This is a genomic window from Streptomyces desertarenae (genome assembly GCF_042681365.1).
In the GTDB taxonomy this organism is placed as follows: domain Bacteria; phylum Actinomycetota; class Actinomycetes; order Streptomycetales; family Streptomycetaceae; genus Streptomyces; species Streptomyces desertarenae.
In genome coordinates, this window is sequence record NZ_JBHUFU010000023.1 from 1 (window position 1) to 55994 (window position 55994).

Sequence of the window (55994 nt, forward strand, 5' to 3'; positions counted from 1 at the left end):
GCTGTTGAGTTCTCAAGGAACGGACGCTTCCTTCGGAACCCCTTCCCAGGGCCCCTCCGGGCGCTTCCCTTCGGTGTGTCCACCACTTTAGCGGATGTTTCCGGCGGTTCATAATCGAGCCATTCGAGTTGTTTCCGAGCAGCTTCCGCGCAACGGAAACAGCTCCCAACCGGGAGTCCGTGGTGTGGTGGTTGTTCGTCTCCGGGCCTCGCACACGCGACCTATGGGGTCGCCGTGGCCTTCGTCCCGTTCCAACGACTCGGTCTACGTTAGACCTCGGTCGCCCCCGCGTCAAGTGCCCTCTTGCGGCGACGCGGCTGGTGTGCTCGGTACGGGCTCACGGAGGGGTCGCCCGTGATCCAGTAGCGCCACGGGTGGAGCGCGCCCTCGCCCCCCACACCCGTGCGCGGTCCGGCGCTCACCCGCTCCGCCGGCACCGGTGTGCCCTCCAGGATCCGGAGCGGGGCCCCGGGGTCGTCCCCGCACACGTCGGTGCCGTTGAGGGCCCGGTCCACAGCCAGGGCGGTGGCCAGGCGGGCGGGCCCCTTGGCCAGCTCGCTGTCCTTGCGCGCCGTGGGGCGCCGCCGGCGTGCCTGCTCGTGGCCGTCCAGCACCTCGCCGGCGCGCAGCAGCACACCGCCGGCGGTGCCCTCCTCCTCGCAGACCATGTTCAGGCAGTGCCACATGCCGTAGGTGAAGTAGACGTAGGCGTGGCCGGGCGGACCGAACATCACCGCGTTGCGCTCGGTGCGGCCCCGGTAGGCGTGCGACCCGGGGTCGATCCGTCCCGCGTACGCCTCGACCTCGGTCAGGCGCAGTTCGATCGGCCCGTCGTCGGTCGTGCGGACCAGGATGCGTCCCAGCAGGTCGGGGGCGACCTCCAGGACGGGCCGGGCGAAGAAGTCACGTGGCAGGGGCTTGCGGTTCCGGTCGGCCATCACGTCGGTCGAGGGTAGTGCAGCCGCCGGGCGGCGACCGGCGGCTGCGGGCTCCGCCCGCGGAACCGTCCGGCAGACTGCATGCGTTTCTAGACACCGACGTCACACACAGGCCGCGGCTGGGCCTGGGGGAGGAAGAACATGGGCTTCAAGAAGCTCTTCGCGAGCGTGGGCATCGGCGGCGCGTCCGTGGAGACGGTGCTGACCGAGCCGAACGTGGTGCCGGGCGGCGTCGTCCAGGGCGAGGTGCGGATCCAGGGCGGGTCGGTGGCCCAGGAGGTCCAGGGCCTGTCGGTCGGCCTCCAGGCCAGGGTCGAGGTCGAGGGCGGCGAGCAGGAGCACAGCCGCAACGTCGAGTTCCACCGCATGCAGCTCGGCGGCGCCTTCGAGCTCCAGCCGGGCGCGGTGCACACCGTCCCGTTCGGGCTGGAGGTCCCCTGGGAGACCCCGGTCACGATGTTCACGGGGCGGCACCTGACCGGCATGAACGTCGGCGTGACGACGGAGCTGGCGATCGCCAGGGCCGTGGACTCCGGCGACCTCGACCCGGTGAACGTCCACCCGCTGCCCGCGCAGCAGGCGATCCTCGACGCCTTCGGGGCCCTCGGGTTCCGCTTCAAGAGCGCGGACCTGGAGCAGGGGCACATCCGCGGCACCCGGCAGAAGCTGCCCTTCTACCAGGAGATCGAGTTCTTCGCGCCGCAGCAGTACCGCGGGCTCAGCCAGGTGGAGCTGAGCTTCGTCGCGGACGAGCACGGGATGGACGTCGTGCTGGAGATGGACAAGAGGCCGGGGCTGTTCTCCGAGGGCAGCGACACCTACCGGTCCTTCACGGTGGGGCTGTCGGACTTCCGGCAGACCGACTGGGCCGCCTACCTCAACCAGTGGCTGGCCGAGGTCGGCGGCAAGCGGAACTGGTTCTGACCCCCGCTCCCCGCGGAGACGGACGAGGCGGGGAGGGCGCGGCCCGTGCCTCGTCCGTCCCCGCGTCCGTCCGCGGCGCCCTCCTCGTTAGGCTGGCCGGCGCAGCGATGTCGCGCTACCGAGGAGGTTTTCCGACGTGACCGAGCAGAAGCGGCCGCCCCTCCCCCACGACTTCCACCCGCCGGTGCCGTCCTTCACGGTCGTCAGCGATGACGTGGCCGAAGGCGCCCGGCTCAAGCCCGACCAGGTGCACGCGGAGGGCAACACCTCCCCGCACCTGCGCTGGGAGGGCTTCCCGGAGGAGACGAAGAGCTTCGCCGTCACCTGCTTCGACCCGGACGCGCCGACCGGCAGCGGCTTCTGGCACTGGTCGGTGTTCGACATCCCGGCGGACGTGACGGAGCTGCCCGCGGGCGCCGGCACGGGCGAGATGAAGGGCCTGCCCGAGGGCGCGGTGCACGTGCGCAACGACTACGGCACCCGGGACTTCGGCGGGGCCGCGCCGCCTCCCGGGGACGGGCCGCACCGCTACGTCTTCACCGTGTACGCCGTGGACACCGAGAAGCTGGGGGTGGACCCGGACGCGTCGCCCGCCGTCGTCGGCTTCAACCTGCGCTTCCACACGCTGGCGCGCGCCCGGCTGATCGGCGAGTACGAGGTGCCGGCGCAGGGCTGAGCGGGGCCGGCACGGGCGGGCCCGCCGCGTTCCGCCGGCGGCTCCGGGGAGCGGGTCCCGCCCCCGGAGCCGCCCGCAGGTACCGGACCCCACCGCGCCGCCCTCCCCGCCTCCCGTCGGCGCCTGCGGGCCGCCCCCGTCCTCCGCGGCCCGCTGCCCCTGCTCCGCCCCGCATCCGGTTCGCGGGACTTTCCGCGGGCCGTCACCCTCCCGCCCCCCGCCCGGAACCTCCCGTACAGAGCGGGGAAATTGCGTTGTTCACCCCGTCCGGCGGCGGCACAGTGGTGCCACCCCGCCGCGGGGGCGGGACCGGGTCCGGAGGTGGGCGAGATGCGTCAGACGCTGGTGCTCAACGCCAGTTTCGAGCCGCTGTCGACGGTGTCGCTGCGGCGTGCGGTGGTGCTGGTCATGCAGGACAAGGCCGTCGTCGAGCAGTCGCACCCCGGACTGCGCGTGCGGGCGGCGCACCTCGAACTGCCCGTGCCCCAGGTGGTCAGGCTCCGCAGGTACGTGCGGGTGCCCTTCCGACAACGGGCGCCGTGGTCGCGGCGCGGTGTCCTCGTCCGGGACAGGTACCGGTGCGCCTACTGCGGGCGGCGCGCGACCACGGTGGACCACATCGTGCCGCGTTCGCACGGCGGCGGCGACACCTGGCTGAACACCGTCGCGGCGTGCGCGGAGGACAACCACCGCAAGGCCGACCGCACGCCCGCCCAGGCGGGGATGCGGCTGCTGGCGCAGCCGTTCGAGCCGACCCCGGCCGACGCGCTGGTGCTGGCGCTGGGGCTGCGGGACGGCGAGGCGCTGCCGGAGTGGCTCTCGCCGGCCCTTCCGGGGCCCCGGGCGGTTCCGGGCGCGCCGGTCCCCGCCGTGGCCTGAGCCGGGCCGGTGCGGACACCGGCTCGTGGCCGCACCGGCGGGCCGGCGGGGTCCCGCCGGCCGCCTCAGCTCAGCACGAGCTGGAGGATCGCCACCGCCCCGACGGCCACGATGGCCGCACGGAGGGCGGCCGGCGGCAGTCTGCGCCCCAGCCGGGCGCCGAGTTGGCCGCCGGCCGCCGAACCGGCGGCGATGAGCAGGACGGCCGTCCAGTCGAAGTCGGCGACGAAGAGGAAGAACACGGCTGCGGTGCCGTTGACGACCGCGCCGAGGATGTTCTTGACGGCGTTCATGCGCTGGAGGTCGTCGTCGATGAGCAGTCCCATCAGCGCCAGGTAGATCACTCCCTGGGCGGCGCCGAAGTAGCCGCCGTAGGCGCTGGCCAGCGTCATCCCGCCGAGGAGGACGGGGCCGCCGTGGGGGTGCCCGGTGCTTCCGTCGCGCTCGCGGCGGCGCTGGACGGCCCGGGAGAGGCGGGGCTGGGCGACGACGAGCACCAGGGCCAGCCCGATGAGCACGGGGACGATCATGTCGAACGCCTCGGAGGGCAGCATGATCAGCAGGGCGGCGCCGGCCAGCGCCCCGACGAGGGCCGCGCCGCTCAGCCGCAGCACGCGGTCGCGCTGGCCGCGCAGCTCGCGCCGGTAGCCGATGGCGCCGCTGATGGAGCCGGGCACCAGGCCCAGCGCGTTGGAGACGTTCGCGGTCACCGGGGGCAGCCCGACGGCCAGGAGGACCGGGAAGGTGATCAGGGTCCCCGATCCGACGATCGTGTTGATGGTGCCCGCGCCTATGCCCGCTGCGCAGACGGCCACCGCTTCCCAGAAGTTCACGCGCGACGCCCCTCGGCCGATCGGTGTCCAGTGCACCGATCATGCCCGAGGGGCGTCGGCTGTGTGCGGCCGGGTGCGGCGTGGTGCGGCCGGGGAGCGGCGCGTCAGTCGATCGGGGGCTGCTCGCGGCGCTTGGTCAGGTCCGAGCGTCCCGCCGGGCCGTCGCCCGGGGAGGCCGCGGGAGCGGTGGGGATGTTGCCGAGGTTGCCGAACGCGCCGCCGAGCCCCTTGAGGGCGTCGCCGATCTCGCTGGGCACGATCCAGAGCTTGTTGGCGTCGCCCTCGGCGATCTTCGGGAGCATCTGGAGGTACTGGTAGGCCAGGAGCTTCTGGTCGGGGTCGCCGGCGTGGATGGACTCGAAGACGGTGCGGATGGCCTGGGCCTCGCCCTCGGCGCGCAGCGCGGCCGCCTTGGCCTCGCCCTCGGCGCGCAGGATGGAGGACTGCTTCTCGCCCTCGGCGGTGAGGATCTGGGACTGCCGCACGCCCTCGGCCTGGAGGATCGCGGCCCGCTTGTCGCGGTCGGCCCGCATCTGCTTCTCCATCGAGTCCTGGATGGAGGTGGGGGGCTCGATCGCCTTGAGTTCGACGCGGTTGACGCGGATGCCCCACTTGCCGGTGGCCTCGTCCAGGACCCCGCGGAGCGCGGCGTTGATCTCCTCGCGGGAGGTCAGGGTGCGCTCCAGGTCCATGCCGCCGATGATGTTGCGCAGCGTGGTGACGGTGAGCTGCTCGATGGCCTGGATGTAGCTGGCGACCTCGTAGGTCGCGGCCCGGGCGTCGGTGACCTGGTAGTAGATGACCGTGTCGATGTTGACCACCAGGTTGTCCTGGGTGATCACCGGCTGCGGCGGGAAGGGGACGACCTGCTCGCGCAGGTCGACGCGGTTGCGGATGGTGTCGATGAACGGGACCACGATGTTGAGGCCGGCGTTCAGCGTCCGGGTGTAGCGGCCGAAGCGCTCGACGATCGCGGCGCTCGCCTGTGGAATGACCTGGATCGTCTTGATGAGTGCGATGAATACCAGCACCACCAGGATGATCAGCACGATGATGATGGCGTTCATCGTGGCTCCCCCTGCGTCCCTAGGATTTCACGCTGACTGGGCGCTGTCACCGGCCTGCCGTACGGCCCTCCGCGTGACCGCGCGGTTACCGACTATCACATCACGACGGCGGTCGCCCCGTCGATCTCGACCACGTCGACCTGCTGTCCCGGTTCGAAGGAGGCCCCGGCGTCGAGGGCGCGCGCGGACCAGACCTCGCCCGCGAGCTTGATGCGCCCGCCGTTCCCGTCGACCCTCTCCAGGACGACGGCCTGGCGGCCTCTCAGGGCCTCGACGCCCGTGCGGTGCTCGGGCCTCTGGCGCTGCGAGCCTCTGGCCATGGGACGCACAACGAGGACGAGTGCGGTCGACACCACGGCGAAGACCACCATCTGGGCCACCAGTCCACCGCCCAGTCCCGCGACGACCGCGGCGGCGACGGCGCCCACCGCGAACATGCCGAACTCGGGCATGGCCGTCAGTACGAGCGGAATCCCCAGCCCCACCGCGGCCACGAGCCACCACACCCATGCGTCCACACGGCCATGGTAGGGCGGCGGTCACCCGAGCGGGAGTCCCTGGGCCGTCCAGCGGCCGGCGTTGTGCTCCACGACCAGCGGCAGGCCGAAGCAGCGCGAGAGGTTGGCGGAGGTCAGCTCCGTCTCGACCGGGCCGGCGGTGAGCACCCGGCCCTGCCGGATCATCAGCACGTGGGTGAAGCCCGGGGGGATCTCCTCGACGTGGTGGGTCACCATGATCATCGAGGGGGCGTAGGGGTCGCGGGCGAGGCGCCCCAGTCTGCGGACCAGGTCCTCGCGGCCGCCCAGGTCGAGTCCGGCGGCGGGCTCGTCCAGGAGGAGCAGTTCGGGGTCGGTCATCATCGCGCGGGCGATCTGGGTGCGCTTGCGCTCGCCCTCGGAGAGGGTGCCGAACTTCCGGTCGAGGTAGGCGCTCATCCCGAGCCGGTCGAGGAAGGCCAGGGCGCGGTTCTGGTCGACGGCGTCGTAGTGCTCGCGCCACCCGGCGGTCATGCCGTAGGCGGCGGTGAGGACGGTCTGCAGGACGGTCTGGTTGCGCGGCAGCTTGTCGGCGAGCGCGCTGCCCGCCATGCCGATGCGGGGGCGCAGCTCGAAGACGTCGACGGTGCCGAGCCGCTCACCGAGGACGGTGACGGTGCCGGAGGACGGGAAGAGGTAGCTGGAGGCGACGTTGAGGAGGGTGGTCTTGCCGGCGCCGTTGGGGCCGAGGATCACCCAGCGCTCGCCCTCCTTCACCGACCAGGAGACGTCCTCCACCAGAGCCCGGCCCTCGCGGACCACGGATACGTCCACCAGCTCCAGCACATCGCTCATGGCGTGTCGTCTCCCAAATGCAGTCGCGGCTGTCGTTCGTGCCTGTGGGCACAGTCCCCAGGGAAAACCTACGCCACGTCCGGCGCCTCGCTGTCCTTAGGCTGGGGGCATGCTGGAGGAACCTCGTTCCGGGCGGCTGACCGCCTGGGGAAATGCCCTTTTCGCCGGACTGGTGCCGCCCGACGACGCCGTGCCGCGCATCGCGGGCGGTGACGAAGCGCACCGGGTGACGGGTCTGCCGGGCGAGACCGGGGAGGTCGGGCTCACCCTCGCGCTCGGCCGGCTGCGCGCCCTGGGCGCCACCGGGCTGCGGCTGGCCCTGCCCGCCCCGGGGCACCCGCTGGGGCTGAGCGGGCCGCCGGAGTTCAACGCCCGCGCGCTGGACGCCGGGGAGGCGGTGGTGGTCTCGGGGGCGGCGCTGGGGCTGGTGCCGGAGGTGGCCGAGGCCGGCCCGGAGGGGGACGTGCACCGCGAGGTGCTCTGGCACTGCCTGCCGGTGCGGGAGGCACCGCCCGTGGACGTGCCGTCGCTGGGCGAGGCGGAGCGGGAGCTGGCGGAGGCGCTGCGTGAGGCGACCGGGACGCTGACGCGGCTGGACGTGGCCGGCTCCGGGCCGGTGGCCGACGCCGCGCTGGCCGCGTACCGGGCGCGTGCGGAGGCGGGCCGCCGGGTGCTGGCGCCGGGGTACCCGCCGCGTGCGGTGCGGGTGCTGGAGCTGGCGCAGCGGGTGGCCGCGCTGGTGGAGATCGCGCACGGGCCGGAGCACGGCGGCGCGGTGAGCGCCGCGGCGATGGCCGCGCGGACGGAGGCGCTGCGCCCGGTGGAGCGGACGGCTCGGCGGGCGAAGGTGGCGGCGTACAACGCGTACGTGGAGGAGCGCGAACGGCGCTGAGGGCGGGACCGGGCGGGCGCCGGGTGCCGGTCCGGTCAGCCGGCCACACCGTGCCTGACCGCCCACAGCGCCGCCTGGGTGCGGTCGGCGAGGTCCAGTTTCATCAGGATGTTGGACACGTGCGTCTTGACGGTCTTCTCCGACAGCACCAGCCGGCGTGCGATCTCCCGGTTGGAGCGGCCGTCGGCGATGAGGGCGAGCACCTGGCGCTCCCGCTCGGTCAGCGTGCCGCGTCCCGGCCCGCCGCCCGCCGTCTCCTCCTGGGCGAGCAGGGCCCGGGCGACCTCCTCCTGGAGCAGCACGTGCCCGGCGTGCACGGAGCGGATCGCCGCGGCCAGCGCGTCGGGGTCGATGTCCTTGTGGACGTAGCCGGCCGCACCGGCGCGCAGGGCGGGCACGACCGTGCGCCGCTCGGTGAAGCTGGTGACGACCAGCACCCGGGCCGGGCTGCCGGTCCCGCGCAGCGTGCGCAGCGCCTCGACGCCGTCGGTGCCGGGCATCTTCACGTCCATCAGGACGACGTCGGGCCGCAGCTCCTCGGCGCGGGCCACGCCCTCGGCCCCGTCGGCGGCCTCGCCCACCACCTCGATGTCGCCCTGGACCTCCAGGAAGGTGCGCAGGCCCCGGCGCACGACCTGGTGGTCGTCCACCAGCAGGACCCTGATCGTGTCAGCCACCGGGAACCTCCATCTCCACCGCGGTGCCCTTGCCGGGCTCCGACTCCACCGTCAGGGTGCCGCCCACCGCGGCCGCCCGGTCGCGCATCGACACCAGGCCCAGGTGCCGTCCGGCGCGGCGGACCGCCGTGGGGTCGAAGCCGCTCCCGTCGTCGGACACCCGCAGCACGACGGCGGCGCCGCGGCGGGTGAGGGACACCTCGACGCGTCCGGCGCCGGAGTGCCGCAGGGCGTTGTGCAGGGCTTCCTGGGCCACGCGCAGCAGCGCCTCCTCCCGGTCGGCGGGCAGCGCCTTCACGCCCTGGGTGTCGAAGGTGAGGGAGGCGCCGTGCGCCCGGTCCAGGACCTGCACCTGGGAGCGCAGGGCGGCGACCAGGCCGTCGTCCTCCAGGGCCGCCGGGCGCAGCTCGACGACGGTGGCCCGCAGCTCGTCGGCGGCCTCGGCGGCCAGCGCCGCGACCTGGCGCAGCTCCTCCCTGGCGCGGGCGGGGTCGCGGTCGACCAGCGCGGCGGCGGCCTGGGCGGTCAGCCGCAGCGAGAACAGCTTCTGGGAGACGGCGTCGTGCAGCTCGTGGGCGATGCGGGCGCGCTCCCCGGCGATGGTCAGCTCGCGGCTGCGCTCGTGGAGGCGGGCGTTGGTCAGCGCGATGGCGGCGTGCTCGGCCAGGACGCGCAGCAGCTCCTCGTCCTCGCCGGTGAAGCCGCATCCGCCCCGTTCGGCGGGGCCGCGCTTGTTGGCGAGGAAGAGGGCTCCGAGCACCTCCTCGCCGTCGGCCACCGGCATGCCGAGGAAGTCGGCCAGCTCCGGGTGGGCCGCCGGCCAGCCCTGGAAGCGGGGGTCCCGGCGGACGTCGGCGAGCCGCTGCGGGGCGGCGTCGCGCAGCATGGCGGCGAGGATGCCGTGCTGGCGGGGCAGCGGACCGATCGCCTTCCACTGCTCGTCGTCGACCCCGGCGACGACGAACCGCGCGAAGCCGCCGCGGTCGTCGGAGACGCCGAGCGCGGCGTACTCGGCGTCCAGGAGGTCGCGGGCGGAGGCGACGATGGTCTGCAGGACGTCGCGCACCTGGAGCTGCCGGTTCATGGCCAGCAGCGCGGCGCTGACGGCCGCCAGCCCGGTTCGGGAACGCATGCGGTCACGGTACCGGCGGGCGCGGGCGGCCCGGATCGGCCGGCCGGGCCCGCCGGCACCGGCCGGTGGCCCTAGGGCCCGGGGCCCGGGCCCCCTCCGCCCGCTCCCGCGCCCCGGACGCGGCCGCCCCGCCGGACGGGGTCCGGCGGGGCGGTGCGGGCGGGCGGACGCGGTCACGGGCCGCACGGCGCGGACGCCGTCACTTGCGCATGACCTCCGGCTCGTGGCGGCGCAGGAACCTGGCCACCGCGATGCCGCAGACGACCCCGATCGCGAGCAGGACCGTCATGTCCAGGACCCACACGCCCATGCTGTGCTCCCACAGCGGGTCGAGGCTGGTGGGGTTCTCGCGGTCCCAGGGGGCCATGGTGTGGGCCAGGTCGACGGTGGCGCCGAGCGCGCCGACGGCCCAGCGCGCGGGCATCAGCCAGGCGATCTGCTCGATGCCGGGCGAGTCGAAGATCTGGAAGAGCACACCGGTGAAGACCAGCTGGACGATCGCGAAGCCCACCAGCAGCGGCATGGTCATCTCGGAGGTCTTCACCAGCGAGGAGATCACCAGGCCGAACATCATCGAGGTGAAGCCGAAGGCGATGATCCCCAGGCACAGTTCGACGGCCGTGGGCAGGAACAGGCCCTCGTCGGGCAGTTCGCGCGCCGAGAAGCCGATGGCGCAGATGATCACGCCCTGGAACGCGGTGATCAGCCCCAGGACGATCACCTTGGACATCAGGTACGCGGACCGGGACAGCCCGGTGGCCCGCTCGCGCTCGTAGATGACCCGTTCCTTGACCAGCTCGCGGACGGAGTTGGCCGCGCCGGACAGGCACATGCCGACCGCGAGGATCAGCAGGATCGTGCCCGCGTGCTGGTTGAAGCCCTCGGGGTTGGCCCGCAGGCCGTGCTCGGTGGGGATCACGATGCTGACCACGCCCAGGATCACCGGCAGGATCACCATCAGCGCCAGGAAGCCCACGTCGGAGGCGATGACCGACGTGTAGCGCCGGGTGAGGGTCCACAGCTGCGAGCCCCAGCTCTGCGGCTTGGGCGGCCTGGACACCGGCGGGGCGACCTGCTGCTGGAGGTGGGGCTGCGCCGGCGGGGCGGTCTCGGCGTCGGCGGCGTAGAGCTGGTAGTGCTGCGAGCCGCGCCAGCGGCCCATCCAGTCGTAGTCGCGGTAGTTCTCGAAGGCCGAGAAGACGTCCGCCCAGCTCTCGTAGCCGAAAAAGTTCAGGGCCTCCTCCGGCGGGCCGAAGTAGGCCACGCCGCCGCCGGGCGCCATCACCAGGACCCGGTCGCACAGGCCCAGTTCGGCCACCGAGTGGGTGACCACCAGCACGGTGCGGCCGTCGTCGGCCAGCTCCCGCAGGAGCTTCATCACATCGCGGTCCATGCCCGGGTCCAGGCCGGAGGTCGGCTCGTCCAGGAAGATCAGCGACGGCTTGGTGAGCAGCTCCAGGGCGACCGAGACGCGCTTGCGCTGGCCGCCGGAGAGGGAGGTGATCTTCTTGCTCGCGTGGATGTCCAGCTTGAGCTCGGCCAGCACCTCCTCGATCCGCGCGTTGCGCTCGGCCTCGGCGACGTCGCCGGGGAAGCGCAGCTTGGCCGCGTAGCGCAGGGCGGTGCGGATGGTCAGTTCCTTGTGCAGGATGTCGTCCTGCGGGACCAGGCCGATGCGCTGGCGCAGTTCGGCGAACTGCTTGTAGAGGTCCCGGTTGTCGTAGAGCACCTCGCCGACGTCGGCCGGACGGTAGCCGGTGAGGGCGCGCAGCAGCGTGGACTTCCCGGAGCCGGACGGGCCGATCACCGCGACCAGCGACTTCTCGGGCACGCCGAAGGTGACGTCGTTGAGGATCACCTTGCCGCCGTCGACCTTCACCGTCAGATGGCGGGCGGAGAAGGACACCTCACCGGTGTCGACGAACTCCTCGAGCCGGTCGCCCACCACCCGGAAGGCGGAGTGGCCGACGCCGACGGTGTCGTGGGGCCCGATGAGCGCCGAGCCGGACTTGGGCAGCGGCTGGCCGTTGACGTACGTGCCGTTGTGGCTGCCGAGGTCGCGGATCTCGAAGCGGCCGTCGGGCGTGGAACGGAACTCGGCGTGGTGCCGGGAGACCTGGAGGTCGGAGACGACCAGGTCGTTCTCCAGCGCGCGGCCGATCCGCATCACCCGGCCCAGCGAGAACTGGTGGAAGGTCGTCGGGCTGCGGTGGTCGCCCTGGACGGGGGCGCCGCCCTGCCGGGGCACCCCGGCCTGCGGCGGCTGCGCCGCCGGCTGCCCGGCGGGCGCCTGCGGCTGCTGCCAGTCGGGCTGCTGGGGCTGGGGCTGCTGGTGGGACGGCTGCGGCTGCTGCGCCGCCGGCTGCCCGGCGGACGCCTGCGACACGGCCGCGGCCCGCGCCCCGTGAGCGGCTCCGGCCCCGGCGGCGGACGCGGCCGGTGCGGCCCGGCCGGAGAAGGCCAGCCGGGGGCCGTCGGTGGCGTTGCCCAGGTGGACGACCGAACCCGTGCCCACCTCCAGCCGCCGGACCCGCTGCCCCTGCACGTACGTGCCGTTGGTGCTGCCGTGGTCCTCCAGGATCCAGGCGCCGCCGCTCCAGCTCAGCGTGGCGTGCCGCCAGGAGACCCTGGCGTCCTCCACCACGAGGTCACCCTGCGGATCACGCCCCAGGGTGTAGGGCCTGGACGGGTCGAGCGTCCAGGTCCGTCCGTTCAGTTCCAGTACGAGTTCCGGCACTCCATGCCCCACAAAGTTGTCCCCCGAGCTCTCTCCCGGCGGCCGGAGGGGCCCGCGGGAGATCTAGGGATGGCGAACGATCGTGGGGGAACTATTCCAGGCCACCGGCCCGCGCAGAAAGCCGCCCCCGGCCGATGGTTGCGGAACCGCTACGCTCCGCCCGCCTGCGGCGGCGGGCCCGTGCGAGGGGGGCGGGCGCGCGGACCGGCCCGGTGGCCCGCGCCGGTCTGGAGGGGCCTGTCCGGGGTACGGACGTGCGTACGGGACCGCCCCGGTGCTCGATACCGTAGGGATCATCATGAGCGCTTCGCAGACCCCGACGCCCGTCCCCGGCGCCACCGCCGGCGAGGACGCCCCCACCCTCCTGGTGAAGATCTTCGGCAAGGACCGGCCGGGGCTCACCGCAGGTCTCTTCGAGACGCTGGCCGCCTACTCCCTGGACGTCATAGACATCGAGCAGGTCGTCACCCGGGGCCGGATCACCCTGTGCGCCCTGGTCACCACCCCCTCCGGGAGCGGCGCCGAGGGGGAGCTGCGGGCGACCGTGCACTCCTGGGCGGAGTCCCTGCGGCTCCAGGCCGAGATCATCTCCGGCCGGGGCGACAACCGGCCGCGCGGCACCGGCCGCTCCCACGTCACCGTGCTGGGCAACCCGCTGACGGCCGAGGCGACGTCCGCCGTCGCCTCCCGGATCACCGGGGTGGGCGGCAACATCGACCGGATCTTCCGGCTGGCGAAGTACCCGGTGACGGCGGTGGAGTTCGCCGTCTCGGGCACGGAGACCGAGGCGCTGCGCACCGCCCTGGCGCCCGAGGCCGCGGCCCTGGGCGTGGATGTCGCCGTGGTCTCCGCCGGGCTGCACCGCAGGGCGCAGCGCCTGGTGGTGATGGACGTGGACTCCACCCTCATCCAGGACGAGGTGATCGAGCTGTTCGCGGCGCACGCGGGCTGCGAGGAGCAGGTCGCCGAGGTGACCGCCGCCGCGATGCGCGGCGAGCTGGACTTCGAGCAGTCCCTGCACGCCCGGGTGGCGCTGCTGGAGGGATTGGACGAGTCGGTCGTGGACAAGGTGCGCTCCGAGGTCCGGCTCACGCCCGGCGCCCGCACCCTGATCCGCACCCTCAAGCGCCTGGGCTACCAGGTGGGCGTGGTCTCGGGCGGGTTCACGCAGGTCACCGACGACCTGAGGGAGAGGCTGGGACTGGACTTCGCCTCGGCCAACACCCTGGAGATCGTCGACGGCAGGCTGACCGGCCGGGTCGTGGGCGACGTCGTGGACCGGGCGGGCAAGGCGCGGCTGCTGCGCCGCTTCGCCGAGGAGGCCGGGGTGCCGCTCGCGCAGACCGTGGCGATCGGCGACGGCGCCAACGACCTGGACATGCTCAACACCGCCGGGCTCGGTGTGGCGTTCAACGCCAAGCCGGTGGTCCAGGAGGCGGCGCACACGGCGGTGAACGTGCCGTTCCTGGACACCGTGCTCTACCTGCTGGGCATCACGCGCGAGGAGGTCGAGGCGGCCGACGCCGACCGGCCGTGACCGGCCCGCGCGCACGGGCCGGGGCACCCGCCGCGGCCCGTCCCGCCCGTGCGCGGCGGTTCCGCCCGCCCCGCTACTCGTCGTGCGGCGCCCAGTGCGCCTCCAGGCGGCCGGCGCCGAGTTCGACGGACTTCCAGGAGCCGGTGAAGGAGACCACGGCTATGGCCGAGGTGGGGAACCCGACGCGGTCCAGACGGCTCCTGGCCTCCTGCTCGGCCTCGCCCGCCAGGGCGTCGGCCAGCGCGTGCATCCCGGGGTTGTGGCCGATGAGCACCAGGTCCCGCACGTCGTCCGGGGCCTCGTTGACCACCTCGATCAACTGGCCGGGCACGGCTTCGTAGAGCCGCTCCTCGTACACCGTCCTCGGCCGCTCCGGGAGCTCGTGGGCGACCAGCTTCCAGGTCTCGCGGGTGCGGGTGGCGGTGGAGCAGAGGGCGAGCTGGGGGAGGATGCCGCTCGCGGCGAGCCAGCGGCCGGCGACCGGGGCGTCCTTGCGTCCCCGTTCCGCGAGCGGCCTGTCGTGGTCCGCCACCTGGGGGGGCCAGTCGGCTTTGGCGTGTCGGAGGATGACGATCCTGCGGGGCACATCGACGCTCATGCGTCCAGCTTCGCACGAATGGCGGCCTGCGGCTCGGGGAGTTGGGGACCCTCCCCCACCGGGTGACGCGGGGGCCGTACACGCCTGCGGCCCGGGGCGCGGGCCGGTGGGCGGGTCACCCGGACAGCAGTTGCCGGAGGTACTCCAGGAGCCGGCCGAGGTGGTGCGGCGACCCGGCGGCCTGCGCCTCGCCGCCGCCGACGAGCAGGGAGAGCAGCACGGCGAAGACGACCGCGGGCAGCGCCACCGCCCACCAGGGGAGCCGGGCGTCGGCACCGCCGCCCGCCGCCCGCCTGGCGGACCGGGGGGACCGGGTGGGTGCGTGGGCCGTCATCGGGCTCGCCTCCGTCGTCTTCCGCAGCTCCTGGCCTGTCGCCTGTGACGCTACGGGGCCGGAGGCGGCGTTCCCATCCGGTGATCCACCCATTGCTCCCTGAGCCCCGCCCCCTAGGGGACGGTGGGGACAACCCCACCACGGGCCGGGCGGGGTCGCCGCCCGGCGGGACGGCGGTCAGGGGACGGCGGTCAGACGGCGGTCAGGGAGCGATGACGGAGGCGAAGATTCCGATGACGATCGTGACACCGAGCATCGCCCCGAGGACGATGAGCAGCTTCTTCTGGCCGTTGGGCGGGTCGGGTTCGAGCACTGGCATGCGCCCAGTGTCGCACTCAGCCCCCGTCCTCGACGTACCGGTTCCGGCCCGCCAGCAGCCCGACCGCGAGCTGGGCGGCCATCAGGGCCGCCATCAGGGCCAGCGGCGCGTGCCAGCCTCCGGTGTGCTGGTGGAGGGAGCCGACCAGCAGCGGCCCGGGGACGGAGATGAGGTAGCCGGTGCCCTGGGCGAAGGCGGAGAGCCTGACGACCCCGGCGCCGGTGCGCGCCCGCATGCCGATCAGGGTGAGGGCGAGGGGGAAGGCCCCGTTGGAGACGCCCAGCAGCACGACCCAGACCCAGGCGCCCTGCGCCGGGGCGAACCACAGCCCGGCGTACCCGCCCAGCCCGCACAGGGCGAGGACGGCGGCGAGGGGCCCCTGGTGGCCGAGCCGGGCGGCGATCCGCGGCAGGAGGAAGGAGAGGGGGATGCTCAGGCCCATGGTCACGGCGAGGAGCAGTCCGGCGGTGGAGGCGGGGACGCCGGCGTCGCGGAAGATCTGCGGCAGCCAGCCCATGGTGATGTAGGCGGCGGTGGACTGGAAGCCGAAGAAGATCCCGAGCGTCCAGGCGGTGGCGGAGCGGGTGATGCGGATGCCGGGCTCCGCCTCGTCGCCGGCGCGTCCGCCGTACCCGCCGCGGCCCCCGCGCTTCCCGGAGCGGCCCGGACCTCCCGCTCCGGGGGAGGCGGCGCGGCGGGTCCCGCGCACGGCGGGCAGCCACACCAGCAGCGCCAGCGCCCCGGGCAGCGCCCACATCCCCAGCCCCGGCCGCCAGTCGCCGCCCAGCGCCTCGGTCACCGGGACGGTGAGGGCGGCGGCGGACGCGGTACCCAGGGAGAGGGCCATGGAGTACAGGCCGGTCATCGTCCCGGTGCGGCCCGGGAAGCGCTGCCTGACGATCACGGGCAGCAGGACGTTGCAGGCCGCGATACCCGCCAGGGCCAGGGCGCTGGCGGCCAGGAACCCCCCGGTGCCGCCCGCCAGGGGGCGCAGGGCCAGGCCGGCGGTGACGGCGGCCGTCCCGGCCAGCACGACGGCGGCCGCGCCCCACCTGCGGGCCAGCCGGGGCGCGGCGCTGCCGAAGACGGCGAAGCACAGGGCCGGGGCCGAGGTCAGCAGTCCGGCGACGGTGCCGCTCATGCCCAGGGCCGAGCGGACCTCGGCCAGCAGCGGCCCGAGCCCGGTGATGGCGGGGCGGAGGTTGAAGGCGACCAGGACCAGGCCCAGGGCCGGCAGCCACCACAGCCGGCGGGGGACCGCCGGGGCCGCGGTCCCGCCGGGGGCGGTGCCTACGCTGTCCGGGGCGTTCTCGCCGGTCCGCCGGACGGTGGTGGCGGCAGTGAGGTCGTCAGCCATGGGGAACATCATAGAATCATTGGATGAATCGGGGCCGACTCGGGTGCCTCCTCCCGCCTTCCGTCCCGCGCACCGCGCCCGCCGTACCACCATGTCCTCCGTACCGCCCGCACCACCGCACCCGCGGTGTCCGCCGAAGCCGAACAGGGAAGTGCCATGCCCCTGACCTCGCCCCGCCGTTCCGCCCTGGCCGACCAGGTGATCGAGGCGCTGCGCGACCAGATCACCTCCGGCGAGTGGCCGGTGGGCTCCCGCATCCCGACCGAGCCGGAGCTGGTGGAGCAGCTCGGCGTGGCCCGCAACACCGTGCGCGAGGCCGTGCGCGCCCTCGCCCACAACGGGCTGCTGGACATCCGGCAGGGCTCGGGCACCTACGTCGTGGCCACCAGCGAACTGGCCGGGGTGATGCACCGGCGCTTCGCGGACGCCGACCCACAGCACGTCGCCGAGCTGCGCTCGGTGCTGGAGGCGGAGGCCGCCCGGCTGGCCGCGCACCGCCGCACCGAGCAGGACCTGCGCCAGCTGCGGACCCTGCTGCGGCGGCGCGAGGCCGCCTGGGGGACCGGCGAGGTGGAGCGGTTCGTGGAGGCGGACGCCACGCTGCACCTGGCGATCGTGCGGGCCTCCCACAACGAGGTGCTCACAGCGCTCTACGCGGACCTGGGCGCGGTCCTGCGCGCCTTCCTCCGCCACGGCGTCGGCGAGGAGCTGCGCCCCGAGGAGTACATGGACCACGGGCGCCTGGTGGCGGCGATCGCCGCCCGCGACGCGGAGGCGGCGGCGCACGAGGCCGGCTCCTACGCCCGGACCTGCCGCGGCGGCTCCACGGCGGGCGGGGACCGCGGCGGGAGCACCGGCTGAGCCGCCCGCGCCGGCGGAACGCCGCGGCCCCCGGCTCCGTGCGGACGGAGCCGGGGGCCGCGGCGCGGAGGCGGCGGACGCTCAGGCGCCCATCATGTGGACGCCGCCGTCCACGTGGACGATCTCGCCCGTCGTCTTGGGGAACCAGTCCGAGAGCAGGGCCACCACACCGCGCGCGGCGGGCTCGGGGTCGGTGAGGTCCCAGCCGATGGGGGCGCGGGTGTTCCACACGTCCGCCAGCTCCTCGAAGCCCGGGATGGACTTGGCCGCCATGGACTTGATGGGCCCGGCGGAGACCAGGTTGCAGCGGATGCCCTTGTGCCCCAGGTCGCGGGCGAGGTAGCGGGACGTGGCCTCCAGGGCGGCCTTGGCCACGCCCATCCAGTCGTACTTGGGCCAGGCCACCTGCGCGTCGAAGTCCATGCCCACCACCGAGCCGCCGCGCTTCTCCAACAGCGGCAGCAGGGCCATCGTCAGGGACTTCAGCGAGTACGCGGAGACCTCGACCGCCGTGGCGACCGACTCCCAGCCGGTGTTGAGGAAGTTTCCGCCGAGCGCGTCCTGCGGCGCGAAGCCGATGGAGTGCACCACGCCGTCCAGCCCGACGCCCTCGCCGAGGTGCTCGGCGACCTTGCCGGCCAGGGTGTCCAGGTGCTCCTGGTTCTGCACGTCCAGTTCGATCACCGGCGCCTCCTTCGGCAGCCGCCTGGCGATCCGCTGCACCAGCGTCAGCCGCCCGAAGCCGGTGAGGACGACCTCGGCGCCCTCCTCCTGGGCGAGCCTGGCGACGTGGAAGGCGATGGAGGAGTCGGTGAGCACCCCGGTGACGAGGATGCGCTTTCCGGCGAGAAGTCCACTCATGGCGTTCAGTGACCCATACCCAATCCGCCGTCCACGGGAATGACGGCTCCGGTGATGTACGCGGCCTCCTCCGAGGCCAGGAAACGCACCGAGGAGGCGATCTCCTCGGGGGAGGCGTACCGGCCCAGCGGGACCTGCCCGACGATCTTCTCGCGCTGCTCGTCGCTGAGCGCGCGCGTCATGTCGGTGTCCACGAACCCCGGCGCGACCACGTTGCAGGTGATGTTGCGGGAACCCAGCTCCCGGGCGAGCGAGCGGGCGAAGCCCACCAGGCCCGCCTTGGAGGCGGCGTAGTTGGCCTGGCCCGCCGAACCCAGCAGCCCGACGACGGAGGAGATCAGCACGATGCGGCCCGCGCGGGCGCGGAGCATGCCCTTGGCGGCGCGCTTGACGACCCGGAAGGTGCCGGTGAGGTTGGTCTCCAGGACGGAGGTGAAGTCCTCCTCCGACATCCGCAGCAGCAGCTGGTCGCGGGTGACGCCGGCGTTGGCGACCAGCACCTGGACCGGGCCCTGCCGCTCCTCGACCTCCTTGTAGGCCTGCTCCACCTGCTCCGGGTCGGTGATGTCGCACTTGACGGCGGAGAAGCCCTCCGGGGGCTCGCCGGAGCGGTAGGTGACGGCGACCTTGTCTCCTGCGTCGGCGAAAGCGCGGGCGATGGCGAGGCCGATGCCGCGGTTGCCTCCGGTGACGAGAACCGAGCGGCTCAAGGGGGAATCCCTTTCGTAGGGAGCGGGTACTCCCGGAGAAACTATCGCCCGGCGGCCCGCCCCGGGGAACGGGGCACCGACAGGGGCTCTGCCGCGGCGCTGTGGGATTCCTACAGGCCCGCGCCCGCCACCGGGCGCGGACGGGTGCGCGGCGGGCGGCCGGCCGGGCCGGTCACGCCTCCCGGCCGGCCGCTCCTCCCGGCCGCCTCACCCCGGCTCCGGCGCCTCAGTCCGGCGTCTCGGTGACGGGCGCGCCGCCGGCGCCCCGGAACCTGCCCTGCTCGCCGCTGTCCTCGCCCTCCCCCTCGTCTCCGGGACGCTCGCGCCCCGCCTGCGCGGCCCGCTCCTCGTCCGCGGCCCGCTTCCGGTCGTCCTCGCCCTTCCGCTCCTTCGCCCGGTCTGCGCCGGTCGCCATCTCGGACGGGTCGTGGTCGACGCCGTAGGGACCGGAGTAGTCGCTCATGTCCGTCGTCCTCCTTCGCGCCGGCGGCTCGGCCGCGGGGGCCGCAGGGAGCCGCGGAAACCGGCGGAGCACGGGTACCCCGTCCCGCCCGGGGAACACCCGGAGCGCCCGGAACGCCCCGGCGGGACCGGCCGTCCGGTCACCCCGCCCGCTTCCCGCCGCCGTGCCGGCGGCGGTGGGCGCCGGGGAGGCGGGCAGCAGCCGGCCGGGGACGGGGGGGGCGGGATCGGTACTCCAACATCACGGTGCAGGTCGCGGCGGCGCTCAGGCCGATGCAGAAGCCGAGCAGCAGCGTCGCCCTGGCGATCCGCAGCGCCGACGCTCGGGTGGCGGGCCGGTTGACCGGGCTGGGGCCCCTCTCCTGCGGGGCGAGCTCGGCGGCAGGGCGCATCCGCAGCGTCATCGCGGCGGCGCCCGCCGTCAGTGCGGTGGTCCCGGCGTGCAGGAGCACCGGCAGGAAGACGGCCCCGGCGGACTTGTCCGTCCAGGCGTCGGCGCCGTCCGCCCCCAGGTGCTGCGGCACCCGCCCGGGCGGGTGCGACCCGCCCGGGCGGATGCGGGTGGACCCCGGTCCCCCAGGCCGCCAGGCGCAGCAGGAGGGCCAGGGACGGCAGCAGCCAGGGCCAGGGGAAACCCGGCCGGTCCGCGTCGCCCGCTTCCCGCCCCCTCGGACCGACCGGTGTCCCGCGGCCCCGCCGGGCGGGCCGCGTCCGCCTGTGGAAGGCGTACCCCGTCCCGTCGGCGGGACGTGGTTGACTTCGCGTCATGCATCGACAAGGAGGAGCGTCCGTGGCGCACCGGATCGACGAGTCCTTCCTGGCGCTGCCGCTGCGCGCGCTGGCCGACGCGGCGCTCGCGCGGGCCAGGGCGCTGGGGGCCGAGCACGCCGACTTCCGCCTGGAGCGGATCCGCAGCGCCTCGTGGCGGCTGCGGGACGCCAGGCCGTCCGGGTCCTCGGACACCACCGACGCCGGGTACGCGGTACGGGTGGTGCACGGCGGTGCCTGGGGCTTCGCCTCCGGGGTGGACCTGACGATGGACGCCGCCGCGAAGGTGGCGAGCCGGGCCGTGGAGATGGCGAAGCTGTCGGCGAAGGTGATGGAGGCGGCCGGCTCCGACGAGCGGGTGGAGCTGGCCGAGGAGCCGGTGCACGGCGAGCGCACCTGGGTCTCGTCCTACGAGGTCGACCCGTTCTCCGTCCCGGACGCCGAGAAGACGGGGCTGCTGGCGCAGTGGAGCGAGCGGCTGCTGGCCGCCGACGGGGTGTCGCATGTGGACGCCTCGCTGCTGGCCGTGCGGGAGAACAAGTTCTACGCCGACACCGCGGGCACCGTCACCACCCAGCAGCGGGTGCGGCTGCACCCGGAGCTGACGGCCGTGTCGGTCGCCGACTCCGGCGAGTTCGACTCGATGCGCACCCTGGCGCCGCCGGTCGGGCGGGGCTGGGAGTACCTGACGGGCACCGGCTGGGACTGGGACGGCGAGCTGGAGCGCATCCCCGGGCTGCTGGCCGAGAAGATGCGCGCCCCCGGTGTCGAGCCGGGCGGTTACGACCTGGTGATCGACCCGTCCAACCTGTGGCTGACCATCCACGAGTCCATCGGCCACGCCACCGAGCTGGACCGGGCCCTGGGCTACGAGGCGGCGTACGCGGGCACCTCCTTCGCCACCTTCGACAAGCTGGGCACGCTGCGGTACGGCTCGCCGGTCATGAACGTCACCGGCGACCGCACCGTCGAGCACGGTCTGGCGACGGTCGGCTACGACGACGAGGGTGTGGCGGCCCAGTCCTGGGACCTGATCAGGGACGGCGTCCTGGTCGGCTACCAGCTCGACCGGCGGATCGCGAAGCTGACCGGGCTGGGCCGCTCCAACGGCTGCGCCTTCGCCGACTCCCCCGCCCACGTGCCCGTGCAGCGCATGGCGAACGTCTCCCTGCAGCCGGCCCCGGACGGGCCGTCCACCGAGGAGCTGATCTCGCGCGTGGAGCGGGGGATCTACGTGGTCGGCGACCGCTCGTGGTCGATCGACATGCAGCGCCACAACTTCCAGTTCACCGGCCAGCGGTTCTTCCGGATCGAGGGCGGGCGGCTCGCCGGGCAGCTGCGGGACGTGGCCTACCAGGCGACCACCACCGACTTCTGGGGCTCGATGGAGGCCGTCGGCGGGCCGCAGACGTACGTGCTCGGCGGCGCGTTCAACTGCGGCAAGGCCCAGCCGGGCCAGGTCGCGGCCGTCTCGCACGGCTGCCCCTCCGCGCTCTTCCGCGGCGTCACCATCCTCAACACCGCCCAGGAGGCCGGCCGATGACCCGCTCCACCGCACCCCACGAGATCGTCGAGCGTGCCCTGGAACTGTCGCGGGCCGACGGCTGCGTGGCCATCGCCGACGAGGAGTCCACCGCCAACCTGCGGTGGGCTGGCAACACACTGACGACCAACGGCGTCACCCGCGGCCGCACCCTCACCGTCATCGCCACCGTCGGCGGTGCCCGGGGGACGGCGTCCGGAGTGGTCTCCCGCTCGGCCGTCACCGCCGCGGACGTCGAGCCGCTGGTGCGGGCCGCCGAGGAGGCGGCGCGCAGCGCCGGCCCGGCCGAGGACGCCCGGCCCCTGGTGGAGGGGGTGCCCGCCTCCCCCGACTTCGCCGAGGCGCCGGCCGAGACCTCCTCGGCGGTCTTCGCCTCCTTCGCCCCGGCGCTGGGCGAGGCCTTCGCCCGGGCCCGTGCCGAGGGCCGCGAGCTGTACGGCTTCGCCCACCACCAGACGGTCTCCACCTATCTGGGGACGTCCACCGGGCTGCGGCTCCGCCACGACCAGCCCACCGGCACCCTGGAGGTCAACGCCAAGTCCCCGGACGGCACGCGGTCCGCCTGGGCCGGCCGGGCGACCCGCGACTTCACGGACGTCGACCCGCGGGAGCTGGACGCCGAGCTGGCGCCGCGCCTGGCGTGGGCCGAGCGGCAGGTGGAGCTGCCGGCGGGGCGGTACGAGACGCTGCTGCCGCCGAGCGCCGTGGCGGACCTGCTGATCTACCAGCTGTGGTCGTCCGCCGGGCGGGACGCGGCCGAGGGGCGCACGGTCTTCAGCAGGCCCGGCGGCGGCACCCGGGTGGGCGAGCGGCTGTCGCGGCTGCCGCTGACGCTGCGCAGCGATCCGCACGCGCCCGGTCTGGAGGCGGCGCCGTTCGTGATCGCCCACTCCTCCGGCGACGACGCCTCGGTCTTCGACAACGGGCTGCCGCTGGCGGCCACCGACTGGGTGCGCGACGGAGAGCTGCGGCACCTGCTGACCACACGGCACTCGGCGGAGCTGACGGGTCTGCCGGTGGCGCCGGGGATCGACAACCTGATCCTGGACGCGGGCGGCACCGCCTCGCTGGAGGAGATGGTCGCGGGCGCCGGCCACGACGGTCCGGCCCTGCTGCTGACCTGCCTGTGGTACATCCGCGAGGTGGACCCGGCGACGCTGCTGCTGACCGGGCTGACCCGGGACGGGGTCTACCTGGTGGAGAAGGGCGAGGTCACCGGCGCGGTGAACAACTTCCGGTTCAACGAGTCGCCGGTGGACCTGCTGTCGCGGGCCGCGGAGGCCGGGCGCACCGAGCGCACGCTGCCGCGCGAGTGGTCGGACTGGTTCACGCGGGCGGCGATGCCGCCGCTGCGGGTGCCGGACTTCAACATGAGCTCCGTCAGCCGGGGGGTGTGAGCGGCATAGACTCTTCCCGGAACAGGCCCCGACCCCGACCCCGACCCCGACATCAGCCAACCATCCGATTCGATCACCGGGAACGAACGTGACACGCCTCGGCGACTCCGTGCAGCGGGCCGGCGAACTGCTGGCCCAGGACCTCTCCTCCGACGAGACCGTCGAGCGGCTGCTCGTGGAGACGGGCGCCCGCCGCTATCTGGACCTGACGGACCTGTCCGCGCGGGAGCAGGCGGAGCTGATCGCCGGGCGGGCGGTGGACGTGCTGCCGTCGGTGGAGGAGCTGGCCGAGCGGATCGGCGCCGCCCGGGAGGCCGGGCGCGGGCTCACCGTCAAGCTGGGCATCGACCCGACGGCGGCGGACGTGCACCTGGGCCACACGGTCCCGATGATCGTCCTGAGCCGCTTCCAGCGGATGGGCCACGACGTCACCCTGATCATCGGTGACATCACGGCGAAGATCGGCGACCCCTCGGGGCGCTCCTCGGAGCGTCCGCCGCTGACGGACGAGGACATCGCCCGCAACCTGGCCGGCTACCGGGACCAGGTCAGGCCGTTTTTCGACTTCGAGCGGGTGCGCTTCCGGCACAACAGCGAGTGGCTGGCCCGCATCGCCCTGCCGAAGCTGATCGGCATCCTGGCCCAGGTCCCGGCCTCGTCGCTGCTCCAGCGGGAGGACTTCCGCAACCGGCTGGCGGCCGGGCACGGCCTGACGATGTCGGAGCTGATCTACCCGGTGGCGATGGCCATCGACTCCGCCGAGATCGAGGCCGACGTCGAGCTGGGCGGCGTGGACCAGCTGCTGAACATGCAGACGGGCCGGAAGGTGATGGAGATCTACGGCCAGCGGCCGCAGATGATCGTCACCATGCCGCTGATCGAGGGCACGGACGGCTCGGGCGCGAAGATGTCCAAGTCCAAGGGGAACTACATCGCGCTGAACGCCTCGGCCGACGATGTCTTCGGCAAGATCATGTCGATTCCGGACCGTCTGATGGCGCCGTACCTGCGGGCCTGGACGGAGTGGACCGACACCGAGATCGACCTGGTCGCCGAGCGGATCGAGAAGGGCACGCTGCACCCGATGGACCTGAAGAAGGTCCTGGCCGGCGAGGTGGTCGCCGCGCTCCACGGGGTGGAGGCGGCGATGGCGGCCCGCGCGGGCTTCACCGCGCAGTTCTCGAGGAAGTCCTTCGCCGACGTGGGGAGCCTGCCGGTGGTGGACGCCGCCGAGCACGGCGGGAAGGGCATCGCCGCCGTCCTGGCGACGGTGCTGGAGTTCACCCCGTCGGCCTCCGCCGCCCGCCGCGTCGCCAAGCAGAACGGGCTGCGGCTGGTGGTGGAGACCGGACAGGGCCAGGAGACGGTCGTGCTCTCCGAGGCGGAGGCGCTGCGCCCGCTGGGCGAGGTGGTTCCGGAGAAGCTGGCCGAGGCCGGGGCCTCCGGCACCGTCTACCTCAAGGCCGGCCGCAAGGTCGCCGAGGTCAGGGGGGTCTGACCCGGTTCGGGGCGCCGCCGGCGGCGCCGGGCCCGGTGCGCTCCGGTCCCGGCGCCGTGTCGCCGGCGGCCGTTCCGCCGGGCCGTGCCGGACGTCTGTCAGGCGGTCCTCCTGCCCCGGCCCCTGATCGCCGCGTACAGCGGGGTGCCCACCGCGACGATCAGGATCGCTCCGGCGAGCTGGAGCAGATGCCGGGCCCAGTCGATGCCCGCGGTGTCCTCCACCCCGAACCACCCTGCCGCGGTGTTGCCCAGCATGGCCCCGAGGATTCCGAAGATGGCCGTCAGCCACAGGGGGATGTTCTGCCTGCCGGGGAGCAGGCCGCGGGCCAGGACACCCAGGACCAGACCCACGACGATCGCCCACAACCAGCTCATGTCGCCTCCTCGTGCGGCGCGCGTTGTGCGCTGCGCGTTCGGTTGGTGCGGGGGACGTCCACGCCGTACGGCCGGTGGCCCGTCCGGGTGGGAGGCGTCCCTGGCGCTCCGGGTGCCCTCTACCCGGCGTCGTATGCGGCGGAGCCCGGGCGTACTGTGGAAAAGGCCGGGAGGCCGGCGGAGACGCCCCGGGCACCGGCCGTACGAGCAGGTGGTGGAGTTGAGGCGCAAGCAGCACGGTCCGGAGGTCTTCCGGATCACCGGGGCCCGTCAGGGCCTGGCCGAGGACGTCCGCGGCCGGGAGCGCCGCTATGTGTTCTCGATGCTGGTACGTACCGTGTCCGTCCTGCTCACGGTGGTGCTGTGGAACGTGCAGCGGCCGCTCGCGGTGGTGATGCTGGTGCTCGGCGCGGTCCTGCCGTACGTGGCGGTGGTGATCGCCAACGCCGGGCGGGAGAACGCCCCCGCGCCCCCGGACTCCCGCCTCTCCGCACCGCCCCGGAACGCCCTGGGCCCCGCCGGCGGGACCGGGGAGCCCGGGGACGGGGCGGCGGCGCCCGGTGCGCGCACGATCCGGCAGGACCCCCGGGCCCCGGACGGCACCGGGCCCGGGCCGGACGCGGAAACCGCCGGTCCGGAGCACGGAGGCGAGGGCGCCCGGCCGGGGCACAGGCACCGGATCTGACCCCTCCGCGCGGCCGGCTGCCGCCGGTCGCCCGCCGCCCCGTCCTGTGACCCGCCCGCCCCGGTGGCCGGGGCGGGAAAACCTGCGGCCAATCGCACTGTTCGGTGCCCCGGGACCGGGTGTGCGTGCCATACTGCCTACACGCTCCGCATCCCCCGTCGGAGCGGTGGACCGACGCCGGGCAGCTCCCCCCGTGGCTGCCCGGCGTCGTCGTGTTTGGATGGGGCCGTGACCGATCCCGTGACCGACTCCCCCGCCCGTCCCGCGCCCGTCTGCTCCGCCAAGGGCTGCCGTACGGCCGCCGTGTGGGTGCTGGCCTGGAACAATCCCAAGCTGCACACCCCCGAGCGCCGTAAGACCTGGCTGGCCTGCGAGGAGCACCGCGAGCACCTGTCGCAGTTCCTGGGGGTGCGCGGCTTCCTCAAGGAGGTGGTGGCCCTGGCCGAGTGGGAGGACCGGCAGCGCGGCCCCGGCCGGGGGGACGGCGGACCGGGCGGCGCGCAGGAGCCCCGCGGTTCAGCCCCCGATCGCTGACATCGGGCGGTCGGGCTGGAGGAAGGCCGGGTCGTCCAGTCCCGAGCCCGCCTTCTTGCCCAGCATCGCCGCCTTCCACAGCCCGGCGATCTCCTCGTCGCCGGCCCCCGAGCGCAGCGCCCCGCGCAGGTCCGTCTCCTCGCGGGCGAACAGGCAGGTGCGGACCTGGCCGTCGGCGGTGAGCCGGGTGCGGTCGCAGGTGCGGCAGAAGGGCCGGGTGACCGAGGCGATCACGCCGACGCGGTGCGGTCCGCCGTCGACGAGCCACCGCTCGGCGGGGGCGGAGCCGCGGCTGCCCTCGTCCTCGGGGGTGAGGGTGAAGCGGGTGCGCAGCGAGGCCAGGACGTCCCCCGCGGTGATCATCCCCTCGCGCCGCCAGCCGTGCTGGGCGTCGAGCGGCATCTGCTCGATGAACCGCAGCTCGTAGCCGTTCTCGACGGCCCAGGCCAGCAGATCCGGGGCCTCGGTGTCGTTGAGCCCGGGCATCAGCACGGCGTTGACCTTGACCGGGGCGAGGCCGGCCTCGCGGGCGGCCGCCAGCCCCCGCAGGACGTCGGCGTGCCGCTTGCGGCGGGTCATCCGTGCGAACACCTGCGGGTCGAGGGTGTCGAGGGAGACGTTGACCCGGTCCAGCCCGGCCCCGCGCAGGGCGCCGGCGGTGCGCTCCAGCCCGATGCCGTTGGTGGTCAGCGACAGCCGGGGGCGGGGCTCCAGGGCCGCGCAGCGCTCCACGATGCCCACCAGTCCGGGGCGCAGCAGGGGCTCGCCCCCGGTGAAGCGGACCTCCTCCACGCCGAGCAGCGTCACCGCGATCCGCACCAGGCGGACGATCTCGTCGTCCGTGAGCAGGTCCGGCTTGGCGAGCCACTGGAGCCCTTCCTCGGGCATGCAGTACGTGCACCGCAGATTGCAGCGGTCGGTGAGCGATACGCGCAGATCGGTGGCGATCCGGCCGTAGGTGTCCAGAAGCATGCCGAAGGCCCTCCCGCGGATGGACATCTCCCGGGCAGCCTACGCGAGGACGGCGGCGGGCCGCGGGGGCACGGCCCGGTGCGGGCGTCCCGTTCATCTCGGCGTCTCCTGCCGTTGCTCCGCGCCGCCAGGAGCGATAGCTTCCCACGTCATACATCCGTACGGCCGAGACCGATAACCGGACGGGATGTTGCGGAACCCCTTGCGTTCACACAGACATGGAGCTCCCATGGCATCGAGACCCACCAGCCGACGCCGCGCCGTGGCGGTGCCGGCAGGGCTGGCGCTGACCGCCTCCCTCGCCCTGCTGCCCGGTGCCGGTACGGCGCTGGCACAGCAGACCGACGCACCGGCGGTCACGCGGGCCGCCGCGGACGGCGAGAAGCTGTCCTACGTGGTCAACACCTCCTCCACCAACCCCGGCACGATCAACCGGGTGAAGAAGGAGATAGCCAGGGCCGGCGGCACCGTCGTCGTCGCGCACCAGAGGATCGGCGTGATCGTCGCCCATTCGGCCGACCCGGGCTTCGCCGAGCGGATGCGCCAGGTGCGCGGCGTGGAGTCCGCCGGCGCCACCCGCACCGCGCCGCTGCGGGCCGCGGGCACCACCGAGGTCGGAGCGCCGCAGTACGTGGCGGAGAAGGCCGCCGCGGCCGCCGCCACCGCCGACGGGACCGAGCCCATGGAGGCCGACCTGTGGGGCCTGCGGGCCATCCGCGCCGACGAGGCGGCCAAGGTCAACCCGGGCAGCGACAAGGTCACGGTGGCGGTCATCGACACCGGCGTCGACGACACCCACCCGGACCTGGCCCCCAACTTCTCCGCCGGCCAGTCGGCGAACTGCGTCGGCGGCGTCGCCGACACCAGCGAGGGCGCCTGGCGCCCCTACACCGAGGGCGACTACCACGGCACGCACGTCGCGGGCACCATCGCCGCGGCGCGCAACGGAGTCGGTGTGGCGGGCGTCGCGCCGGGCGTCAAGGTCGCCTCCATCAAGGTGAGCGAGCCGGACACCAGCCTCTTCTACCCGGAGGCCGTCGTCTGCGCCTTCGTCTTCGCGGCCGACAAGGGCGTGGAGATCACCAACAACAGCTACTACGTCGACCCGTACCTGTACAACTGCAAGGACGACGCCGACCAGGGCGCGGTCGTGGAGGCGGTCGGCCGCGCCGCCCGCTACGCCGAGCGCAAGGGAACCCTGCACATCGCCTCGGCGGGCAACTCCAACCACGACCTCGCCGCCGACGAGATCCTGGACGGCTCCAGCCCGAACGACACCACCCCGGTGGAGCGGGTCGTCGACCCGGCCGAGTGCCTGGACCTGCCCACCCAGCTGCCGGGCGTGGTGACGGTCACGGCGACCGGCGTGCAGGACCTGAAGTCGTACTACTCCAGCTACGGCCACCGGGTCGCCGACGTCGCGGCGCCGGGCGGCGACCGCTACCAGATCCCGGACACCCCCTCGGGCAACGGCCGGATCCTGTCGACCATGCCCAACGACTCGTACGCCTTCCTGCAGGGCACCTCGATGGCCAGCCCGCACGTCGCGGGCGTGGCCGCGCTGCTGAAGAGCGAGCACCCCTGGGCGAGCCCGGCGGCGATCCAGGCGATGCTCAAGGCGCAGGCGGACAACCCGGGCTGCCCCGAGACCTACGACCCGGACGGCAACGGCGTCGAGGACTCCACCTGCGTGGGCGGACGGAACGTCAACGGCTTCTACGGCCACGGCATCGTGGACGCCCTGGACGCCGTCAAGTGACGTCCTCCCGCCCCGGGTGCCTGCGGGGCGGAGGGCGTGACCGGCCGTCAGGAGGCGGGTGACGCGGAGGGGCCGGGCCCGGCGGGTCCGGCCCCTTCCGCCGTCTGCGCCCCGCCCGTCCCCCGCGCCGCCGGCGAGGAGGGCGCCGCCGGGTCCGCGGCGGGCGGGGCTGCCGCGGGCTGCCAGCCGGGGCCCCTGAACAGCCGTCCGGCCCCCTCCCGCCAGTCGCGGGCGGCCCGCAGGTCCCGGGCGATGGCCACGTACTCGTGGGTGGCCACGCGCAGCGGGTTGTAGGTGTCGATGTTCTTGGTCAGGCCGTAGACGCACGGCTCGGCCTCGGGCTCGAAGCTCCCGAAGAGCCGGTCCCAGACGATGAGGATGCCGCCGAAGTTGCGGTCCAGGTAGGTGCCCTGCGAGGCGTGGTGGACGCGGTGGTGCGAGGGCGTGTTGAGGACGAGCTCGACGGGCCGGGGCAGCCGTCCGATGCGCTCGGTGTGGATCCAGAACTGGTAGACCAGGTTGGCCGAGGAGCAGAAGGCGAGCGCGGCCGGGTGCACGCCGCAGGCGACCAGCGGCAGGTAGAACGGCCAGGTGGTCAGGGACGTCCAGGGCTGGCGCAGCGCGGTGGTGAAGTTGAACTTCCGGCTGGAGTGGTGCACCACGTGGCAGGCCCACAGGATGCGGACGACGTGGTGGCCGCGGTGGGACCAGTAGTAGAAGAAGTCCTGGGCCAGCAGCATCAGCGGCAGCGTCCACCACTCCACCGGGATCCGCAGCGGGGTCAGCGCGTGGACCGCGGAGTAGGCCGCCACGGCGGGGATCTTCCACAGGGCGTCGAAGGCGAGGCTGCCCAGTCCCATGGCGAGGCTGGTGGCGGAGTCCCTGGCCTCGTACCCGGCCGCGGGGCTGCCGGGCTCCTCGGGGTGGAGGCGGTGGCCGACGGCCTCCAGTACCGTCAGCAGCAGGAAGGCCGGTATGGACCACAGCACGACGTCGGGGAGGTTCGGCACGCTCGGCATGCGTGCACCGTAGGGCCGCGCGGAGCGGGCCGCCAGAGTCTGTTACCGACAAGTATGCGAGACGGTTCGTCAGCAGTCGCGGCGTCCGTGGCGACCTGCGGCGGTGTGTGGCTGTCAGTGAGGGCCCGTATTCTCTGGAACCATGCTCGATGACCAGTCGGCGGCCGAAACGCTGCCCCCAGCGCACTCCAGCGGCCCGGCATGGCCCACCGAATACCCCGACGGCTACGCCGTGGTCGACGTGGAGACCACGGGGCTCGCCCGGGACGACCGGATCGTCTCCGCGGCCGTGTACCGGCTGGACGCCCGGGGTGATGTGATCGACCACTGGTACACCCCGGTCAATCCGCAGCGGGATCCGGGCCCGACCTGGATACACGGGCTGACGAGCGAGATGCTGGCCGACGCCCCGCTCTTCCCGGAGATCGCCGGGGAGTTCGCCGAGCGGCTGGAGGGCAGGGTGCTGGTCGCGCACAACGCCGTCTTCGACTGGTCGATGATCGCGCGCGAGTACGCCCGCGCGCGCCTGGTGGCCCCCGTGCGGCAGCGGCTGTGCACCATCGCCCTGTCCAAGGAGCTGGAGCTGCCCCTGCCCAACCACCGGCTGGAGTCCCTCGCCGCGCACTACGGCGTCGTGCAGCGCCGGGCGCACCACGCGCTGGACGACGCCCGGGTCCTGGCCGAGGCGTTCCGCCCCAGCCTCCACCTGGCCGCGCGGGGCGGCATACGCCTGCCCCTGCTGGCCTGCACGCCGCTCACCGAGTGGACCGACAGCGTCACCCCCGCGGGGCCGGCGGGCGGCTCCCGGGCCCGCTCCGCCGGCTGGCGCCCCTCGCGCAGGCGGCCGGCGTGCCCGTACCCCAACCCCGGGCGGTACGAGCCGGGCGGTCCCCTGGTCCAGGGGATGCGGGTGGCGATCTCCGGCGACACCTCCATCGACCGGGAGCTGCTGGAGGACCGGGCGGTCGAGGCCGGCCTCCACGTCTCCGGCAGCGTCTCGCGCCTCACCAGCCTCCTGGTCACCAACGACCCCGACTCCGGCACCTCCAAGGTCGCCAGGGCGCGCGCCTACGGCACCCCGGTGGTCGACGAGGCGGCCTTCACCCAGCTGCTGAGGGACGTGGCCCCCGCGCCCGAGCGGTGACGGGCGGCGGGGTACCGTCGAAGCGTGCCGTTCGTACCGTCCGCGTATCGCTTCCTGCTCTCCCGGCAGTGGGTGGCCCTCACCCTCGTCATGCTCCTGCTGATCCCGGCGATGGTGCGGCTGGGCTTCTGGCAGCTGCACCGGCACGAGGACCGGGTGGCCCGCAACGAGCTGATCGCCCGGAGCCTGGACGCCCCCGCCGTGCCCGTGGGCGAGCTGACCGCTCCCGGCCGCGGCCCGGACGACGGCGACCGCTACCGCACCGTGCGGGCCACGGGCGTCTACGACACCGATGAGGAGGTCGTCGTGCGCCAGCGGACCGGCGCCGACAGCCGGCGCATCGGCTACCACGTGATCACCCCGCTGGTGCGCGAGGACGGCACGGCCGTGCTGGTCAACCGCGGCTGGGTCCCCGCCGGAGAGGACCTGACACGGTTCCCCGAGGTGCCCGCGCCCCCCTCGGGCGAGGTCACCGTGACCGGCCGGCTGATGGCCGACGAGAGCGAGGGCAGCGGCGTCCGGGAGAAGGAGGGGCTGCCGCCGCGCCAGGTGATGCTCATCGACAGCGACCGGATGGCCGAGGAGCTGGGCCGCCCGGTCCTCGGCGGTTACGTCGCGCTGGAGGAGACCGCCCCCCGCCCCTCGGGCGAGCAGCCCGAACCCCTCCCCGAACCGGACCACAGCGGCATCGGCGCACACCTGGCCTACGCCTTCCAGTGGTGGCTGTTCGCCGCGGCCGTCCCCGTCGGCTGGGCCGTCCTGGTGCGGCGGGAGCGCCGGGAGCGGGCGGAGGCGGCCGGGCGGGCGGACGGCGGAGGCGGGGCGGAGGACGCCGGGGGCGCGGCGACCGCGGCGGGAGCAGCCGGATCCGCCGTTCCGGCCGCCCCGGCTGCCGGCCGGGGCGATCACCCGGCACACTGATCACCATGGATCTCGGACTGCAGGACAGGGTGTACATCGTCACCGGCGCCACCCGGGGGCTGGGCTTCGCCGCCGCCCGCGCGCTGGTGGCCGACGGCGCGAAGGCGGTCGTCACCGGCCGCGGCGAGGAGGCGGCGGCCGAGGCCGCCGCCCGGCTGGGCGGGGACGTGCTGGGGATCGCCGCGGACAACGCCGATCCGACCGCGGCCGACCGCCTGGTCGCGGCGGCCCTCGACCGGTACGGGCGCCTGGACGGGATCCTGATCAGCGTCGGCGGTCCGCCGGCCGGCTCCTACGAGGACATCACCGACGACCAGTGGCAGTCGTCGTTCGAGTCGGTCTTCCTCGGCGCGGTGCGGCTGGCCCGCGCCGCGGCCGCCCGGCTGCCGGAGGGCGGGGTCATCGGCTTCGTGCTCTCCGGTTCGGTGCACGAGCCGATCGCCGGACTGACGGTCTCCAACGGGCTGCGGCCGGGGCTGGCCGGCTTCGCCAAGTCGCTGGCGAACGAGCTGGGACCGCGCGGCATCCGGGTCGTCGGGCTGCTGCCGGGCCGCATCGACACCGACCGGGTGCGCACCTTGGACGCCCTGTCGGGCGACGCCGACGCCGCCCGCGAGCGCAGCTCGGCCGCGATCCCGCTGCGCCGCTACGGCACCCCGGAGGAGTTCGGCAGGGCGGCGGCGTTCCTGCTCTCCCCCGCCGCCTCCTACGTCACGGGCGTGATGCTCCCGGTCGACGGCGGCGCCCGCCACGGCTTCTGAGCCTCCGGCCGGGCGGCCGTCCGCTCCCGTGCCCGGCGCGGCGGGAGCGGAGGGGCCCGGGGCCGGACGGCTCCGGGCCGGGGGCTACTCGCCGATGCCGGCCAGGTCGCGCAGCCTGCGCGCCTGTGCCGCGCGCTCGGCCGCGCGCTGCTCGTCGTAGGTGCGCTCCGCCGCGCCCCGCAGCAGCGCCTTGGTCTCGACCACCGCGTCGCGCGGGGCGGCGAGCAGGGCGGCGGCCAGGTCGGCGGTGGCGGCCTCCAGGTCGGCGGCGGGTACCACCAGGTTGGCCAGGCCGATCCGCTCGGCCTCCTCGGCGCGCACGAAGCGGCCCGTCGCGCAGATCTCCAGCGCGCGGGCGTAGCCGACCAGGGAGACGAGCGGGTGCGTCCCGGTGAGGTCGGGGACGAGCCCGAGGCTGGTCTCGCGCATCGCGAACTGCGCGTCGTCGGCGCAGACCCGCAGGTCGCAGGCGAGGGCGAGCTGGAATCCGGCGCCCACGGCGTGGCCCTGGACGGCGGCGATGCTCACCACGTCGTTCCGGCGCCACCAGGTGAAGGCCTCCTGGTAGCCGGCGATGGCGGCGTCCAGGTCGGCGTCGGAGCCGCGCGCCAGGTCCGCGAAGGACGGCTCGCCCTCGAACCCCTGGGGCGTGAGGGCCTGCCGGTCCAGCCCGGCGGAGAAGGACGGCCCCTCGCCGCGCAGCACGGCGACGCGGACGTCGCCGGGCAGCAGGCGTCCGGCCTCGGCCAGGGCGCGCCACATGGCGAAGGTCTGGGCGTTGCGCTTGTCCGGGCGGACGAGTGTGACCGTCGCCACGGCGCCGTCCACGGCCAGCCGTACGCCGTCCTTGTCGAGCAGGGTCATGAGGTCTCCCGGGGCTCTCCGCAGTCAAGAAGTGACTGAAGAGTAGCCACCCGGCCGGGCAGGTGTCCGACCGGGTGGTCTGCTCGGGACCACCCCCGCCCGTCAGGACGGCGTGCTCTTCTTGCCCCGTGTCGCACCGCCGCGACCGCGCAGGGTCACGCCGGACTCACTGAGCATCCGGTGCACGAAGCCGTAGGAGCGGCCGGTTTCCTCGGCCAGCGCCCTGATGCTCGCACCGGAGTCGTATTTCTTCTTGAGGTCAGCCGCGAGCTTCTCGCGCGCGGCGCCGGTCACCCGGCTGCCCTTCTTCAGAGTCTCGGCCACCCGTGCCTCCTCATGGGAAGTGCGCTCTGGACTCTCATGATCACCCCTTGCCGGTTTTCTGGCCACCCATTCGACAAGGTCCGTGGGGCGACCTCGGCCGCCGGACGCCGGGACCGGGGCGGGTCCACGCGGCGCCGCGCCGGGGCCCGGCGCGGCGCGCGAGGAAGCCGTCGACGGAAAGCGCAGGTCAAAGGCTTCCCGGCGGTTCAAACCCACACCGCGGGAGGCTTGTGCCACACCGCGCGCGCCCTCGACGCGCGACCGCGCCGAGGTACCAGGCGATCTCACTCAGATGACGGATCAAGCGTCCGTCGGCCGAATGATCCGGAACGGTGTGGCCGACGCGGCCGCGGCGCGGCGGACGGGCCGCACCGCCTCAGGCGAGCGCCACGAGGTCGGCGTAGTCCTCGCCCCACAGGTCCTCCACGCCGTCCGGCAGCAGGATGATCCGCTCGGGCTGGAGCGCGTCCACCGCGCCCTCGTCGTGCGTGACCAGGACCACCGCGCCGGTGAAGGTGCGCAGGGCGCCGAGGATCTCCTCGCGGCTGGCCGGGTCGAGGTTGTTGGTGGGCTCGTCCAGCAGCAGCACGTTGGCCGAGGAGACCACCAGGGTGGCCAGTGCCAGCCGGGTCTTCTCGCCGCCGGAGAGCACGCCCGCCGGCTTGTCCACGTCGTCGCCGGAGAACAGGAAGGAGCCGAGCACCTTCCGGACCTCGACCATGTCCATGTCGGGCGCGGCCGAGCGCATGTTCTCCAGCACCGTGCGGTCCGGGTCGAGCGTCTCGTGCTCCTGGGCGTAGTAGCCCAGCTTCAGTCCGTGCCCGGCGACGACCCGGCCGGTGTCGGGCTCCTCCACCCCGGCCAGCAGCCGCAGCAGGGTGGTCTTGCCGGCGCCGTTGAGGCCGAGGATGACCACCCGGGAGCCCTTGTCGACGGCCAGCGACAGATCGGTGAAGATCTCCAGCGAACCGTAGGACTTGGACAGCCCCTCCGCCATCAGCGGCGTCTTCCCGCAGGGCGCCGGGTCGGGGAAGCGCAGCCGGGCGACCTTGTCCGTCTGCCGCTCCTCCTCCAGGCCGGCCAGCAGCCGCTCGGCGCGGCGGGCCATGTTCTGCGCGGCGACGGTCTTGGTGGCCTTGGCGCGCATCTTGTCGGCCTGGGCGTTGAGCGCGGCGGCCTTCTTCTCGGCGTTGGCCCGCTCGCGCCTGCGCCGCTTCTCGTCCGCCTCGCGCTGGGCCAGGTACTGCTTCCAGCCCATGTTGTAGACGTCGATGCGGGCCCGGTTGGCGTCCAGGTAGAAGACCTTGTTGACGACCGTCTCGACGAGGTCGACGTCGTGGGAGATGACGATGAAGCCGCCCCGGTAGGTCTTCAGGAAGTCGCGCAGCCAGACGATCGAGTCGGCGTCCAGGTGGTTGGTGGGCTCGTCCAGCAGCAGGGTGTCGGCGTCCGAGAAGAGGATCCGGGCCAGTTCCACGCGGCGCCGCTGGCCGCCGGAGAGGGTGTGGAGCGGCTGGCCGAGCACGCGGTCGGGCAGTCCCAGGCTGGCGGCGATCGTGGCGGCCTCGGCCTCGGCGGCGTAGCCGCCCTTGGTGAGGAACTCCGTCTCCAGCCGCTCGTACTTCTTCATGGCCCGCTCGCGGGTGGCGCCCTGGCCGTTGGCCATGCGGTCCTCGTTCTCGCGCATCCTGCGCAGCACGGTGTCCAGGCCGCGGGCGGAGAGGATGCGGTCGCGGGCGAGGGCGTCGAGGTCCCCGGTGCGCGGGTCCTGGGGGAGGTAGCCGACCTCGCCGCTGCGGGTGATGGTCCCGGCGGCGGGGATGCCCTCGCCGGCCAGGCAGCGGGTGAGGGTGGTCTTGCCGGCGCCGTTGCGGCCGACCAGGCCGATGCGGTCGCCCCGGGCGACGCGGAAGGAGGCGGACTCGATGAGGACCCGGGCGCCGGCGCGCAGCTCGAGTCCGGTGGCGGTGATCACGGAAACACTCCAGGGCAGGGGGGACGCACGTACGTCATCGGTCGGTGGCTGGGAGACGGTCGTACGCCGCTAATGCACGAGGAGATACGCCATGACGCCAGTCTAACGGCGGAGCGCAACCGGTTTCCCGCCCCGGGCCGCCCGGCCCGCCCGCTCCGCGCGGTGCCCCGCCCGGTGCGGACGGGGCACCGCACGGGCCGGCGGGCCGGGCGCGCCGGTCACGTCTGCCCGGTGTGGACCTGGAAGGCGGCCCGGCGCACCGCGCGGGCCAGCACCGGGTCCGGATGGGCCGCGGCGAGCGCGACCAGGACCTGGACGGTGCGGGGGTGGCCGGTGGCGCGGACCTCCTCCAGGAGTTCGGGGACGCTGCCCTGCACCGCCGACTCCAGGTGTTCCACCAGCACCCGCCCCTCGCCGTGGTCGGCGACGGCCGCGGCGGTGTCCACCCACAGCCAGGTGGCCTCCTGCCGGGTGAGCACCCCCGGCGCCCCGTCCGCCAGGTCGGCGGGGTCGGCCCCGTCGTGCTCGGCGAGCCAGAGCAGGGCGTAGGGCCGCAGCGTGGGCTCACCGGCCGCCTCCCGCACGGACGGCTCGGCCGGTGCCCCCACGACGCGCAGCGCCTCGAAGGCCAGGCCGCGGATGAGGGCGTCCTCGCCGCGCGCGGCCTCCAGGAGCTCGGCGACGGCCGGGCCGGTGGGCCGGGCGGCGAGCCAGGCGCGGTACTCGGCGCGGGCCTCCCCGGGGGAGAGCCGGGCGCAGCCGCGCAGCATGTCCTCGGCGGGGTGCTCGATGTTCCCGGCGGGGCTCTGGGCGGCGACGCAGATCTGCTCCAGCTTCACCCACACCGCCCAGTTGCCCAGGGGGGTGAGCACCGCCTGCCCGGGGTGGCCCCCCTCCTCCTCGGCGCAGCGGGTGAGCGCGCCGACGGAGGCCAGGCCGTCCAGGGCCCAGTCCAGCAGCACGGGCAGGTCGCGCACGGCGCCGGCGCCGTCCGCCGCGGGACCGCCGCGCTCGGCGCGGATCTCCTCGATGCGCCGCCGCAGCAGGTCGAGCAGGGCCGGCACGGTCACCGGCCCGGAGGACAGGTGCATCACCGACAGGAACTGCGGCGCCGCCACGACGACCTCGCCCACCGCCACCGGGTCGGCACCGGCCGGGGCCGGGTGGGCCAGCGACCAGGCGTCGAAGAGGGCGACCCAGCCGCGCAGCACGGCGGAGTCGTCGCGGTCCCAGGCGCGCAGCCGCCAGCCGGGCACGGCCGTGCCGCCGTGCAGCTCTATGAGGCCGGCGAGGCGGGCTCGGTCCCAGTGGAGGGGCACCTGCTCCACCGGTATGCGCAGCTCGGCCGCGGCCCGTTCGGCGTCCGACACCGGCGACAGCCCGGTGCCCTCCGCCCAGCGGGCGAGGCGCACGGCCTCGCTGAGGCAGGCCCGCGCCTGGCGGGCCAGTTGGTCGCGGGGAGGCACCCCTTCGGGGGGCCGTGGCGCACTCCGCCGGCGGCGCGGGCCCACGGCTCGGCGCGCGGCGGCGAGAGGCTGTCGGGAAACGAGGCGCAGCCGGGTGTCTCGCGGAGTACGGGACGTCACGGGAGCAGTGTTGTTGATGACGGCCCGAAAGCCCAAACGCCCCCGGCCCGACCTCACATGAGCGGGGTCAGGAAGCGGCGCAGCGCCTCCTCGTAGCGGCCCGGGTCGGCGTTCCACATGGCGGCGTGCGGAGCCTGCCGCACGATGTGCAACGACACCAGGTCGGGCCTGCGCGCGGCCAGTTCGCGGGAGAGGTCCCAGGGCGCGATGGCGTCGTCGGGACCGTGCAGGAGGAGGGTGGGGAGTTCCAGCACCGCCGGATCGGCCACCTCCGGGCGGGGCCGGTGGTCCAGCCGGGCGCGGCCCTGCGCGGCGCGCACCGCCAGCGGCAGCAGCGGCCCGGGGACGCGGCGGCCGGCGGCCAGGGAGCGCAGGGTGGCCCGCCAGTCGAGCACGGGCGAGTCCAGGATCAGGCCCCTGACGCGGTCGCGGACCGGGGAGTCCGCCGCGGCGCGCAGCGCCATGGTGCCCCCGGTGGACCAGCCGTACAGGACGACGCCCCGCGCGCCGCGGCCGACGGCGTGGCGGATCGCGGCGTCCAGGTCGCGCCACTCGGCGTCGCCCAGGCGGCCGGTGCCGTCGGGGGACCGGGGCGCCCCCGGATCGCCGCGGTAGGCCGGGACGAGCACCGGGACGCCCAGGTCGTGGAGGAACGGCAGGACGTTCATCGGGTGCTCGCGCGTGGCGCCCAGGCCGTGCGCGGCGATCACCCAGATGTCGCGGGGGGCGGGCAGGAACCAGGCGGGCAGGGTGCCGAGCTCGCCGGGGATCCCCACGTCCTCGTGCTCCAGGCCGAGGGCGTCGCGCGGGTTGCCGGTGTACAGCTGCGGGGTGAGCCGCACCCGGTCGCCGGCGGTGAACCGGCCGCGGTCGACGCGCTCCAGCCGCCGCACCACGGTGTCGGCCGCGGCGGGCAGGTCGAGCACGGGGCCGACGACGGCGTGCCGGCCCGGCCCGGTGAGCGCGTAGGTGCCCGGCAGCTGTGAGACCAGCGAGCGGGTCAGGGCGATCTGCCCCGCGGCCGTGGCGTGCACCGTCAGCGGCGGGCCCTGGAAGCCGGCGGGCAGGGCGCGGCCCGTGGGCGGCCTGAGGGCGGAGGCGGCCGCGTACCGGCCGGCTGCGACCGCGGCCGCGCCGGCACCGAGCAGGGTGGTGGCGGTCAGTGCCGCCGTTTTGCGCAGGCTCATCCTGCCCAGGATGGCGGGACGGAGGCGATCGGGCCAGTGGGCCGCGCCCGGGGGGCCGCGGGCGCGCCTGCCGGTGCCGCGCGGTGGGGGCGCCGGTCCGGGCGGGCCGGGCCGGTCAGCCGCCGGGTTGGCCGTAGCCGCGCAGCCGCTCGGCGACGCGGTCCAGTTCCCCGGGCGGCAGGAGGGAGGGGGTGCGGCCGGGTACGGAGGAGGCGGCGAGCCAGACGCGGCACATCCACTCCAGCTGCGCGGTGTGGTCGTAGGCCCGGCGCAGGGTGTCGGCGTGCACCAGCGTGCCGTGGTTGCGCAGCAGGCAGCCGCTGCGGCCGCGCAGGGCCTCCAGGGCTCCGGCGGCCAGCTCCTCGCTGCCGTAGGCGGCGTACGGGGCGACGCGCACCGGGCCGCCCAGCGCGGCGGCCATGTAGTGGACGGCGGGGAGTTCGTCGACGAGGGTGGAGACCGCGGTGGCGTGCACCGCGTGGGTGTGGACGACGGCCCCCGCGCCGGTGGTGCGGTAGACCGCCAGGTGCATGGGCAGCTCGCTGGTGGGCACCAGTTCCCCGGCCACCCGCCGGCCCGCCAGGTCGACGGCGCACAGCTCCCCCGGTCCGAGCTCGTCGTAGGGGACGCCGCTGGGCGTGACGAGGACGGTGTCGCCGTCCACCCGTACCGAGACGTTGCCCGAGGTGCCGACGACCAACCCGTCGGCCACCGTCCTGCGGGCCGTCTCCACCAGCTCGCTCCAGGCGTCCGCCCAGGCCGACCGCATCAGCACCCACCTCCGGCGGAGGACTGTAGCGCGGTGGCACGGCGCGCCGGGTCCTCCGGGCGTCGCAAGCGCGCAGGATGGGTCTGTGTACATCATCACGCGCCTCCTGCGCACACAGGATCCCTGAGACACCGTGAATCCGTCCCCAGTTCACCTTGCGTTCACCCTCGATCCCTACGTTCACCGAGTACCGCCCCTCCGACTGATTGCCTGGGTGAGATGGAAAACATCACGCTTCTCATCGGGATCGTGATCGTCACAGCCTTGGTGTTCGACTTCACCAACGGCTTCCACGACACGGCCAACGCCATGGCCACCACCATTTCCACCGGGGCTCTCAGGCCCAAGACGGCGGTGGCGATGTCGGCGGTCCTCAACCTCGTCGGCGCCTTCGTGTCGGTCGAGGTCGCCGCGACCATTTCCAAGGGCCTCATCAACGAGGACTCCGGCATCGAACCGGCGGTGATCTTCGCGGGGCTGGTCGGCGCCATCATCTGGAACCTGCTGACCTGGCTGGCCGGACTTCCCTCCAGCTCCTCGCACGCCCTCATGGGCGGCCTGATCGGCGCGACCATCGCCTCGGTCGGCGTCGGCGCCGTCTCCTTCGACGCGGTCGTGATGAAGGTCCTGATCCCGGCCGTGGTCGCCCCCCTGGTCGCCGGCGTCGCCGCGATGCTCGCCACCCGCCTCACCTACCGGCTCAGCCGGAGCAGCGACGAGCAGGAGGTCGCCAAGGGCTACCGGGCCGGGCAGATCGCCTCGGCCGCCCTGGTCTCCCTCGCCCACGGCACCAACGACGCCCAGAAGACGATGGGCGTCATCACCCTGGCCCTGATCTCGGGCGGCGCGCTCGGCGCCGACGCCGACCCGCCGCTGTGGGTCATCGCCTCCGCGGGCATCGCCATCGCGCTGGGCACCTACCTGGGCGGCTGGCGCATCATCCGCACCATGGGCAAGGGCCTCACCGACATCCGTCCGGCGCAGGGCTTCGCCGCGCAGACCAGCTCGGCCGTCACCATCCTGGCCTCCTCCCACCTGGGCTTCGCCCTCTCCACCACCCAGGTCTGCTCCGGCTCGATCATGGGCTGCGGCCTGGGCCGCAAGGGCGGTGCGGTGCGCTGGAGCACCGCGGGCCGCATGGTCGCCGCCTGGGGCCTGACGCTCCCGGCCGCCGGCCTGGTCGCCGCGGGCTCCGCCCTGCTGGCCACCCAGGGCGACTGGGGCGTCACCACGGTCGCGGTCCTGGCCGTGGCCGCCATCGCCGCCATCTGGTTCGCCTCCCGCCGCGAGCCGGTGGACCACACCAACGTCAACGACGTCGAGGCGGACACCGCCGAGGAGGCGGGCGTGGTCACCGCCGCCCTGCAGGCCGTCGCCCCGCCGCCGACCGCCGCCGCCCTGGAGGAGGCCGAGGCCGCCGCCCGGAGCGGGAAGACCGCCGTCTCCGCCTCCTGAGGCGCCGCTCCGCGCCCTGCCCCTCCCGGGAACCCGATCCCCCGCACCCACGCGGTCTCCGCACGGGTCGCAGACACGAAGGAAGAAGCACCATGGACATCGACTGGGCCGCTCTCGGCCAGGTCTTCGGGGTCAGCCTCGTGATGACGGTCGGCCTGGTGGGCATGTTCACCCTCGGCATCGTCGGCTCGGCCGGCGGACGCGGGAAGGGCGGCCCCGCCTCCCCGGCCCGCCTCGGCTCCTACGCCTGCTACGCCCTGTGCGCGGCGGCCGTGGCCTACGGCATCTACATCATCGCGGCCTGAGCCGGCCGTCCGTCCCGCCACCGGCGCCCCGGCGGCGGGACGGCCGGCCGCCAGTACCCCCGGCACGAGAGCCGAGCGGGCGTCCGGCACACCGCGCCGGGCGCCCGCTCGGTGTTCCGGGCGGACGCCCCGCGCCGCGCACCGGTGGGCGTCCGCCGCGCGCGGCGGGCCCGTGTGCGCTTCCGCACAGTGCGCCGCCGCAGGTCACGGCCGAGTTGACGCGCCCTCCCGGGCGTGGTGGACTTCCCGTTGCCCAACGGCGGCAGGAGAGGAAGCCGGTGCGAATCCGGCGCGGTCCCGCCACTGTCACCGGGGAGCGCTCCCCCACCCAGCGTCACGGCCCGCACATCGGGCTGGAAGGCCGGGGGAAGCGCCGATCCGGGAGCCAGGAGACTCTCACCGCCGGTCACGTCGAGCCAGGGCGAGGACCCTGAGTGAGGACATACCGCCATGCACGGCACCCTGCCCGCGTCCGCACCGCCGCTTCCCCCCGCGCACAGGTCAGCACGAGGCGTGACGGCCCGCTGACGCGATGCGTGCCCACCGCACGGCGACCGCTCCCGCGGATCCCGCCGCGTCCCCTGCCGCCCCGGCCGCGTCCGGCGCGGCCTGCGCCTACGCCTGCGGAGCGGTGCTGGGACACCTGATCGACCTCGTCGCCGGCGACCCGCGCCGCGGCCACCCCGTCGCCGCCTTCGGGCGTGCCGCCGCGGCCGCCGAGCGGCTGCTGTGGCGCGACCACCGCGGCGCGGGCGCCCTGTACGCCGCCGTGTGCGCGGGCGGGACCGCGGCGGCCGCGGCGGCGCTGGACCGCGCCGTGCGCCGCTCCCCCGCCGCCCGCACCGCGCTGACGGCCGCCGCCGCCTGGTCGGTGACCGGCGGCAGCAGCCTGGCCCGCGAGGCCCGCACGATCGCCGCCGCCCTGGAGGCCGGCGACGTCGGGGCCGCGCGCGCCCGGCTGCCGCACCTGTGCGGCCGGGATCCCCAGGCACTGGACGCCGACGGCATCGCCCGCGCGGTGGTGGAGTCCGTCGCCGAGAACACCTCCGACGCCGTGGTGGGCGCCCTGGTGTGGGGGGCGGCCGCGGGCGTGCCCGGACTGGCCGGCTTCCGGGCCGTCAACACCCTGGACGCGATGGTCGGCCACCGCTCGCCGCGCCACCTGCGCTTCGGCTGGGCCTCCGCCCGCCTGGACGACGCCGCCGGGTGGCCCGGCGCCCGGCTGACCGCGCTGCTGGCCGTCCTCGCCGGCCCGGACCCCCGCGGCGCGCTGGAGGCCTGGCGCGCGGACGCCCGCCGCCACCCCAGCCCCAACGCCGGTGTGGTGGAGGCGGCGTTCGCGGGCGCGCTGGGCGTACGGCTGGGCGGGACGCTGTCGTACGGCGGCCGCGTCGAGCACCGCCCGGTGCTGAACCCCTCCGGTCGCCCGGTGCGCGTGGCCGACATCGAGCGCACGGTGCGGTTGTCGCGCCGGGTGAGCGCTCTGGCGCTGGTGCTGTGCGCCGGTGCCGGTGCGCTGCGGGAGCGGAGGGCCGCCCGTGCGGCGGCCCGGAGGAGGGACCGGTGACGGATTCCACGGCGGCTGGTGCGGGAGGCGTCGCGGCGGGCGGCGGCCTGCTGGTGGCGGGGACGACCTCGGATGCGGGCAAGAGCGTGGTCACGGCGGGGATCTGCCGCTGGCTGGCCCGCCGGGGCGTGAAGGTGGCGCCGTTCAAGGCCCAGAACATGTCGCTGAACTCCTTCGTCACGCGCGACGGCGCCGAGATCGGCCGCGCCCAGGCCATGCAGGCCGCCGCGGCCGGGGTGGAGCCGAGCGCGCTGATGAACCCGGTGCTGCTCAAGCCCGGCGGCGACCGCACCAGCCAGGTGGTGCTGCTGGGCAGGCCGGTGGGCGAGCTGAGCGCCCGCGGCTACCACGCCGGGCGGCAGGAGGCCCTGCTGGGGACGGTCACCGAGTGCCTGGCGGAGCTGCGCCGCACCCACGACGCGGTGATCTGCGAGGGCGCCGGCAGTCCGGCCGAGATCAACCTGCGGCGCAGCGACATCGTCAACATGGGCCTGGCGCGCGCCGCCTCCCTCCCGGTGGTGGTGGTCGGCGACATCGACCGGGGCGGCGTCTTCGCCTCGCTCTTCGGCACCACCGCGCTGCTGTCGCCCGAGGACCAGGCGCTGGTGGCGGGGTACGTCGTCAACAAGTTCCGCGGTGACGTGACGCTGCTGGAGCCCGGCCTGGAGATGCTGCGCGGTCTGACCGGGCGGCCGGTGCTGGGCGTCCTGCCCTACGCGCACGGGCTCGGCATCGACGAGGAGGACGGGCTGCGGCTGTCGCTGCGCGGCACGGTCCGCGAGGCGTCCGTGGCGCCGCCGCACGGCCGCGACGTGCTGCGGGTGGCGGTGGTGCCCGTGCCGCTGATGTCGAACTTCACGGACGTGGACGCGCTGGCGGCCGAGCCGGGGGTGGCGGTGCGCTTCACCGACCGGCCCGAGGAGCTGGCCGACGCCGACCTGGTGGTGCTGCCCGGCACCCGCGGCACCGTCAGGGCGCTGGCCTGGCTGCGCGAGCGCGGACTGGCCGGCGCGCTGGTGCGCCGGGCCGCCGAGGGGCGTCCGGTCCTGGGGATCTGCGGCGGCTTCCAGATGCTGGGCGAGCGGATCGAGGACGAGGTGGAGTCCCGGGCCGGGACGGTCGAGGGCCTGGGCCTGCTGCCGGTGCGGGTGCGCTTCGCCGCGGAGAAGACCCTGGCCCGGCCGGCCGGCGAGGCGCTGGGCGAGCGCGTGGAGGGCTACGAGATCCACCACGGCGTGGCCGAGGTGGCCGGCGGGGACGAGCCGTTCCTGGACGGCTGCCGCAGCGGCTCGGTGTGGGGCACGCACTGGCACGGGTCGCTGGAGAGCGACGGTTTCCGGCGGGCCTTCCTGCGGCGGGTGGCCGCCGACGCCGGGCGGGCGTTCGTCCCCGCGCCGGACACGTCGTTCGCCGCGCTGCGCGAGGAGCAGCTCGACCGGTTGGGCGACCTGGTGGAGGAGCACGCCGACACCGCGGCGCTGCTGCGGCTGATCGAGGGCGGGGCCCCGCGGGGGCTGCCGTTCGTGCCGCCGGGGGCGCCGTGAGCGGAGCGAACGCACCGGCCGCCGTGAGCGGAGCGAACGCACCGCCCCCCGCGGGCGGGGCGAACCGAACGGCCGCCGTGAGCACGGCGGACAGGACGACCGAGACGACCGAAGCGAAGGGCGTACGCGCCGATGGGGGTTCGATGAGCACGGTACTGCTGCTGTCCACCGCCGACACCGATCTGCTGGCGGCCCGCGCCTCCGGCGCTCCGTTCCGCATCGCCAACCCCACCCGCGTCGACGCGGCCGGGGAGCTGCCGGGGCTGATCGAGGGCGCGGACATCGCCGTCGTACGCCTCCTGGGCGGCCGGCGCGCCTGGGAGGAGGGGCTGGAGGTGCTGCGGGCCTCCGGTGTCCCCACCGTGCTGCTGGGCGGGGAGTCCGTCCCGGACGCCGAGCTGATGGCGCTGTCCACCGTGCCGGCGGGCGTGGTGGCCGAGGCGCTGAAGTACCTGGTGGCGGGCGGTCCGGGCAACCTGGCGGAGCTGGTGCGCTTCCTGTCCGACACCGTGCTGCTGACCGGCCACGGCTTCGCCCCGCCGCAGCCGATGCCCGAGTACGGGGTGCGCGGCTCCCGCGCCCACGACCCCGCCCGGCCGACGGTGGGCGTGCTGTTCTACCGGGCCCACGAGCTGTCGGGGAACACCTCCTTCGTCGACGTCCTGTGCGACGCGATCGAGGAGCGCGGCGCCAACGCGCTGCCGGTGTACTGCGGTTCGCTGCGGGGCGCCGAGCCCGGCCTGTACGAGCTGCTGGGCCGGGCCGACGCCCTGGTGGCCACCGTGCTGGCGGCGGGCGGCACCCGCGCGGCGGACGCGAGCGCCGGTGGCGACGACGAGGCGTGGGACGTGGGCGCCCTGGCCGCGCTGGACGTGCCGGTGCTCCAGGGCCTGTGCCTGACCGGCTCCCGCGCCGCCTGGGAGGCCTCGGACGCGGCACTGTCCCCGATGGACGCCGCGATGCAGGTGGCGATCCCGGAGTTCGACGGTCGGCTGATCACCGTGCCGTTCTCCTTCAAGGAGGAGGGTCCCGACGGGGTGCCCGTCTACGTCGCCGACCCCGAGCGGGCCCGGCGCGTGGCCGGGATCGCGGTGCGGCACGCCGCCCTGCGGCACAAGCCGAACGCCGACAAGCGGCTCGCCCTGGTCTTCACCGCCTACCCCACCAAGCACGCGCGGGTGGGCAACGCGGTCGGCCTGGACACCCCCGCCTCCGCGGTGGAGCTGCTGCGGGCGCTGAAGGCCGCCGGCTACGACACCGGCGAGCTCCCCGCCACCGGGGACGAGCTGATCCACCGCCTGATCGCCGCCGGCGGCCACGACGTGGAGTGGCTGACGGAGGAGCAGCTGGCCGCCGCGCCGGCCCGGGTGCCGCTGGAGGACTACCGCGCGTGGTTCGCCACGCTCGACCCCGAGCTGCGCGACGCCATGCGCGAGCACTGGGGCGAGCCGCCGGGCTCGCTGTACGTGGACGGCGAGGGCCCCGGCGCCGAGATCGTGCTGGCCTCGCTGCGGTTCGGCAACGTGGTGGTGATGATCCAGCCGCCGCGCGGCTTCGGCGAGAACCCCATCGCGATCTACCACGACCCGGACATGCCGCCCTCCCACCACTACCTGGCGGCCTACCGGTGGCTGGAGCACACCTTCGGCGCCGACGCGGTGGTCCACATGGGCAAGCACGGCACGATGGAGTGGCTGCCGGGCAAGGGGCTGGGCCTGTCGGCCGGGTGCGCCCCGGACGCCGTCCTCGGCGACCTGCCGCTGGTCTACCCGTTCATCGTCAACGACCCCGGCGAGGGCACGCAGGCCAAGCGCCGCGGCCACGCCACGGTCGTGGACCACCTGGTGCCGCCGATGGCGCGGGCCGACTCCTACGGCGACCTGGCGAAGCTGGAGCAGTTGCTGGACGAGTACGCGCTGGTGAGCGACCTGGACCCGGACAAGGCGCCGGCGGTGCGCAGCCGGATCTGGACGCTGGTGCGGGCCGCCGAGCTCCACCACGACCTGCACGTGGACGAGCAGCCGGACGAGGACGAGTTCGACGAGTTCGTCATGCACATCGACGGCTGGCTGTGCGAGATCAAGGACGTGCAGATCCGCGACGGCCTGCACGTCCTGGGCGGCGGCCCGGTGGGCGAGCCGCGCGTCAACCTGGTGCTGGCCGTGCTGCGTTCGGCGCAGATGTGGGGCGGGGTCGGCGGCGCGCTGCCGGGGCTGCGGGCGGTGCTGGCCGAGCACGTGGGCCTGGAGGAGGCCGCGCTGCTGGCCGAGCCGGGCGCCCGCATCGAGGTGCCCAAGGCGCTCACCTCCCTCGCCGACGGGCCCTCGCGCACCGCCTCCGACGCGATCGACCTGCTGGAGCACCTGGCGCGGCGGCTGGTGGAGGGGATGGAGGCCCGCGCCTGGGCGCGCGATGCGGCCGGCGAGGTGGCCGCCGAGGTGCTGGGCGCCGACGTGCCGGAGGCGGTGCGGGCGCTGGAGTTCGCCGCGGACGAGGTGGTGCCCCGGCTGGCGCGCACCACCGACGAGATCGGCAACGTCCTGCACGCGCTGGAGGGCGGCTACGTCCCGGCCGGGCCCTCCGGTTCGCCGACCCGCGGCCTGGTCAACGTCCTGCCCACGGGCCGGAACTTCTACTCGGTGGACCCCAAGGCGGTGCCGTCGCAGCTGTCGTGGGAGGTCGGCAGCGCGCTGGCCGACTCGCTGCTGGCCCGCCACCTGGCCGACCACGGCGCGTACCCGAAGTCCGTCGGCCTGACGGTGTGGGGCACCTCCTGCATGCGCACCCAGGGCGACGACATCGCCGAGATCCTGGCCCTGCTGGGCTGCCGCCCGGTGTGGGACGACGCCTCCCGGCGGGTGACGGGCTTCGAGATCGTGCCCCTGGCGGAGCTGGGGCGTCCGCGCATCGACGTCACGGTCCGCATCTCCGGTTTCTTCCGGGACGCCTTCCCGCACGTGGTGGGCCTGGTGGACGACGCGGTGCGGGCGGTGGCGGAACTGGACGAGCCGGCCGAGTCCAACTACGTGCGGGCGCACGCCGACGAGGACACCGCCGCCCACGGCGACCGGCGCCGGGCCACGGCGCGGATCTTCGGCTCCAAGCCGGGCGCGTACGGGGCCGGTCTGCTGCCGCTGATCGACGCCCGCAACTGGCGCTCGGACGCGGACCTGGCCGAGGTGTACGCGGTGTGGGGCGGCTACGCCTACGGGCGCGGCCTGGACGGCCGCCCGGCGCGCGGCGACATGGAGACGGCGTTCCGCCGCATCCAGGTGGCGGCCAAGAACGTCGACACCCGCGAGCACGACATCGCCGACGCCGACGACTACTTCCAGTACCACGGCGGCATGGTCGCCATGGTGCGCCACCTGACGGGCGCCTCCCCCGAGGCGTACGTCGGCGACTCCGCCGTCCCCGACCAGGTGAGGACGCGGACGCTGGGCGAGGAGACCCACCGCGTCTTCCGGGCCCGGGTGGTCAACCCGCGCTGGATGGCGGCGATGCGGCGCCACGGCTACAAGGGCGCCTTCGAGATGGCCGCCACCGTGGACTACCTCTTCGGCTACGACGCCACCGCCGGGGTCGTGGACGACTGGATGTACGAGCGGCTGGCCGCCGAGTACGTCTTCGACGAGACCAACCAGGAGTTCATGAGGCGCTCCAACCCGTGGGCGCTGCGCGGCATCGCCGAGCGGCTGCTGGAGGCCGCCGACCGCGAGATGTGGGCCGAGCCGGAGGAGGAGACCCTCGACCGGCTCCGGCAGGTCTACCTCGAACTCGAGGGCGACCTCGAGGGCGGATCCGACGACGACACGGAGGGCGACGCATGAGCACCCACGCCACCACCACCGGCCCCGCGGACGCCACCGGTCCCGCCGGCGGCGCGCACGCCCGCGCCGGCTACCCGTTCACCGCGGTCGTGGGGATGGCCGACCTGCGGCTGGCGCTGCTGCTCAACGCGGTCTCCCCGGCCGTCGGCGGTGTCCTGGTGCGCGGTGAGAAGGGGACGGCGAAGTCCACGGCCGTGCGGGCGCTGGCCGCACTGATGCCCGAGGTCGAGGTGGTCCCCGGCTGCCGCTTCTCCTGCGACCCCCGCCGTCCCGACCCCGACTGCCCCGACGGGCCGCACGCGGCGGGGCCCGGCGCGAGCCGGCCCGCCCGGATGGTGGAGCTGCCGGTGGGCGCCTCCGAGGACCGGCTGGTGGGCGCGCTCGACATCGAGCGGGCGCTGTCGGAGGGTGTGAAGGCCTTCGAGCCGGGGCTGCTGGCCGCCGCGCACCGGGGCGTGCTCTACGTCGACGAGGTCAACCTCCTCCACGACCACTTGGTGGACCTGCTGCTGGACGCCGCCGCGATGGGCGCCTCGTACGTCGAGCGCGAGGGCGTCTCGGTGCGGCACGCCTCCCGTTTCCTGCTGGTGGGGACGATGAACCCCGAGGAGGGCGAGCTGCGCCCGCAGTTGCTGGACCGCTTCGGGCTGACCGTGGAGGTCGCCGCCTCCCGCGAGCCGGAGGAGCGGATGGAGGTCGTGCGGCGGCGCCTGGCCTACGACGAGGATCCGGCCGCCTTCGCCGCCCGCTGGGCCGGGGAGGAGACCGCGCTGCGGGAGCGGATCGCGGCGGCCCGCGCCCTGCTGCCCGCGGTGCGGCTGGGCGACGCCGCGCTGCGGCAGATCGCCGCGACCTGCGCGGCGTTCGAGGTGGACGGCATGCGGGCCGACATCGTGATGGCGCGCACCGCCTGCGCGCTGGCGGCCTGGGCGGGACGCACCGACGTCGCGGCCGAGGACGTGCGGCAGGCCGCGCTGCTGGCGCTGCCGCACCGGCGGCGCCGCAACCCCTTCGACGCGCCCGGCCTGGACGAGGAGAAGCTGGACGAGACGCTGCGGCAGCACGGCGGCGACGGGGAGGACGACCCCGGTCCGGACGGACCCGACGGCGGACCCGACGGCGGACCCGACGGCGGACCCGGCGGCGGACCCGGCGGCGGGCAGCCTCCGCAGGACGGGCCCCGGGACCCCGCGGGCGCCCCGGAGCCCGCGGAGTCCGCCGGGTCCGGCGAGCCGTCCGTCCCGGAGCAGTCCCGGGGCGGGCGGCCCGCCGGGAAGGGCGACGAGGAGCGCGAGCAGCCGGGCGGCGGCGCCGGCGACCAGCCCCCCGCCCGCGCGAGCGAGCCGTTCCGCGCCCGCGCCCTGCACGTGCCCGGCGTGGGCGAGGGCGCGGCCGGACGGCGCTCCCGGGCCCGCACCGCGCAGGGCCGCACCACCGGCGCCCGCCGCCCGCAGGGCGCCCTGGGCCGGCTCCACCTGGCCGCGACCGTGCGGGCCGCCGCCCCGCACCAGCGGGCGCGGGGGCGCTCCGGTCCGGGCCTGGTCGTGCGCCGGGACGACCTGCGCGAGGCGGTGCGCGAGGGCCGGGAGTCCAACCTGGTGCTGTTCGTCGTCGACGCCTCCGGCTCGATGGCGGCCCGCAAGCGGATGGGCGCGGTCAAGGGCGCGGTGCTGTCGCTGCTGCTGGACGCCTACCAGCGCCGCGACAAGGTCGGCCTGGTCACCTTCCGCGGCTCCGGCGCCGAGGTCGTCCTGCCGCCCACCTCCTCGGTGGACGCCGCCGCCGCACGCCTGGGGTCCCTGCCCACCGGCGGCCGCACCCCGCTGGCCGCCGGGCTGCTGAAGGCCCGCGAGGTGCTGCGCGTGGAGCGGCTGCGCGACCCGTCGCGGCGTCCGTTGCTGGTCGCCGTCACCGACGGGCGGGCCACCGGCGGCACGGAGCCGGTGGCGCGGGCCCGGCAGGCGGCGCGGCTGCTGGCCGCCGACGGCACCGCCTCGGTCGTGGTCGACTGCGAGTCGGGGCCGGTGCGGCTGGGCCTGGCGGGCGCGCTCGCCGGCGACCTGGGGGGCCCGGCGGTGACGCTGGAGGAGCTGCGCGCCGACGCCGTCACCTCGCTCGTCCGCTCCGTCCGCTCACCGCACCACAACCACAGGAGGGCCGCATAATGCCGAAGGGACAGCCGAGCGTGGTGCCCGACGACGGGCTCACCACCCGCCAGCGCCGCAGCCTCCCGCTGCTGGCGGTGCACACCGGGGCGGGCAAGGGGAAGTCGACGGCCGCCTTCGGGCTGGCGCTGCGCGCCTGGAACCAGGGCTGGCCGATCGGGGTGTTCCAGTTCGTGAAGTCCGCCAAGTGGCGGGTGGGCGAGGAGCGCGCGCTGCGCGTGCTGGGCGCCACCGGCGAGGGCGGCACCGTCGCCTGGCACAAGATGGGCGAGGGCTGGTCGTGGGTCCAGCGCGACATCGACTCCAGCGAGGAGGCCGCCCGCGAGGGCTGGGAGCAGGTCAAGCGCGATCTGGCGGCCGAGACGTACCGGCTGTACGTGCTGGACGAGTTCACCTATCCGATGCACTGGGGCTGGGTGGACACCGACGAGGTCGTGGAGGTGCTGCGCTCCCGCCCCGGCACCCAGCACGTGGTGATCACCGGGCGGAACGCGCCGGAGGCGCTGGTCGGCGCCGCCGACCTGGTGACGGAGATGACGAAGGTCAAGCACCCGATGGACGCCGGCCGCAAGGGCCAGCGGGGCATCGAGTGGTGAGCGGGTGACGGGCCTTCCATGAGCACGACCGTTCCCCGGCTGGTGATCGCCGCGCCCTCCTCGGGCAGCGGCAAGACCACCGTCGCCACCGGCCTGATGGCCGCCTTCACGGCGGCCGGGCTGACCGTCTCCCCGCACAAGGTGGGCCCGGACTACATCGACCCGGGCTACCACGCGCTGGCCACCGGGCGCACCGGGCGCAACCTCGACGCCTACCTGTGCGGCCCGGAGCTGGTCGCGCCGCTGTTCCTGCACGGGGCGGCCGGCGCGGACCTGGCCGTGGTCGAGGGCGTGATGGGGCTGTACGACGGCGCGGCCGGGCTGGGCGAGACGGGCTCGACCGCGCAGGTGGCCAAGGAGCTGCGGGCCCCGGTGGTGCTGGTGGTGGACGCCTCCTCGCAGTCCCGCTCGGTGGCGGCGCTGGTGCACGGCTTCGCCTCCTGGGACCCGGAGGTGCGCCTCGCGGGCGTCATCCTCAACAAGGTGGCCTCCGACCGCCACGAGGAGCTGCTGCGCGAGGCGCTGGAGACCTCGGGCGTGCCGGTGCTGGGTGTGCTGCGCCGCGCCCCGCAGGTGCACGCCCCCTCGCGCCACCTGGGCCTGGTACCGGTGGCCGAGCGGCGGGCGGAGGCGGCCGAGGCGGTGGCGGCGCTGGCGGAGCGGGTGCGCGCCGGCTGCGACCTGACGGCGCTGCTCGCCCTGGCGCACTCCGCGCCGCCGCTGCCGGGGGAGCCGTGGGAGCCGCCGGCGCCCGCCTCCGCGCCGCGGGTGCGGCCGGTGGTGGCCGTCGCGGGCGGCCCCGCGTTCACCTTCTCCTACGCCGAGCACGCCGAGCTGCTGCGGGCGGCCGGGGCGGAGGTGGCCGTCTTCGACCCCCTGCGGGACGCCGGGCTGCCGCCGGGCACCGCCGGGCTGGTCGTCGGCGGGGGCTTCCCCGAGGTGTACGCGCCGGAGCTGTCGGCGAACGAGCCGCTGCGCCGGGCCGTCGCCGCCCTGGCCGGTTCGGGGGCGCCGGTCGCCGCCGAGTGCGCCGGGCTGCTGTACCTGGCGCGGGAGCTGGACGGCGCGCCGATGTGCGGGGTGCTGGACGTCTCCGCGCGGATGACCGAGCGGCTCACCCTGGGCTACCGGGAGGCGGTCGCCGTCGGCGACAGCGCGCTGGCCGCCGCCGGGACACGGGTGCGCGGCCACGAGTTCCACCGCACCGCGGTGGAGCCGGAGGCCGGCCGGGAGGACGGGGACGCGGGGGCGGCACCCGCGTGGGGGCTGTCGTGGGGTGGCTCCCGGCCCGGGCGGCGCCTGGAGGGTTTCGTACGGGGTGCGGTGCACGCGTCGTACCTGCACGTGCACTGGGCCGCCGAGCCCTCCCTCGCCCGGCGGTTCGTCGAGAGGTGCGCCGAGGGCGCCGAGAACGCCGAGAACGCCGAGAACGCGGTAAACGCGGCAAACGCGGAGAAGGGTGTGCGGTATGAGCGGCAGCGGTGAGGGCGGAGCGCCCCGGCTGGTGGGTGTCGGGATGGGACCGGGCGACCCGGACCTGGTGACCGTCAAGGGGGTCAAGGCGCTGCGCTCGGCCGGCGTGGTCGTGGTGCCGGTGATGGAGGACGGCGGTACGGGCCGGGCCGAGGCCACCGTGCTGCACCACGTGGCGCGCGAGCGGGTCGAGCGGGTGGTCTTCGCGCTCAACGAGCGCAGCGACAGGGCCCGCCGGGAGGCCGCCTGGGACGCGGCGGGCGAGCGCGTCGCCGCGCTGCTGCGCGCCCACGGCACCGTGGCCTTCGCCACCATCGGCGACCCCAACGTGTACTCCACCTTCACCTACCTCGCCCAGACCGTCGGCGCGCTGGTGCCCGAGACCGTCGTGGAGACCGTTCCCGGGATCACCGCGATGCAGGACCTGGCCGCGCGCGGCGGCGCCGTGCTCACCGAGGGCACGGAGCCGCTGACGCTGGTGCCGGTGACGGCCGGGACGCCGGTGCTCAGGGCGGCCCTGGAGGGGCCCGGCACGGTGGTCGCCTACAAGTTCGGCCGGCACGCCCGCGAGGTCGCCGCCGCGCTGCGCGCCACGGGCCGCACCGAGGGCGCGGTGTGGGGCTCGTCCCTGGGCCTGCCGCAGGAGTCGATCCGCCCGGCGGCGGAACTGGAGGCCGAACTGGCCTCGCAGGACGCCGAACTGCCCTACCTGTCCACGCTGATCGCCCCCGCCCGCCGCGGGGGCCGAGGAGGCAAGCTGTGACCCCCGCTCCCGGTACCGACACGCCCCGCTCCGGCAAGGTGACCATCGTGGGCGCCGGCCCCGGCGCCGCCGACCTGCTCACCTTCCGCGCCGCCCGGGCCATAGCCGAGGCGGACGTGGTGATCTGGGCGGCCAGCCTCGTGCGCGAGGAGGTCCTGGAGCACGCCCGCGAGGACGCGGAGGTCCTGGACTCGGCGTCGATGTCCCTGGAGGACGTCGTCGCCGTCTACGAGCGGGCCGGGCGCGAGGGCCTGCGGGTGGCCCGCATCCACTCCGGCGATCCGTCGCTGTGGGGCGGCACCCAGGAGCAGGTGGACCGCTGCGCGGAGCTGGGCGTCGAGGTGGAGATCGTGCCCGGGGTCTCGTCGTTCTCGGCGGTGGCGGCCATCGCGGGGCGCGAGCTGACGGTCCCGGAGGTCGCCCAGTCGGTGATCCTCACCCGGCTCGGCGGCGGCAAGACCCCGATGCCGCCCGGCGAGGAGGTGCGGGAGTTCGCCCGGCACGGCACGACCATGGCCGTCTTCCTCTCCGCCGCGCGCTCGGGGCAGCTGGCGGTGGAGCTGATGGAGGGCGGCTACCCGACCGACACCCCGGTGGTGATCGCCTACCAGGCGACCTGGCCGGAGGAGCTGGTGCTGCGCTGCACGGTCGGCACCCTGGAGGAGACCGTCAAGGAGCACCGGCTGTGGAAGCACACGCTGTTCCTGGTGGGCCCCGCGCTGTCCGCCGCCGGCACCCGCTCGCACCTGTACCACCCGGGGCACTTCCACGGCTACCGCCGCGCCGAACCCGGGGCGCGGCGGGCGCTGCGGGCCGCCCGCCGGGAGGGCCGGCCGGCGGGTGCTCCCGGCGCCGGGGAGACCGGCCGTGGATGAGCGGCCGGACCGGGCCCCGGACGGCGGCCCGGCCCGGGGGCCGGAACTGCGCGAGCCGGACCTGCCGCGTACCGCCAAGCAGCGGCCCAAGGCCCTGCGCACCGGTTGGACGACCGGCACCTGCGCCTCGGCGGCGGCCCGCGCCGCCGCGCTGCACCTGGTCACCGGCGAGCCCCAGCCGTGGGTGGAGGTCGCGCTGCCCTCGGGGCGGCGGGTGACGTTCGCGGTGGAGCGCTCGGCCGAGCTGCGGCCCGGCCGCACCGAGGCCGTGGTGGTCAAGGACGCGGGCGACGACCCGGACGTCACCCACGGCTCGCACCTGACCGCCACGGTGAGCTGGCGGGACGAGCCGGGCATCGAGCTGCACGGCGGGGTGGGCGTCGGCGTCGTCACCCGGCCGGGGCTCGGTCTGGAGGTGGGCGGCCCGGCGATCAACCCGGTGCCCCGCGCCATGATCAGCCGGGCGGTGGGCGAGGTCGTCGACGTCGCCGCGCGCGGCGTGGACGTCACCATCAGCGTGCCCGACGGCGAGAAGCGGGCCCGCAAGACCACCAACGCCAGGCTGGGCATCATCGGCGGCATCTCCATCCTGGGCACGACCGGGATCGTGCGGCCCTTCTCCACCGCCTCGTGGCGGGCCAGCGTGGAGCAGGCCGTGTCGGTGGCCGCCGCGCAGGGCGCCCCGGCCGTGGTGCTGTGCACCGGGGGCCGCACCGAGAAGGGGGCGATGGAGCTGCTGCCGGCTCTGCCGGAGGTGTGCTTCGTCGAGGTCGGGGACTTCACGGGCGCCGCGCTGCGGCGGGCCGTGGAGCACGGCGTGGGCCGGGTGGTGTTCGTCGGCATGGTGGGGAAGCTGACCAAGCTGGCCTCCGGGGTGCTGATGACGCACTACACGCGGTCGAAGGTGGACACCTCCGTCCTGGCCGACGTCACCCGCGCGGTGGGCGGGCCCGAGTCGGTGGCGGCGGAGGTCGCGGTGGCCAACACCGCCCGCCACGCCTACGAGCTGTGGGACGCGGCGGGCCTGCTGCCCGCTGCCGGCGCCGAGCTGTGCCACCGGGTCGCGGACGTGCTGGAGCGGTTCACCGACCGCCGCGTCACGGCGGAGGCGGCCCTGGTGGACTTCACCGGCCGCACGGTGATCGCCCTCCACTCCGGCGACGGGGGGCTGCTGCCGTGATCAGCGTCGTGGGCGCGGGGACGGGCGCCGCCCCGGTGGACGGGCCCGACTGGCGGGGCGTGTCCCTGGCCGTGGGCGCCCGCCGCCACCTGGAGGCCGCCGGGGTGCCCCCCGGGGTGCGGCGCGTGGTGCTGGGACCGCTGGCGCCGGCCCTGGACGCGGTGGCCGCGCAGCTCGCCTCCGGCGGCCGGGTGGTGGTGCTCGCCTCCGGCGACCCGGGGTTCTTCGGGATCGTCCGGGTGCTCGCCGAGCGCTTCGGCCCCCGCGCGCTGGAGGTGCGGCCCGCCGTGCCGTCCGTCGCCGCCGCCTTCGCCCGCGCCGGGCTGCCGTGGGACGACGCGGCCGTGGTCAGCGCGCACGGACGCGATCCGCGCACCGCCGTCAACGTCTGCCGCGCCCATCCCAAGACCGCCGTGCTGACCGGGCCGGGCGCGGGCCCCGCCGAGTTGGGCGCCGCGCTGGCCGGCACCGGCCTGCCGCGCACCCTGGTGGTGGCGAGCGCCCTGGGTTCGCCCGGCGAGCGCGTCGAGTGGCTCTCCCCCGCCGAGGCCGCCGCGCGCGCCTGGCCGGACGAGGTGAACGTGGTGCTGTGCCTGGACGAGAGCCGCGCCCTGGCCGCCGCGCCCCGCGCGCTCGCCGGACCGCCGCGGCCGCCCGCGCAGTGGGCGCTGCCGGAGGAGGCCTTCGAGCACCGCGACTCGATGATCACCAAGTACGAGGTGCGGGCCCTGGCCCTGGCGCGGCTCGGACCGCGCCGGGGCGACCTGGTGTGGGACGTCGGCGCCGGATCCGGCTCGGTGGCGGTGGAGTGCGCGCGGCTGGGCGCGGCGGCGATCGCCGTGGAGCGCACCGCGGACGGCGCCGAGCGCTGCCGGGCCAACGCCGCGGCCCACGGCGTGGACGTCCAGACCGTGCACGGCTCCGCGCCCGGCGCGCTGGAGCGGCTGCCCGACCCCGACGCGGTGTTCGTCGGCGGCGGGGGCGGCGAGCTGGAACCGGTCGTCGCGCTCTGCGCCCGCCGCGCCCGCCGGGC

General features: G+C 75.0%; 52 protein-coding genes and 1 riboswitch (1 of these 53 running past the window's edge). Of the genes, 27 read left to right on the plus strand and 25 right to left on the minus strand.

Features of this window, described 5'->3' with window-relative positions:
- Positions 1 to 269 precede the first annotated feature (269 nt).
- Positions 270 to 938 (minus strand): DNA-3-methyladenine glycosylase, encoded by a 669-nt coding sequence (locus tag ACFSJS_RS25500; RefSeq protein WP_380904513.1) that lies wholly within the window; start codon positions 936 to 938, stop codon positions 270 to 272.
- 141 nt (positions 939 to 1079) lie between these two features.
- Here ACFSJS_RS25500 and ACFSJS_RS25505 point away from each other — a divergent pair, with 141 nt between their 5' ends.
- The 3 genes from ACFSJS_RS25505 to ACFSJS_RS25515 all read left to right on the plus strand — a co-directional run bounded on the left by ACFSJS_RS25505 (position 1080) and on the right by ACFSJS_RS25515 (position 3417).
- Entirely contained in the window at positions 1080 to 1862 is a 783-nt protein-coding gene (locus tag ACFSJS_RS25505) for a sporulation protein (RefSeq protein ID WP_380904406.1), read from the plus strand.
- Between the two features lie 136 nt (positions 1863 to 1998).
- Positions 1999 to 2538, plus strand: a complete 540-nt coding sequence (locus ACFSJS_RS25510; protein ID WP_380904408.1) for a YbhB/YbcL family Raf kinase inhibitor-like protein — start codon at positions 1999 to 2001, stop codon at positions 2536 to 2538.
- 330 nt (positions 2539 to 2868) lie between these two features.
- The gene (locus ACFSJS_RS25515; protein WP_380904410.1) at positions 2869 to 3417 is read left to right on the plus strand and encodes an HNH endonuclease; all 549 of its coding nucleotides are present in this window, start codon (positions 2869 to 2871) and stop codon (positions 3415 to 3417) included.
- 65 nt (positions 3418 to 3482) lie between these two features.
- Here the strand turns inward: ACFSJS_RS25515 and ACFSJS_RS25520 are convergent, their stop codons facing one another.
- The 4 genes from ACFSJS_RS25520 to ACFSJS_RS25535 form a co-directional block, all read right to left on the minus strand.
- Positions 3483 to 4250 (minus strand): sulfite exporter TauE/SafE family protein, encoded by a 768-nt coding sequence (locus ACFSJS_RS25520; RefSeq protein WP_380904412.1) that lies wholly within the window; start codon positions 4248 to 4250, stop codon positions 3483 to 3485.
- A gap of 104 nt (positions 4251 to 4354) precedes the next feature.
- Entirely contained in the window at positions 4355 to 5317 is a 963-nt protein-coding gene (locus ACFSJS_RS25525; protein WP_380904414.1) for an SPFH domain-containing protein, read from the minus strand.
- A 95-nt stretch (positions 5318 to 5412) separates the two neighbouring features.
- The gene (locus tag ACFSJS_RS25530) at positions 5413 to 5835 is read right to left on the minus strand and encodes an NfeD family protein (protein WP_380904416.1); all 423 of its coding nucleotides are present in this window, start codon (positions 5833 to 5835) and stop codon (positions 5413 to 5415) included.
- A 21-nt stretch (positions 5836 to 5856) separates the two neighbouring features.
- On the minus strand, positions 5857 to 6648 hold the full coding sequence (locus ACFSJS_RS25535; RefSeq protein WP_380904418.1) for an ABC transporter ATP-binding protein: 792 nt from the start codon (positions 6646 to 6648) through the stop codon (positions 5857 to 5859).
- A 109-nt stretch (positions 6649 to 6757) separates the two neighbouring features.
- Here ACFSJS_RS25535 and ACFSJS_RS25540 point away from each other — a divergent pair, with 109 nt between their 5' ends.
- Positions 6758 to 7540, plus strand: a complete 783-nt coding sequence (locus tag ACFSJS_RS25540) for a hypothetical protein (RefSeq protein ID WP_380904420.1) — start codon at positions 6758 to 6760, stop codon at positions 7538 to 7540.
- A gap of 35 nt (positions 7541 to 7575) precedes the next feature.
- On the opposite strand, the gene ACFSJS_RS25545 is transcribed toward ACFSJS_RS25540, so the two are convergent.
- From ACFSJS_RS25545 to ACFSJS_RS25555, 3 genes are all read right to left on the minus strand, one after another.
- The gene (locus ACFSJS_RS25545) at positions 7576 to 8217 is read right to left on the minus strand and encodes a response regulator (protein ID WP_380904422.1); all 642 of its coding nucleotides are present in this window, start codon (positions 8215 to 8217) and stop codon (positions 7576 to 7578) included.
- On the minus strand, positions 8210 to 9349 hold the full coding sequence (locus tag ACFSJS_RS25550) for a GAF domain-containing sensor histidine kinase (protein WP_380904424.1): 1140 nt from the start codon (positions 9347 to 9349) through the stop codon (positions 8210 to 8212). Before ACFSJS_RS25550 ends, ACFSJS_RS25545 begins: the two co-directional genes overlap by 8 nt.
- 199 nt (positions 9350 to 9548) lie before the next feature.
- Positions 9549 to 12086: an ABC transporter ATP-binding protein/permease gene (locus tag ACFSJS_RS25555; protein WP_465269805.1), complete on the minus strand. Its 2538-nt coding sequence runs from the start codon at positions 12084 to 12086 to the stop codon at positions 9549 to 9551.
- A gap of 298 nt (positions 12087 to 12384) precedes the next feature.
- Here ACFSJS_RS25555 and serB point away from each other — a divergent pair, with 298 nt between their 5' ends.
- Entirely contained in the window at positions 12385 to 13623 is a 1239-nt protein-coding gene (gene serB / locus ACFSJS_RS25560) for a phosphoserine phosphatase SerB (protein WP_380904428.1), read from the plus strand.
- A gap of 73 nt (positions 13624 to 13696) precedes the next feature.
- Here serB and ACFSJS_RS25565 read toward each other — a convergent pair whose 3' ends face one another.
- The 4 genes from ACFSJS_RS25565 to ACFSJS_RS25580 form a co-directional block, all read right to left on the minus strand.
- On the minus strand, positions 13697 to 14221 hold the full coding sequence (locus ACFSJS_RS25565) for a SixA phosphatase family protein (protein WP_380904430.1): 525 nt from the start codon (positions 14219 to 14221) through the stop codon (positions 13697 to 13699).
- Between the two features lie 115 nt (positions 14222 to 14336).
- Positions 14337 to 14555 (minus strand): hypothetical protein, encoded by a 219-nt coding sequence (locus ACFSJS_RS25570; protein WP_380904432.1) that lies wholly within the window; start codon positions 14553 to 14555, stop codon positions 14337 to 14339.
- 202 nt (positions 14556 to 14757) lie between these two features.
- On the minus strand, positions 14758 to 14874 hold the full coding sequence (locus tag ACFSJS_RS25575; RefSeq protein ID WP_380904434.1) for an SGM_5486 family transporter-associated protein: 117 nt from the start codon (positions 14872 to 14874) through the stop codon (positions 14758 to 14760).
- Between the two features lie 16 nt (positions 14875 to 14890).
- Positions 14891 to 16231 carry a CynX/NimT family MFS transporter gene (locus ACFSJS_RS25580; protein WP_380904436.1) on the minus strand — a complete coding sequence of 447 codons (1341 nt, stop codon included), beginning with the start codon at positions 16229 to 16231 and terminating at the stop codon, positions 14891 to 14893.
- A 156-nt stretch (positions 16232 to 16387) separates the two neighbouring features.
- On the opposite strand from ACFSJS_RS25580, the gene ACFSJS_RS25585 reads away from it, so the two are divergent.
- Positions 16388 to 17092 carry a FadR/GntR family transcriptional regulator gene (locus ACFSJS_RS25585; RefSeq protein ID WP_380904438.1) on the plus strand — a complete coding sequence of 235 codons (705 nt, stop codon included), beginning with the start codon at positions 16388 to 16390 and terminating at the stop codon, positions 17090 to 17092.
- An 81-nt stretch (positions 17093 to 17173) separates the two neighbouring features.
- Here ACFSJS_RS25585 and fabI read toward each other — a convergent pair whose 3' ends face one another.
- From fabI to ACFSJS_RS25605, 4 genes are all read right to left on the minus strand, one after another.
- Complete coding sequence (gene fabI / locus ACFSJS_RS25590; RefSeq protein WP_380904440.1) at positions 17174 to 17953, minus strand: enoyl-ACP reductase FabI; 780 nt, start codon at positions 17951 to 17953, stop codon at positions 17174 to 17176.
- A 5-nt stretch (positions 17954 to 17958) separates the two neighbouring features.
- Entirely contained in the window at positions 17959 to 18663 is a 705-nt protein-coding gene (gene fabG, locus ACFSJS_RS25595) for a 3-oxoacyl-[acyl-carrier-protein] reductase (protein WP_380904442.1), read from the minus strand.
- A 226-nt stretch (positions 18664 to 18889) separates the two neighbouring features.
- Positions 18890 to 19126: a hypothetical protein gene (locus tag ACFSJS_RS25600; protein WP_380904444.1), complete on the minus strand. Its 237-nt coding sequence runs from the start codon at positions 19124 to 19126 to the stop codon at positions 18890 to 18892.
- A gap of 139 nt (positions 19127 to 19265) precedes the next feature.
- Entirely contained in the window at positions 19266 to 19649 is a 384-nt protein-coding gene (locus ACFSJS_RS25605; protein ID WP_380904446.1) for a hypothetical protein, read from the minus strand.
- Positions 19650 to 19891: 242 nt separating this feature from the next.
- Here ACFSJS_RS25605 and ACFSJS_RS25610 point away from each other — a divergent pair, with 242 nt between their 5' ends.
- From ACFSJS_RS25610 to tyrS, 3 genes are all read left to right on the plus strand, one after another.
- The gene (locus ACFSJS_RS25610) at positions 19892 to 21436 is read left to right on the plus strand and encodes a TldD/PmbA family protein (RefSeq protein WP_380904448.1); all 1545 of its coding nucleotides are present in this window, start codon (positions 19892 to 19894) and stop codon (positions 21434 to 21436) included.
- Positions 21433 to 22833 carry a metallopeptidase TldD-related protein gene (locus ACFSJS_RS25615; RefSeq protein WP_380904450.1) on the plus strand — a complete coding sequence of 467 codons (1401 nt, stop codon included), beginning with the start codon at positions 21433 to 21435 and terminating at the stop codon, positions 22831 to 22833. Before ACFSJS_RS25610 ends, ACFSJS_RS25615 begins: the two co-directional genes overlap by 4 nt.
- Before the next feature lie 88 nt (positions 22834 to 22921).
- On the plus strand, positions 22922 to 24331 hold the full coding sequence (gene tyrS, locus ACFSJS_RS25620) for a tyrosine--tRNA ligase (protein WP_380904452.1): 1410 nt from the start codon (positions 22922 to 22924) through the stop codon (positions 24329 to 24331).
- 98 nt (positions 24332 to 24429) lie between these two features.
- On the opposite strand, the gene ACFSJS_RS25625 is transcribed toward tyrS, so the two are convergent.
- Complete coding sequence (locus ACFSJS_RS25625) at positions 24430 to 24708, minus strand: GlsB/YeaQ/YmgE family stress response membrane protein (protein ID WP_380904454.1); 279 nt, start codon at positions 24706 to 24708, stop codon at positions 24430 to 24432.
- Between the two features lie 220 nt (positions 24709 to 24928).
- Between ACFSJS_RS25625 and ACFSJS_RS25630 the strand changes: the two genes are divergently transcribed.
- Both ACFSJS_RS25630 and ACFSJS_RS25635 read left to right on the plus strand, forming a co-directional pair.
- On the plus strand, positions 24929 to 25393 hold the full coding sequence (locus ACFSJS_RS25630) for a DUF3099 domain-containing protein (protein ID WP_380904456.1): 465 nt from the start codon (positions 24929 to 24931) through the stop codon (positions 25391 to 25393).
- 240 nt (positions 25394 to 25633) lie between these two features.
- Positions 25634 to 25927, plus strand: coding sequence for a hypothetical protein (locus ACFSJS_RS25635; RefSeq protein ID WP_380904515.1), 294 nt, complete (start codon positions 25634 to 25636; stop codon positions 25925 to 25927).
- On the opposite strand, the gene moaA is transcribed toward ACFSJS_RS25635, so the two are convergent.
- A complete protein-coding gene (gene moaA / locus ACFSJS_RS25640) occupies positions 25910 to 26899 on the minus strand; it encodes a GTP 3',8-cyclase MoaA (protein ID WP_380904517.1) in 990 nt (329 codons plus the stop codon). The genes ACFSJS_RS25635 and moaA overlap by 18 nt on opposite strands.
- A 229-nt stretch (positions 26900 to 27128) precedes the next feature.
- On the opposite strand from moaA, the gene ACFSJS_RS25645 reads away from it, so the two are divergent.
- Positions 27129 to 28658: a S8 family peptidase gene (locus ACFSJS_RS25645; RefSeq protein WP_380904458.1), complete on the plus strand. Its 1530-nt coding sequence runs from the start codon at positions 27129 to 27131 to the stop codon at positions 28656 to 28658.
- A gap of 47 nt (positions 28659 to 28705) precedes the next feature.
- On the opposite strand, the gene ACFSJS_RS25650 is transcribed toward ACFSJS_RS25645, so the two are convergent.
- The gene (locus tag ACFSJS_RS25650; RefSeq protein WP_380904460.1) at positions 28706 to 29677 is read right to left on the minus strand and encodes a sterol desaturase family protein; all 972 of its coding nucleotides are present in this window, start codon (positions 29675 to 29677) and stop codon (positions 28706 to 28708) included.
- Between the two features lie 142 nt (positions 29678 to 29819).
- On the opposite strand from ACFSJS_RS25650, the gene ACFSJS_RS25655 reads away from it, so the two are divergent.
- The 3 genes from ACFSJS_RS25655 to ACFSJS_RS25665 all read left to right on the plus strand — a co-directional run bounded on the left by ACFSJS_RS25655 (position 29820) and on the right by ACFSJS_RS25665 (position 32503).
- On the plus strand, positions 29820 to 30821 hold the full coding sequence (locus ACFSJS_RS25655) for a DEDDh family exonuclease (protein ID WP_380904462.1): 1002 nt from the start codon (positions 29820 to 29822) through the stop codon (positions 30819 to 30821).
- A 90-nt stretch (positions 30822 to 30911) separates the two neighbouring features.
- On the plus strand, positions 30912 to 31742 hold the full coding sequence (locus ACFSJS_RS25660) for an SURF1 family cytochrome oxidase biogenesis protein (protein WP_380904519.1): 831 nt from the start codon (positions 30912 to 30914) through the stop codon (positions 31740 to 31742).
- A gap of 5 nt (positions 31743 to 31747) precedes the next feature.
- Positions 31748 to 32503, plus strand: coding sequence for an SDR family oxidoreductase (locus ACFSJS_RS25665; RefSeq protein ID WP_380904464.1), 756 nt, complete (start codon positions 31748 to 31750; stop codon positions 32501 to 32503).
- An 84-nt stretch (positions 32504 to 32587) separates the two neighbouring features.
- Here ACFSJS_RS25665 and ACFSJS_RS25670 read toward each other — a convergent pair whose 3' ends face one another.
- The 6 genes from ACFSJS_RS25670 to ACFSJS_RS25695 form a co-directional block, all read right to left on the minus strand.
- On the minus strand, positions 32588 to 33367 hold the full coding sequence (locus tag ACFSJS_RS25670) for an enoyl-CoA hydratase/isomerase family protein (protein ID WP_380904466.1): 780 nt from the start codon (positions 33365 to 33367) through the stop codon (positions 32588 to 32590).
- Positions 33368 to 33469: 102 nt separating this feature from the next.
- Positions 33470 to 33691, minus strand: coding sequence for a helix-turn-helix domain-containing protein (locus tag ACFSJS_RS25675; protein WP_380904468.1), 222 nt, complete (start codon positions 33689 to 33691; stop codon positions 33470 to 33472).
- 376 nt (positions 33692 to 34067) lie between these two features.
- Positions 34068 to 35666 carry an ABC-F family ATP-binding cassette domain-containing protein gene (locus ACFSJS_RS25680; protein WP_380904470.1) on the minus strand — a complete coding sequence of 533 codons (1599 nt, stop codon included), beginning with the start codon at positions 35664 to 35666 and terminating at the stop codon, positions 34068 to 34070.
- A gap of 218 nt (positions 35667 to 35884) precedes the next feature.
- Positions 35885 to 37252 (minus strand): hypothetical protein, encoded by a 1368-nt coding sequence (locus ACFSJS_RS25685; RefSeq protein ID WP_380904472.1) that lies wholly within the window; start codon positions 37250 to 37252, stop codon positions 35885 to 35887.
- Positions 37253 to 37305: 53 nt separating this feature from the next.
- Entirely contained in the window at positions 37306 to 38439 is a 1134-nt protein-coding gene (locus tag ACFSJS_RS25690) for an alpha/beta hydrolase (RefSeq protein ID WP_380904474.1), read from the minus strand.
- A 115-nt stretch (positions 38440 to 38554) separates the two neighbouring features.
- Complete coding sequence (locus ACFSJS_RS25695; protein ID WP_380904476.1) at positions 38555 to 39208, minus strand: class II aldolase/adducin family protein; 654 nt, start codon at positions 39206 to 39208, stop codon at positions 38555 to 38557.
- A gap of 219 nt (positions 39209 to 39427) precedes the next feature.
- Here ACFSJS_RS25695 and ACFSJS_RS25700 point away from each other — a divergent pair, with 219 nt between their 5' ends.
- The 12 genes from ACFSJS_RS25700 to cbiE form a co-directional block, all read left to right on the plus strand.
- A complete protein-coding gene (locus ACFSJS_RS25700; RefSeq protein WP_380904478.1) occupies positions 39428 to 40663 on the plus strand; it encodes an inorganic phosphate transporter in 1236 nt (411 codons plus the stop codon).
- A 92-nt stretch (positions 40664 to 40755) separates the two neighbouring features.
- A complete protein-coding gene (locus ACFSJS_RS25705; protein WP_380904480.1) occupies positions 40756 to 40968 on the plus strand; it encodes a hypothetical protein in 213 nt (70 codons plus the stop codon).
- Between the two features lie 269 nt (positions 40969 to 41237).
- Positions 41238 to 41363: riboswitch (cobalamin riboswitch) on the plus strand.
- A 137-nt stretch (positions 41364 to 41500) separates the two neighbouring features.
- Positions 41501 to 42535, plus strand: a complete 1035-nt coding sequence (locus tag ACFSJS_RS25710; RefSeq protein ID WP_380904482.1) for a cobalamin biosynthesis protein — start codon at positions 41501 to 41503, stop codon at positions 42533 to 42535.
- A complete protein-coding gene (locus tag ACFSJS_RS25715) occupies positions 42532 to 44079 on the plus strand; it encodes a cobyric acid synthase (protein ID WP_380904484.1) in 1548 nt (515 codons plus the stop codon). The genes ACFSJS_RS25710 and ACFSJS_RS25715 overlap by 4 nt, the downstream gene beginning before the upstream one ends.
- Positions 44080 to 44222: 143 nt before the next feature.
- Positions 44223 to 47909: a cobaltochelatase subunit CobN gene (gene cobN / locus ACFSJS_RS25720; protein WP_380904485.1), complete on the plus strand. Its 3687-nt coding sequence runs from the start codon at positions 44223 to 44225 to the stop codon at positions 47907 to 47909.
- 95 nt (positions 47910 to 48004) lie between these two features.
- Complete coding sequence (locus tag ACFSJS_RS25725) at positions 48005 to 50074, plus strand: putative cobaltochelatase (RefSeq protein ID WP_380904521.1); 2070 nt, start codon at positions 48005 to 48007, stop codon at positions 50072 to 50074.
- Positions 50074 to 50670 (plus strand): cob(I)yrinic acid a,c-diamide adenosyltransferase, encoded by a 597-nt coding sequence (gene cobO / locus ACFSJS_RS25730; protein ID WP_380904487.1) that lies wholly within the window; start codon positions 50074 to 50076, stop codon positions 50668 to 50670. Before ACFSJS_RS25725 ends, cobO begins: the two co-directional genes overlap by 1 nt.
- Before the next feature lie 18 nt (positions 50671 to 50688).
- Complete coding sequence (locus tag ACFSJS_RS25735; RefSeq protein ID WP_380904489.1) at positions 50689 to 52155, plus strand: cobyrinate a,c-diamide synthase; 1467 nt, start codon at positions 50689 to 50691, stop codon at positions 52153 to 52155.
- The gene (cobI, locus tag ACFSJS_RS25740; protein WP_380904491.1) at positions 52139 to 52906 is read left to right on the plus strand and encodes a precorrin-2 C(20)-methyltransferase; all 768 of its coding nucleotides are present in this window, start codon (positions 52139 to 52141) and stop codon (positions 52904 to 52906) included. Before ACFSJS_RS25735 ends, cobI begins: the two co-directional genes overlap by 17 nt.
- Positions 52903 to 53781 (plus strand): precorrin-4 C(11)-methyltransferase, encoded by an 879-nt coding sequence (cobM, locus tag ACFSJS_RS25745; RefSeq protein WP_380904493.1) that lies wholly within the window; start codon positions 52903 to 52905, stop codon positions 53779 to 53781. The genes cobI and cobM overlap by 4 nt, the downstream gene beginning before the upstream one ends.
- Entirely contained in the window at positions 53774 to 54961 is a 1188-nt protein-coding gene (locus ACFSJS_RS25750; protein ID WP_380904495.1) for a cobalt-precorrin-5B (C(1))-methyltransferase, read from the plus strand. The genes cobM and ACFSJS_RS25750 overlap by 8 nt, the downstream gene beginning before the upstream one ends.
- A protein-coding gene (gene cbiE / locus ACFSJS_RS25755; RefSeq protein ID WP_380904497.1) for a precorrin-6y C5,15-methyltransferase (decarboxylating) subunit CbiE crosses the window boundary here: on the plus strand, positions 54958 to 55994 show its 5' portion. It continues 202 nt past the right edge of the window; the window shows 1037 of its 1239 coding nt (coding positions 1–1037); the start codon lies at positions 54958 to 54960; the stop codon falls past the right edge of the window. The genes ACFSJS_RS25750 and cbiE overlap by 4 nt, the downstream gene beginning before the upstream one ends.

Bases quoted from the DNA above. Each gene is read 5' to 3' on its own strand.
- ACFSJS_RS25535 (WP_380904418.1), bottom strand. From the start codon at position 6,648: ATGAGCGATGTGCTGGAGCTGGTGGACGTATCCGTGGTCCGCGAGGGC.
- serB (WP_380904428.1), top strand. From the start codon at position 12,385: ATGAGCGCTTCGCAGACCCCGACGCCCGTCCCCGGCGCCACCGCCGGC.
- cobI (WP_380904491.1), top strand. From the start codon at position 52,139: ATGAGCGGCAGCGGTGAGGGCGGAGCGCCCCGGCTGGTGGGTGTCGGG.
- ACFSJS_RS25500 (WP_380904513.1), bottom strand. From the start codon at position 938: ATGGCCGACCGGAACCGCAAGCCCCTGCCACGTGACTTCTTCGCCCGG.
- ACFSJS_RS25650 (WP_380904460.1), bottom strand. From the start codon at position 29,677: ATGCCGAGCGTGCCGAACCTCCCCGACGTCGTGCTGTGGTCCATACCG.
- ACFSJS_RS25725 (WP_380904521.1), top strand. From the start codon at position 48,005: ATGGCCGACCTGCGGCTGGCGCTGCTGCTCAACGCGGTCTCCCCGGCC.
- ACFSJS_RS25645 (WP_380904458.1), top strand. From the start codon at position 27,129: ATGGCATCGAGACCCACCAGCCGACGCCGCGCCGTGGCGGTGCCGGCA.
- ACFSJS_RS25585 (WP_380904438.1), top strand. From the start codon at position 16,388: ATGCCCCTGACCTCGCCCCGCCGTTCCGCCCTGGCCGACCAGGTGATC.
- ACFSJS_RS25525 (WP_380904414.1), bottom strand. From the start codon at position 5,317: ATGAACGCCATCATCATCGTGCTGATCATCCTGGTGGTGCTGGTATTC.
- ACFSJS_RS25580 (WP_380904436.1), bottom strand. From the start codon at position 16,231: ATGGCTGACGACCTCACTGCCGCCACCACCGTCCGGCGGACCGGCGAG.
- ACFSJS_RS25550 (WP_380904424.1), bottom strand. From the start codon at position 9,349: ATGCGTTCCCGAACCGGGCTGGCGGCCGTCAGCGCCGCGCTGCTGGCC.
- ACFSJS_RS25505 (WP_380904406.1), top strand. From the start codon at position 1,080: ATGGGCTTCAAGAAGCTCTTCGCGAGCGTGGGCATCGGCGGCGCGTCC.
- ACFSJS_RS25710 (WP_380904482.1), top strand. From the start codon at position 41,501: ATGCGTGCCCACCGCACGGCGACCGCTCCCGCGGATCCCGCCGCGTCC.
- ACFSJS_RS25570 (WP_380904432.1), bottom strand. From the start codon at position 14,555: ATGACGGCCCACGCACCCACCCGGTCCCCCCGGTCCGCCAGGCGGGCG.
- ACFSJS_RS25695 (WP_380904476.1), bottom strand. From the start codon at position 39,208: ATGCGGTCGGCCTGGGCGGACGCCTGGAGCGAGCTGGTGGAGACGGCC.
- ACFSJS_RS25515 (WP_380904410.1), top strand. From the start codon at position 2,869: ATGCGTCAGACGCTGGTGCTCAACGCCAGTTTCGAGCCGCTGTCGACG.
- ACFSJS_RS25690 (WP_380904474.1), bottom strand. From the start codon at position 38,439: ATGAGCCTGCGCAAAACGGCGGCACTGACCGCCACCACCCTGCTCGGT.
- ACFSJS_RS25655 (WP_380904462.1), top strand. From the start codon at position 29,820: ATGCTCGATGACCAGTCGGCGGCCGAAACGCTGCCCCCAGCGCACTCC.
- ACFSJS_RS25565 (WP_380904430.1), bottom strand. From the start codon at position 14,221: ATGAGCGTCGATGTGCCCCGCAGGATCGTCATCCTCCGACACGCCAAA.
- ACFSJS_RS25615 (WP_380904450.1), top strand. From the start codon at position 21,433: ATGACCCGCTCCACCGCACCCCACGAGATCGTCGAGCGTGCCCTGGAA.
- ACFSJS_RS25665 (WP_380904464.1), top strand. From the start codon at position 31,748: ATGGATCTCGGACTGCAGGACAGGGTGTACATCGTCACCGGCGCCACC.
- ACFSJS_RS25660 (WP_380904519.1), top strand. From the start codon at position 30,912: ATGCTCCTGCTGATCCCGGCGATGGTGCGGCTGGGCTTCTGGCAGCTG.
- ACFSJS_RS25575 (WP_380904434.1), bottom strand. From the start codon at position 14,874: ATGCCAGTGCTCGAACCCGACCCGCCCAACGGCCAGAAGAAGCTGCTC.
- ACFSJS_RS25700 (WP_380904478.1), top strand. From the start codon at position 39,428: ATGGAAAACATCACGCTTCTCATCGGGATCGTGATCGTCACAGCCTTG.
- ACFSJS_RS25735 (WP_380904489.1), top strand. From the start codon at position 50,689: ATGAGCACGACCGTTCCCCGGCTGGTGATCGCCGCGCCCTCCTCGGGC.
- ACFSJS_RS25600 (WP_380904444.1), bottom strand. From the start codon at position 19,126: ATGAGCGACTACTCCGGTCCCTACGGCGTCGACCACGACCCGTCCGAG.
- ACFSJS_RS25540 (WP_380904420.1), top strand. From the start codon at position 6,758: ATGCTGGAGGAACCTCGTTCCGGGCGGCTGACCGCCTGGGGAAATGCC.
- fabI (WP_380904440.1), bottom strand. From the start codon at position 17,953: ATGAGTGGACTTCTCGCCGGAAAGCGCATCCTCGTCACCGGGGTGCTC.
- ACFSJS_RS25670 (WP_380904466.1), bottom strand. From the start codon at position 33,367: ATGACCCTGCTCGACAAGGACGGCGTACGGCTGGCCGTGGACGGCGCC.
- moaA (WP_380904517.1), bottom strand. From the start codon at position 26,899: ATGCTTCTGGACACCTACGGCCGGATCGCCACCGATCTGCGCGTATCG.
- ACFSJS_RS25625 (WP_380904454.1), bottom strand. From the start codon at position 24,708: ATGAGCTGGTTGTGGGCGATCGTCGTGGGTCTGGTCCTGGGTGTCCTG.
- cobO (WP_380904487.1), top strand. From the start codon at position 50,074: ATGCCGAAGGGACAGCCGAGCGTGGTGCCCGACGACGGGCTCACCACC.
- ACFSJS_RS25610 (WP_380904448.1), top strand. From the start codon at position 19,892: ATGCATCGACAAGGAGGAGCGTCCGTGGCGCACCGGATCGACGAGTCC.
- cobN (WP_380904485.1), top strand. From the start codon at position 44,223: ATGAGCACGGTACTGCTGCTGTCCACCGCCGACACCGATCTGCTGGCG.
- ACFSJS_RS25705 (WP_380904480.1), top strand. From the start codon at position 40,756: ATGGACATCGACTGGGCCGCTCTCGGCCAGGTCTTCGGGGTCAGCCTC.